Source organism: Pyramidobacter piscolens W5455, assembly GCF_000177335.1.
Classification (GTDB): domain Bacteria; phylum Synergistota; class Synergistia; order Synergistales; family Dethiosulfovibrionaceae; genus Pyramidobacter; species Pyramidobacter piscolens.
This window is the reverse complement of sequence record NZ_ADFP01000135.1, coordinates 54,845-101,906: the sequence shown is the minus strand read 5'-3', so window position 1 is coordinate 101,906 and position 47,062 is coordinate 54,845. Positions and strand designations below refer to the sequence as shown.

36 protein-coding genes (1 of these 36 only partly in view) are annotated in these 47,062 nt (G+C 58.6%); 8 read left to right on the top strand and 28 right to left on the bottom strand.

The features are described from left to right. Positions 1-47: 47 nt before the first annotated feature. The 17 genes from HMPREF7215_RS11995 to glmU form a co-directional block, all read right to left on the bottom strand. Positions 48-854: a pyruvate, water dikinase regulatory protein gene (locus HMPREF7215_RS11995; protein ID WP_009166192.1), complete on the bottom strand. Its 807-nt coding sequence runs from the start codon at positions 852-854 to the stop codon at positions 48-50. A gap of 15 nt (positions 855-869) precedes the next feature. Further along, positions 870-2,927, bottom strand: coding sequence for a glycine--tRNA ligase subunit beta (gene glyS, locus HMPREF7215_RS11990; protein ID WP_009166191.1), 2,058 nt, complete (start codon positions 2,925-2,927; stop codon positions 870-872). Between the two features lie 14 nt (positions 2,928-2,941). After that, positions 2,942-3,814: a glycine--tRNA ligase subunit alpha gene (locus tag HMPREF7215_RS11985; RefSeq protein ID WP_009166190.1), complete on the bottom strand. Its 873-nt coding sequence runs from the start codon at positions 3,812-3,814 to the stop codon at positions 2,942-2,944. A gap of 24 nt (positions 3,815-3,838) precedes the next feature. Continuing rightward, positions 3,839-4,582 (bottom strand): DNA repair protein RecO, encoded by a 744-nt coding sequence (recO, locus tag HMPREF7215_RS11980; protein ID WP_009166189.1) that lies wholly within the window; start codon positions 4,580-4,582, stop codon positions 3,839-3,841. After that, positions 4,537-5,448: a GTPase Era gene (era, locus tag HMPREF7215_RS11975; protein WP_009166188.1), complete on the bottom strand. Its 912-nt coding sequence runs from the start codon at positions 5,446-5,448 to the stop codon at positions 4,537-4,539. The genes recO and era overlap by 46 nt, the downstream gene beginning before the upstream one ends. A gap of 6 nt (positions 5,449-5,454) precedes the next feature. Then, complete coding sequence (locus HMPREF7215_RS11970) at positions 5,455-6,720, bottom strand: hemolysin family protein (protein WP_009166187.1); 1,266 nt, start codon at positions 6,718-6,720, stop codon at positions 5,455-5,457. Positions 6,721-6,723: 3 nt separating this feature from the next. After that, positions 6,724-8,016 carry a hemolysin family protein gene (locus HMPREF7215_RS11965; protein WP_009166186.1) on the bottom strand — a complete coding sequence of 431 codons (1,293 nt, stop codon included), beginning with the start codon at positions 8,014-8,016 and terminating at the stop codon, positions 6,724-6,726. Next, the gene (gene ybeY, locus HMPREF7215_RS12620; RefSeq protein ID WP_050768926.1) at positions 8,013-8,606 is read right to left on the bottom strand and encodes an rRNA maturation RNase YbeY; all 594 of its coding nucleotides are present in this window, start codon (positions 8,604-8,606) and stop codon (positions 8,013-8,015) included. Before ybeY ends, HMPREF7215_RS11965 begins: the two co-directional genes overlap by 4 nt. Beyond that, positions 8,542-10,296: an HDIG domain-containing metalloprotein gene (locus HMPREF7215_RS11955; protein WP_374044424.1), complete on the bottom strand. Its 1,755-nt coding sequence runs from the start codon at positions 10,294-10,296 to the stop codon at positions 8,542-8,544. The genes ybeY and HMPREF7215_RS11955 overlap by 65 nt, the downstream gene beginning before the upstream one ends. Before the next feature lie 371 nt (positions 10,297-10,667). Next, the gene (locus HMPREF7215_RS11950) at positions 10,668-11,624 is read right to left on the bottom strand and encodes a PhoH family protein (RefSeq protein ID WP_009166183.1); all 957 of its coding nucleotides are present in this window, start codon (positions 11,622-11,624) and stop codon (positions 10,668-10,670) included. 150 nt (positions 11,625-11,774) lie between these two features. Beyond that, positions 11,775-13,286, bottom strand: coding sequence for a pyruvate carboxylase subunit B (locus HMPREF7215_RS11945; RefSeq protein WP_009166182.1), 1,512 nt, complete (start codon positions 13,284-13,286; stop codon positions 11,775-11,777). 72 nt (positions 13,287-13,358) lie between these two features. Continuing rightward, positions 13,359-14,171 (bottom strand): nucleoside triphosphate pyrophosphohydrolase, encoded by an 813-nt coding sequence (gene mazG, locus HMPREF7215_RS11940; RefSeq protein WP_009166181.1) that lies wholly within the window; start codon positions 14,169-14,171, stop codon positions 13,359-13,361. Positions 14,172-14,198: 27 nt separating this feature from the next. Next, positions 14,199-17,141, bottom strand: coding sequence for a DEAD/DEAH box helicase (locus HMPREF7215_RS11935; protein WP_232205563.1), 2,943 nt, complete (start codon positions 17,139-17,141; stop codon positions 14,199-14,201). Positions 17,142-17,319: 178 nt separating this feature from the next. Further along, positions 17,320-17,913: an aminoacyl-tRNA hydrolase gene (gene pth, locus HMPREF7215_RS11930; RefSeq protein ID WP_009166179.1), complete on the bottom strand. Its 594-nt coding sequence runs from the start codon at positions 17,911-17,913 to the stop codon at positions 17,320-17,322. Positions 17,914-17,917: 4 nt separating this feature from the next. After that, positions 17,918-18,223, bottom strand: coding sequence for a 50S ribosomal protein L25 (locus HMPREF7215_RS11925; protein ID WP_009166178.1), 306 nt, complete (start codon positions 18,221-18,223; stop codon positions 17,918-17,920). A gap of 49 nt (positions 18,224-18,272) precedes the next feature. Then, positions 18,273-19,244, bottom strand: a complete 972-nt coding sequence (locus HMPREF7215_RS11920; RefSeq protein WP_009166177.1) for a ribose-phosphate diphosphokinase — start codon at positions 19,242-19,244, stop codon at positions 18,273-18,275. A gap of 3 nt (positions 19,245-19,247) precedes the next feature. After that, entirely contained in the window at positions 19,248-20,642 is a 1,395-nt protein-coding gene (gene glmU, locus HMPREF7215_RS11915) for a bifunctional UDP-N-acetylglucosamine diphosphorylase/glucosamine-1-phosphate N-acetyltransferase GlmU (protein ID WP_009166176.1), read from the bottom strand. Positions 20,643-20,789: 147 nt separating this feature from the next. Between glmU and HMPREF7215_RS11910 the strand changes: the two genes are divergently transcribed. Then, on the top strand, positions 20,790-21,134 hold the full coding sequence (locus HMPREF7215_RS11910) for a hypothetical protein (protein ID WP_156797556.1): 345 nt from the start codon (positions 20,790-20,792) through the stop codon (positions 21,132-21,134). Between the two features lie 41 nt (positions 21,135-21,175). On the opposite strand, the gene HMPREF7215_RS11905 is transcribed toward HMPREF7215_RS11910, so the two are convergent. The 4 genes from HMPREF7215_RS11905 to HMPREF7215_RS11890 all read right to left on the bottom strand — a co-directional run bounded on the left by HMPREF7215_RS11905 (position 21,176) and on the right by HMPREF7215_RS11890 (position 28,789). Next, a complete protein-coding gene (locus HMPREF7215_RS11905; protein ID WP_009166173.1) occupies positions 21,176-23,122 on the bottom strand; it encodes a S9 family peptidase in 1,947 nt (648 codons plus the stop codon). Between the two features lie 163 nt (positions 23,123-23,285). After that, the gene (locus HMPREF7215_RS12615; RefSeq protein WP_009166171.1) at positions 23,286-25,970 is read right to left on the bottom strand and encodes an adenosylcobalamin-dependent ribonucleoside-diphosphate reductase; all 2,685 of its coding nucleotides are present in this window, start codon (positions 25,968-25,970) and stop codon (positions 23,286-23,288) included. A gap of 393 nt (positions 25,971-26,363) precedes the next feature. Continuing rightward, positions 26,364-28,154, bottom strand: coding sequence for a thioredoxin domain-containing protein (locus tag HMPREF7215_RS11895; RefSeq protein WP_009166169.1), 1,791 nt, complete (start codon positions 28,152-28,154; stop codon positions 26,364-26,366). Continuing rightward, complete coding sequence (locus tag HMPREF7215_RS11890) at positions 28,151-28,789, bottom strand: HAD family hydrolase (protein ID WP_009166168.1); 639 nt, start codon at positions 28,787-28,789, stop codon at positions 28,151-28,153. Before HMPREF7215_RS11890 ends, HMPREF7215_RS11895 begins: the two co-directional genes overlap by 4 nt. 326 nt (positions 28,790-29,115) lie before the next feature. Between HMPREF7215_RS11890 and HMPREF7215_RS11885 the strand changes: the two genes are divergently transcribed. The 3 genes from HMPREF7215_RS11885 to HMPREF7215_RS11875 all read left to right on the top strand — a co-directional run bounded on the left by HMPREF7215_RS11885 (position 29,116) and on the right by HMPREF7215_RS11875 (position 34,522). Then, positions 29,116-30,114, top strand: coding sequence for a TAXI family TRAP transporter solute-binding subunit (locus HMPREF7215_RS11885; protein WP_009166166.1), 999 nt, complete (start codon positions 29,116-29,118; stop codon positions 30,112-30,114). 175 nt (positions 30,115-30,289) lie between these two features. Then, the gene (locus tag HMPREF7215_RS11880) at positions 30,290-32,224 is read left to right on the top strand and encodes a TRAP transporter permease (RefSeq protein ID WP_009166165.1); all 1,935 of its coding nucleotides are present in this window, start codon (positions 30,290-30,292) and stop codon (positions 32,222-32,224) included. Between the two features lie 138 nt (positions 32,225-32,362). After that, positions 32,363-34,522, top strand: a complete 2,160-nt coding sequence (locus HMPREF7215_RS11875; RefSeq protein WP_009166164.1) for a Tex family protein — start codon at positions 32,363-32,365, stop codon at positions 34,520-34,522. Positions 34,523-34,582: 60 nt separating this feature from the next. On the opposite strand, the gene HMPREF7215_RS11870 is transcribed toward HMPREF7215_RS11875, so the two are convergent. The 3 genes from HMPREF7215_RS11870 to HMPREF7215_RS11860 are packed head-to-tail and all read right to left on the bottom strand — an operon-like array spanning position 34,583 to position 37,132. Next, positions 34,583-34,915, bottom strand: coding sequence for a YbjQ family protein (locus tag HMPREF7215_RS11870; RefSeq protein ID WP_009166163.1), 333 nt, complete (start codon positions 34,913-34,915; stop codon positions 34,583-34,585). A gap of 35 nt (positions 34,916-34,950) precedes the next feature. Next, a complete protein-coding gene (locus tag HMPREF7215_RS11865) occupies positions 34,951-36,525 on the bottom strand; it encodes a hypothetical protein (RefSeq protein WP_009166162.1) in 1,575 nt (524 codons plus the stop codon). Between the two features lie 37 nt (positions 36,526-36,562). Continuing rightward, on the bottom strand, positions 36,563-37,132 hold the full coding sequence (locus HMPREF7215_RS11860) for a nicotinamidase (RefSeq protein ID WP_040551193.1): 570 nt from the start codon (positions 37,130-37,132) through the stop codon (positions 36,563-36,565). A 163-nt stretch (positions 37,133-37,295) separates the two neighbouring features. Here HMPREF7215_RS11860 and HMPREF7215_RS12610 point away from each other — a divergent pair, with 163 nt between their 5' ends. From HMPREF7215_RS12610 to HMPREF7215_RS11840, 4 genes are read left to right on the top strand one after another with little or no spacing between them, the layout of a single operon-like run. Continuing rightward, positions 37,296-39,656, top strand: a complete 2,361-nt coding sequence (locus HMPREF7215_RS12610) for an aminoacetone oxidase family FAD-binding enzyme (protein ID WP_050768925.1) — start codon at positions 37,296-37,298, stop codon at positions 39,654-39,656. A gap of 47 nt (positions 39,657-39,703) precedes the next feature. Continuing rightward, complete coding sequence (locus tag HMPREF7215_RS11850; protein ID WP_009166159.1) at positions 39,704-40,699, top strand: coiled-coil domain-containing protein; 996 nt, start codon at positions 39,704-39,706, stop codon at positions 40,697-40,699. Beyond that, positions 40,696-42,630, top strand: a complete 1,935-nt coding sequence (locus HMPREF7215_RS11845; protein WP_009166158.1) for an ABC-F family ATP-binding cassette domain-containing protein — start codon at positions 40,696-40,698, stop codon at positions 42,628-42,630. The genes HMPREF7215_RS11850 and HMPREF7215_RS11845 overlap by 4 nt, the downstream gene beginning before the upstream one ends. Positions 42,631-42,633: 3 nt before the next feature. Beyond that, the gene (locus tag HMPREF7215_RS11840; protein WP_009166157.1) at positions 42,634-43,059 is read left to right on the top strand and encodes an FKBP-type peptidyl-prolyl cis-trans isomerase; all 426 of its coding nucleotides are present in this window, start codon (positions 42,634-42,636) and stop codon (positions 43,057-43,059) included. Between the two features lie 123 nt (positions 43,060-43,182). On the opposite strand, the gene HMPREF7215_RS11835 is transcribed toward HMPREF7215_RS11840, so the two are convergent. The 4 genes in view from HMPREF7215_RS11835 to HMPREF7215_RS11820 are tightly spaced (at most 38 nt apart) and all read right to left on the bottom strand, a layout consistent with a single transcriptional unit that may run on beyond the window. Continuing rightward, positions 43,183-44,244, bottom strand: a complete 1,062-nt coding sequence (locus HMPREF7215_RS11835; protein WP_009166156.1) for an AbrB family transcriptional regulator — start codon at positions 44,242-44,244, stop codon at positions 43,183-43,185. Positions 44,245-44,282: 38 nt separating this feature from the next. Continuing rightward, positions 44,283-44,918: a site-2 protease family protein gene (locus tag HMPREF7215_RS11830; RefSeq protein ID WP_009166155.1), complete on the bottom strand. Its 636-nt coding sequence runs from the start codon at positions 44,916-44,918 to the stop codon at positions 44,283-44,285. A gap of 17 nt (positions 44,919-44,935) precedes the next feature. Beyond that, positions 44,936-45,547 carry a dephospho-CoA kinase gene (gene coaE / locus HMPREF7215_RS11825; protein WP_009166154.1) on the bottom strand — a complete coding sequence of 204 codons (612 nt, stop codon included), beginning with the start codon at positions 45,545-45,547 and terminating at the stop codon, positions 44,936-44,938. Then, on the bottom strand, positions 45,501-47,062 hold the 3' portion of the coding sequence (locus HMPREF7215_RS11820; RefSeq protein ID WP_009166153.1) for an ATP-dependent helicase. 415 nt of this gene lie beyond the right edge of the window; 1,562 of the gene's 1,977 nt are visible here — the last part of the coding sequence; the start codon falls outside the window, past its right edge; it ends in the stop codon at positions 45,501-45,503. Before HMPREF7215_RS11820 ends, coaE begins: the two co-directional genes overlap by 47 nt.

The following is a 47,062-nucleotide window of genomic DNA, read 5'->3' as shown; positions in this document are numbered from 1 at the left end:
GACGTCTGAACATCTCAGACGTCTGCTTTTTTGCGCTCTTCGAGAATTTACAGCATCTTCAAGTCTTCGAGGATATTGCGCGCCAGCTCTTCATAGGAATGATCCGTGCTGTCGTAAATGCGGCACCGAAGCTTTTCCATCAAAGAACGGGCGTCGTCCAGTTCCGCCCTGATCTTGCCGATATCGGCATATGCCGCTCGCTGCGGATCGAGCCCCATGGCGACGATCCGTTCGCAGCGGATCTCTCTTAAGCGCTCAGCCGAGATCAGGAGCCCGACCCTCTTTTCCACGTCCACATTCCAGATGCGGGAATCGGGAGCGATGCCGGGCAGCAAAGGAACGTTCGAGACGGCGTATCCTTTCAGAGCAAGCCAGATCGAGAGAGGCGTTTTTCCGGCACGAGACACGCCGAACAAAACGATGTCAGCGGCGGTCATCAGCTCGGGGGATTGTCCATCGTCGCAACGGAGCGTAAATTCGATGGCCTTGACGCGACGCAGGTAATCGCCGTCGACGCGGCGGTTCACTCCCGGACGCTGCATGGGCTGCCGTCCCGTGAGGCGACAGATCTCTTCGACCAGGGGCCCCATCATGGACACATAGCCCAAGTTGTACTTTTTCGTGTCGGCAACCAACGCCGCCAACACGTCGGCTTTGACCAAAGTGCTGACGATCAAGTGGCCGCCGCGCTGATAAAAATCGCCGGCGATCTCGTGGACTTGAGCGACTTCGCGAACCGACCGGTGGCGCTCGATCGTCACGTCGAGGCCGTCGAATTGGGCCAGCGCCGCGTGGAGCATGCTTTCGGCAGTCTCTCCTGTCGAATCGGAAACAATGGAAACGCGTAATGTCATAAAATGCCTTTCAGTCTATTTGACTTTGCTGAGATCTCCGACGCGCATAAAGAGATTTTGACAATGGGACAACAGCGCGAGACGATTGGCGCGAACGGCCGCGTCCTCGTCCATGACCATCACGTCGTCGAAGAAGGCCGAAACGGCCGGGGAAAGCTGAGCCAGGACATTCATCAGCCCGTTCCAGTCGTTTTTCCGCAGGGCGGCTTCCACGGGTTTCTCCGCCTCGTTCACGGCCGCATAAAGGTCTTTTTCGGCAGCCTTGACGCAAAGCGAAGGATCCACGGAACTCGAGACTCCCTCCGCCTTCGCCAGGATATTCTTGACTCGTACCGCGGAATTGACCAGCTTCGTGAACCAGTCTTCCTGCTTCACCTCCGCGAACGCGCCCAGCAAATAAAGCGTTTGCAGGGGACGGGATCCTGTCACGGAGAGCGCCAGTTCGATCAGTTCGTGGCCGTATTCTTTTTCCTTGAGCTGGATGAGCGTGCGCTGCCTTATGAAATCCAGCAGCGAGCTCAAAGCTTCGCCGCCAACTTCGAGGTCCTGGGCGATGAAAGCGAGCAGCGCCTCCAGATCGAGGTCAAGGCGGAGTCCCCAGAGGATCTCGTTGATGCAGCGGATGGCGCGGCGAAGGCCGTAAGGGTCCTGCGACCTCGTCGGCTGGAACCCCAGCTTGTAGGCACCGACCATATTGAAGGCCCGTTCGGCAATCCCCACGACGGCGCCGATCACGTCGGAAGGAAGTTCGTTTCCTGCCGCGGTTGGCATGTACTGCTCGGCGATGGCCTTGGCAACCCGCGGATCCTCTCCGTTCTTCAGGGCGTATTCGCGGCCCATGATCCCCTGAAGTTCGGAAAATTCGCCGACCATGCCGGTGACAAGATCCGCTTTCGAGAGGTAGGCCGCGCGTTCGACCAACTTTACGTCGTCCTTGTTGCCGAGGAGGTCGCAAATCTTTCGGGAGATTTTGACCATTTCCATGGTCTTGTCGTAGACGGAACCCAGCTTCTCCTGGTAGATGACGTTTTTCAGGTCCTCGACCCGCGCCGAAAGAGGGCGTTTCAGATCTTCCTTCCAAAAGAAAGCGGCGTCTTCCAACCGGGCGCGCAGAACCCTTTCGTTCCCTTCCCGAACCAGCTCCATATTGGGAACCAGATTGTTGCTGACGCCGACAAAGCAGGGCATCAATTTGCCGCTGTGGTCGTGGACGGCAAAATATTTCTGGTTGTCTTTCATCGAGGTCGTCAGGACTTCTTCGGGGATCTCGAGATACTTGCGGTCGAAAGAGCCGTAAAAAGGCACGGGGTACTCGACGAGATAAAGATTTTCCTGAACCAGGGAGGGATCGAGTTCGACGGCGCCGTCAAGTTCTTTTTCGATGCCGGCAATGGCGGCGCGCATTTTCTCTTCGCGCTTTTTCTGGTCGACAATGACCCAGTTGTCGTACATGACGGTCAGATAGTCGTCGCTTGACTCGACCTCCACGGAAGGCGCTCCCATGAAACGATGTCCGCAGGTGGTCCGGCCGCTTTTCATGCCGTTCAGCTCAAACTCGACGACATCTGCTCCGATCAGACAGAGAAACCAGCGGATCGGGCGGGCGAAGCGAACGGTCGAATCGTACCAGTACATGTTTTTGGGAAAAACGATGCGGGAGATAATGCGCTTCATCATGTCCGGAAGCAAGGCGTCCGCGGCGCCGCCCTTGTGATTGATGACGGCGAACGCATAATCCACGCCGTTGACGTTGCGGCTTTCGAGCTGTTCGACGGCAAGGCCTTTGCTTCTGGCAAAACCTTCAGCCGCACGAGTCGGCGTTCCCGTGCCGTCAAAGGCGGATTTCCATGTCGGCCCTTTGTGCTCTTCGGAAAGATCCGCCTGACGTTCCGCAACGGAACGAACCAGCAGCACGAGGCGACGGGGAGTGCCCATCACCTCGATACGCCCATGCCCGAGACGCTGCGCGGCGAACTCCTCCTCGGCGTATTGGGCAATGTCACGCAAGGCGCTCGGCATAAAACGGGACGGTATCTCCTCCGTTCCAATCTCCAGAATCAGATCTCTTTCCATCGGTCCGTCCCCCTTTAAAATTTTTTCATGAGCGGATAGCCCATATCTTTCCGTTGCTGGGCATAGGCTGAGCAGCACTTCGACGCAATCGCGCGGATACGCGAAACATACCCCGTGCGCTGCGTGACGCTGATCGCGCCGCGGGCATCGAGGAGATTGAAAATCTGCGAGCACTTCAGCACGCAGTCCCAGGCGGGCAGAACCAAAGCCTGCTCGGCAAGACGCGAGCTTTCCTTCTCGTACAGAGAGAATATCTCCGCAAGCATGGCGACGTCGGCGACCTCGAAGTTATATATGGAGTTCTCGACTTCCCCCTGATGATGAACATCTCCATAGGTCACCTTGTCATTCCACTTCAAATCGTAAACGTTGTCGACTTTCTGAACGAACATGGCGATACGTTCAAGGCCGTACGTTATTTCTGCGGGCACCGCTTCCATATCGACGCCGCCGACCTGCTGAAAATAGGTGAACTGAGTCACTTCCATGCCGTCGAGCCAAACTTCCCAACCGAGTCCCCAGGCGCCGACCGCCGCAGATTCCCAATCGTCCTCGACAAAACGGATATCATGCTCGCGAGGGTCGATCCCCAGCGCGGCAAGGCTGTTGATGTAAAGCGCCTGGATATCTTCCGGCGCCGGCTTCATGATCACCTGGAACTGGTAATAATGCTGCAAACGGTTGGGATTGTCGCCATAACGCCCGTCCGCCGGACGGCGAGACGGCTGCACATAAGCAACTTTCCAGGGCTCGGGACCAATGACCCGAAGCGACGTAGCCGGATGCATCGTACCGGCCCCGACTTCGATGTCGTAGGGCTGCTGAACGATGCATCCCTGATCCGCCCAATAGCGTTGCAATCTCAGCATGATATCCTGAAAATTCATTCCGCACGCGACCTCCAATTCAAACTATCGATTATCATCAAGGTTTCTCACAAAGAATTGCTGAACATTTCGAGCCTGTTCCAACAATTTCGATGCGCCGTTCTCCGGTACAAAACTTTTCGAAAGAGCGTAGGCCGCAAACTCATCGATATCGACCGGGCTCTGGCCGGGGGCGCAGTCCGTGCAGACAAAAGTTCCCTCCCGCCAGACGGCGCGCCCGCCCAAAGGCTTTCCGCATGAGCCGCAAGAGCGCAGATCCGGCGCGATCCCCCAGCTGAGGAGCCAGCGCCATAAAAAACGCGCATCGAGCAGTTCCGGAGCGACGCCTTCGCTCAACGCCTTCAACGCCCAATAGAAAAGAGCCAACAAATCGTCATAGGGATAACCGGGAATCAAGTGCCGTTCAAGCATCTTCGCCCAGCGAACGGCCTGGATCACGGCCCGCGGATGGCGTCGCAGCGCCCAGAAGTCCTCGGTGACTTCAATTTCCTTCAGATACGTCTTTCTTTTTGACTGATAAAGCTGATAGTGTCCCCAGACGAAAGGCTCCAGGGCGCCGCCGAAACGCATCGAACCTTTCGACGCCCCGGGGACGTACACCCAATTCGTGCCGCCGCTCTTTAAAAACAACAACGCGGCGATGTCGCCTTCCATGTAGTTTCCGCGCCGCAGCACGACGCCCGTCCGTTTGATGAGACGCTGGGACGTTTCCTCTGGAAGGTTTATTCGTATCCCAGTCTTTTCAATTCCTTGTCCGAGTCTCTCCATCCTTTGTTAACCTTAACCCAAAGTTCAAGATACGTTTTATGTCCCGTCATCTCTTCCAACGCTTTCCGGGCGGCCGTGCCAATGCTCTTGATCTTTTCCCCTTTTCTGCCGAGAATGATGGCCCGTTGGCCTTCCCGTTCCACATAGACCGTGGCGCGGATGAACAGGTCCCTGCGCTCCGGGTATTCATCGGGCGATTTGAACTCTTCGATCTCCACGGCGACACTGTGCGGCACTTCCTCGTCGGTGCACGCGATGACCTTTTCGCGAATCAGTTCTTGCGCGATGAAACGCTCTGTCCTGTCCGTAATCATATCGTCCGGATAGAGCGGCGCCGCGACTGGGAGCAGACTCTCAAGGGTTTTGACAAGAACTTCGTCGTTGGTGCCGTCTTTTGCCGATACCGGAACGATGTCGCGCAGCTTCATTTTCTTCGTAAAACGGTCGATGAGAGGAAGTATTTTGCTTCTGGATCCGGGAAGATCCACCTTATTGACCGCCAACACGACAGGGATGCCGGGATAATCGCGAAGGACTTTCAGGATGCGGTCGTTTTCGCTCTGCTCGGGACGATCGTCGATCGTCACGACATAAAGGACGACATTCGCATCCTCAAGCCCCGAGACCGCCCGTTCGACCAGGCGTTCGCCAAGTTTGTTCAGAGGCGCGTGAATGCCGGGCGTATCGACAAAAAGGATTTGACTTGCCGCTCCATTGTAAAGCCCCAGAATGTTGTCGCGAGTCGTCTGGGGTTTCGCGGAAACGATCGACAGTTTGTACTTGAGGATCCTGTTGAGAAGCGACGATTTGCCCACATTGGGCCGGCCGATGACGGCGACGACTCCTGCACGAAAATCTGTCTGCACTTTGATCTATTCTCCTGCTTCCGACGAGTTCCTGCGGATCATAACGTCATTAATCCGATGGCCATCCATGCTGGCGATCTCGAAAAGCCATCCGTCCGATGCGAGCGTATCCCCTTCGTGGGGGAAATTGCCGAACCGATCCAGTAAAAATCCTCCCAACGTGTCGACGTCATCGCAGACGAAATGACTGTTCAGAACGTCATTGAGCTCTTCAAGGGGAATACTGGCTTTCGCCCTGTAAGTACCATCGGAGAGGGGTGTCACCGTTTGTTCTTCTTTGTCGTATTCGTCTTGAATTTCGCCGACGATCTCCTCCAGAAGATCCTCGAGAGTGATCAGCCCTGCCGTGCCGCCGTACTCGTCGACGACGACTGCCATGTGCATACGGACGTTTTGCATGATTCTGAAGAGCTTGGGCACGTACATCGTTTCGGGCACGAACAGCGGCGTCCTCATGAACTTGGTGACGGGAGCGTTCTTCTGCCCTTTCATCAAAGCGGTAAGCAAATCCTTGACGAGAACGATCCCTTCGATGCGATCCGGCGTGTCCGTAAAAACAGGGACTCGGGAATCCCCCATCTTTTCAATAAACTGGAGCGCGTCGTCCACCGTCCGTTCCGATTCGATCATGTGCATCCGAGTGCGGGGAATCATGATCTCGGAGACGCGGATCTCGTCGAAGGAAATGACGCCGTCAATCATCTGGCGTTCGGATTCTTCGATTGCGCCGGAGGCTTCGCCTATCTTCACGACTTGCCCTATTTCTTCTTTAGTGACGAAGGAATCTTTCAGGGAAAGATCCCAACCTGTCATGTAACCGGCTATTCTCGCAAATTGCTCCATTCCCCAGATCAACGGCGTCACGAGCCAGCTGAAAAAACGCACAAGCGGGAGGGCCACGATAAGCAGGCGTTCGCCCTTTGCCATCGCCACGCACTTGGGAATCACTTCGCCGAAAATGATGATCAAAATGCTCATCACGACGACGGCGAAAGCGACGCCGTGTTCGTGAATCAATGACGTCGCCAGCGCTGTGGCGGTAACGCTCGCCGCCACGTTGACAAGATTGTTGCCGACGAGAATCGCCGAAATCGCCTGATACCGGTCTTCATTGACCCAATCTACGAAGCGTTCCAGAAAGGGATATTCCTCGGCCAGCAATTTCATTCTCGTGCTGCTGGCGGCTGTCAGCGCCATCTCGGACGCGCTGAAAAAAGCCGAAAGGAACAGCAGAATAACTATCGCCGTACATAATTGAGGCAAAGCGTCCAAAGATCATTCCCCCTGCGCTTTGGTGTGACGTTCCTTCTGAACTTCATGTGCGGAGCGCGTAAAGATGACTTCATTCACGCGATGTTCTCCTACGTCGGTGACTTTTATCGTCCAGTCATCATCGCGGTAAATATCGCCTTTCTCGGGAAATCCCATGAACTTATCGAGAACATACCCGCCGACGGAATCGACGTCATTGCAGTCGAAGTCGTATCCCACGACGGCCCCGAGATCCTCGAGCGACTCCGTGCATTTCACCCGGTACGAGTTCTCGTTCAACTGCACGATAGGGGCCGATTCTTCATCGTATTCGTCACGTATGTCACCGACGATCTCTTCAAGCAGGTCTTCAAGAGTGACGATTCCCGCCGTGCCGCCGTATTCATCCACGACCACCGCAAAATGAACGTGCTTGCCGCGCATCATGCCGAACAGGTCGGCGACTTTCATCGTTTCCGGGACGAAGAGCGCCCGCCGCATAAAAGCGCTGAGAGGGGTATCCATCTTGCCGGCTCGCAGATAGGGAATCATATCTTTGAGGTAAACGACGCCGACGATGTCATCCGGCGTCTCGCGAAAAACGGGAATCCTCGAGTGTTCCCAGTTTTGCATAAGGGAAGCGACGCCGGCAATGGTCTCATTCACCTCCAGCGCGTCCATGGACACGCGAGGGACCATGATCTCCGAGACTCTGGTCTCGTCGAAGGCGATAACGCCGTCGATCATTCTTCGTTCCGAAGCTTCGATAGCTCCGGATTCTTCGCCGTTTTTGACGAGCTGCTCTATTTCATCCCGTGTGACGACCGCGCTTTCCAGCGTCATGTCGACGTGAAACAGATCGCTGAAAAAGGCCACTATTTTCTCAAGAATCCAAATAAGAGGCCTAAAGACAACGGAAACCGCGCGCAAGCCGGGCAAGACGACATTGAAATTTCTTTCACCGAGGGCCATGCCGATGCATTTGGGCAGGAAATCGGCAAAAAGGACCATGAGGACCGTCATGATGACCGTAGCCCAGAAAACGCCTTTTTCACCCCAGACGTTCGTCGTCAGGACCGTCGCGAATGAACTGGCAGCGACGGAAAAGAGATTATGCGCTACCAAGATGGCGATGATGACTTTTTGTCTTTCGGCAAGTTCCCAATCGACCAGAGGAGCCATTTTGGGGTTGTCTTCGCCAAATGTCTGGGCCTTGGCAGCGCTCACCGAAGAAATCGCCGCCTCGCCCACGCTCAGATAGCCGCTCAACATCACGAGAAGCGCAATGGTCAAAATGAGGACGACAAAAGACGTCATTTTCTCTCGTGCGCCGCGTTACCGGCAACCGGGCCGGAAAGCCCCTTCAGAAAAAGGTCTCTGAAATGTTCCTGCACGCTCCACATTCTCTCTTGTTTCTCCGGCGTGTCATGATCCCACGCCAGAAGGTGCAAGATGCCGTGAAAAACAACGAGCGCCAGTTCCGATTCTTCCGATACGCGACGTTCCACGGCATTCTTTCTGATGACCGCAGGACACACCACAATATCGCCGAGGAGGAGAGGCGGCAGCTGAGCGTCGGGGACAAATCTGCCTTCTTTTTCAAAAAGGGGAAAACTCAACACATCCGTTGGGGCGTGGGTCTGGCGGTATTCACTGTTCACTTCGGCCATCCGCGTCTCATCTAGGAACTGCAGGGAGATCTGCACTCCCCCATGCGCGCGCCATACCGGCCAATGTACGTCATACAAGTCTGCCGCCAGCCTTTCGAAAGTGGCAATATTCGTTTTTGCCAACGTCAGCAAGGGATCCTGTTCGATGTCACTGGCGATGAGAATGCGGGCTTCAGGATTCTTCCGCCGCCGCTGTTTTAGCTTGAACCGCGACAATGTTCGGGGAGCCATGCGCATCGTGAGTCTCCTTTCCTTGCTCTTTGGGCAACGATTTCAGCGGTTTGATGTCGCGCGTATGATACATTGAGCGCAACGTACTGACCAGCGCCGCTTTGATATCCGAGAGGTCTTTCAGAGTAAAGGGGACTTCGTCCAGCTGACCGGTGCTTATCTTGGACTGCACCACGTTGTCGACAAGACGAGTGAGATCGAGAATACCCTTGATATTGGCGCTCTCCGCCCGAGCCGCGGCTTCCGTCGAATCGGCGATCATCAGAACTCCGGTTTCCTTGCTTCGCGGCCTCGGACCGGGATAGCAGAATTGACTCTCGTCCGCTTTCAGCCCCGCCTGGAGCGCTTTCCGATAAAAATACGTCAGGCAGGTAGTGCCATGATGTTCCGCGATAAACGCTTTTATCTGCGACGGCAGACGATATTCGTCGGCAAGTTCCAACCCGTCTTTGACATGCGATAGGATCACAAGCGCGGACAAAGCGGGCGACATTTCATCATGGGCGTTTATTCCCGAAATTTGGTTCTCGATAAACGATTGCGGCCGTTTCAGCTTTCCAATGTCATGAAAACATGCTCCCGCCCGAAGCAGCATCGGATTCAGACCGATTTTCTCGGCCGCCGCCTCGGCCAGATTCCCCACCATTTGGCTGTGATGGTAAGTGCCGGGAGCCTCGACCTGCATTCTCTTCAGTAGCGGATGGGAAGGCTGCGTCAGCTCTACGAGCTGCAAAGGAGAAACGATATCGAAGAGTATCTCCAGCAGCGGCAGCAAGACGATCACCATAAAGCTCAACAGCAAGCATGCCGTAAACATAACAGCCGCCTGACGAAGGCTCATCAGATTGGTCAGCCCCCACTGGAGCACCGAGGCAACCCCAAGCATCGCGATGCCGAGAACGAACACATGGATCCAGACGGCGGAGCGCGAATAATTTCTTTTGAAAAGAGAGATCCCCAAGATGGCTCCGGCGCATCCCGAAATTGCATTAATGGCAAACGCGGTGACATCGTATCCCGAAGTGATGATCGAGGCGCTCAACGTCACGACGACAGCGCAATTCAGCGCGCCGATGTCAGGAAGCGTAAGGTAGATCATGGCAATCACGGGAAAAACGCCGACGCCGTTGACGCCCCAATAGATCACGCCGATCTGAAAAAGCCAACCCAACAACAAGAGAAAGAACGAATAAGTCCAGTCTCCATGATATGTCGTGCTTATGAAAACGTGCGTCATGGTCTTGCGGATCCACAGAACGCTTATGCAGGCCACGATGACGGCGAAAACAAGGGATGTCATCGGGAAGCGCCCCTCGGGATACCCTTGGAGTTTCAAGAGCCTCGCAAGCTGCGGCGTCACGATTTCCCCTTTGTTGACGATGCGGTCGCCGGCATAAAATATGTGTTTGGTCTGCTCGATATCGGAGGCCGCCAGTGATTTTATGCGCTCCGTCAGGTCAGGATCGACTTTTTGATCGCCTTCGGACAGGCCGACGAGAATCTGATAAATGATGTTTGCGGAAGAGGGGTTCGTCTCCACCAGGCCGATACGCTGCCACATGAACTCATCTTTTTCGTCCGCAGACAAATTCATGTTGCGCTGAAGGTCGTCATGGATCGAACGGACGGTAGCGACAATTTGCTCCCTTGTGTCCAGAGACGCAGCATCCAAGAGCTCACGGAGTTCCTTGGGCAAAATTTTGTCGTCGAGCGGCCGGTTCAAGAGGATTTCGCATTCATCGTCAAAACCGACTTCGCTTTTCATATGTCCTTTGACGACGACCCCGACGATTCCGTCGGCAACTTCCGCGCGCAATTTTTCCGTCGCTTCGGTGTCGTCGTAGTTCATGTCGCGGACGGCGTAATACGTCCGCTGAGCGGTCGCGCCGGAAATAAAGTAAGAGTCGGAATCAACCGTGTACCATCGCACCTGTACGACGACCATAGCCACAAAAGCTGCAATCGCGTAAGGCAGAAGCTTCGCAATGTACTTGAAGGAATTCTGGAAGAGTTTCCTCCATTGAGTCCGATCCAGCTGGTCACTATTCATCGTCTGTTTCCTCGCAGTTATTTCTTTTGTGATGCCTCATACTGATCATAGGCAGCAACAATTTTTTGGACAATCTCGTGCCGCACCACGTCTTCATTTTGCAGGTGAATAAAAGAAATCCCTTCGATGCCCTTGAGGATACCCTGGACGAGTCTCAGTCCCGACTGCTTGCCGTTGGGGAGGTCAACCTGAGTGAGATCGCCGGTAATGACCGCTTTGGAACCAAAACCGATGCGAGTCAGAAACATCTTCATTTGTTCAGGCGTTGTATTTTGAGCCTCGTCGAGGATGACAAAGCTGTCGTTGAGAGTCCGCCCCCGCATGTAAGCAAGAGGGGCGATTTCAATGATCCCTTTGTCAGCATAACGGGCAAATTTTTCGGGGGAGAGAAGTTCAAAAAAAGCGTCGTATAACGGACGGAGGTAAGGTTCCACCTTTTCGCGAAGATCGCCGGGCAAAAAGCCCAGACTTTCGCCGGCTTCGACTGCCGGCCGCACGAGGATGACGCGGCTCACGCTTCCGTTTTTAAGCTGATTTACGGCCTGGCAGACCGCAAGATACGTTTTTCCCGTTCCTGCCGGGCCAATGCCGAAAATCACCGTGTTTCTCTCCATCGCCTTTACATATTCAAGCTGCCGGACGGTACGCGGCCTGACAGGCTTGCCCCGGTAAGTGATGCACAGCAGTTCCGAATAGAGCGAAGCGACGTCGACGTGGCCGTTCTTGCGGAGAGTCTCGAGCACATAACGAAAATCCTGCGGGCGAAACTGATGGCCATCTTGCGCCGCATCGCGTATCTGCAACAAAAGGGCGTGGGCCTGACGTACGTCTTTTTCTTCATCCCCGGCGACGGTGATCAATTCTCCCCGCCTGAGGACGCGGACATTCTGCTTTGACTCGAGAAATTCGAGGTTTTCATCGCCCTGTCCGCAGATTCTCATCAACAGCGCGGGGTCAGGACATTCCAGCTGCATTGTATAGACTCCGTCTATGGTAATACCTCCCCCACTTCCACGTGAAAGTTTCATACGACAAACACAGTATGGAGGGACGGAAAAGCCGCCCCTCCTTTTTTATAGAGCCTTTCCGATTTCCGAATACAAATACCGCGAGCTCCTCGGCTCTTACACGGGATACGCGGAACCATCCACACACTCGTTCAGGCCGATATCGGTCATCGTTTCGCGGGCGTACTTCTTCACCAGGAAGTCCTTGGCAACCGCCGGGAAAAGCACATAGGACAGCACGTCCTCGGGCTGAGTGATCCACGATTCAATTTCTTTTTGGGCTTTTTCCAGCTCCGGCTCGATAAGATCGGCAGGACGGCAGGTAATCGGCTTATCCCCGCCAAGAACTTTTTTCTGAATTTCCGGGTCCATCGGCGCGGGCGTCTGACCATACATTCCCTTGAAGATATTATACACTTCCTTGGGAATGATTTTCCACCGTTCTCCGGAAAGCACGTTAAGCGTCGCCTGCGTGCCGACAATCTGGCTGCTCGGCGTCACCAGAGGCGGATACCCCATGGCCGCGCGGACATAAGGGACTTCCTCCAGGACTTTGGGCAGTTTATCCTGCTGCCCGGCTTCTTTCAGCTGATTCACGAGATTCGAATACATGCCACCGGGAATCTGCGCGAGCAGAATATCCGTATTCGCGCCCTGGACCTTCACGAAAATCTTGTCGTACTTGGCGCGTATCTTCTTGAAATGATTGGAAATCGGCGTCATCCGGCGGATATCGAGCCCCGTGTCCCACTGGCTGCCGGCAAGGGCGGCCACAAAGGTCTCGGTGCACGGCTGGCTGGTCCCCATCGAGAAGGGAGACAGGGCACAGTCGATGACGTCGGCGCCGGCTTCGATCGCGGCGTAATAAGCCAACCCTGCGAGCCCGCACGTATAATGCGAATGCACCTGGATCGGCAGCGCCGTCGCCTGCTTGATGCCATGAACCAGTTCCTTGGCAGCCGTTGGCGTCAACAAGCCGGCCATGTCCTTGATGCAAATCGAATCGGCGCCAAGATCTTTCATCTGCGAAGCCAATTTCACAAAGGCCTCTACCGTATGCACCGGAGAAGTCGTATAGGCAATGCAGAGCTGAAGATGCGCTCCTTCCTTCTTTGTCTGGGCAGCCGTCACTTCGACGTTGCGGAGGTCGTTCAGCGCGTCGAAAATCCTGATGATGTCAATGCCGTTGCTAACGGCCCGTTTCACGAACTCTTTGGCGGTATCGTCAGCGTAATGACGATATCCCACGAGATTCTGCCCTCTCAAAAGCATTTGCAGCTTGGTCTTCTTAAAATATTTCTTCAGGGTGCGCAGTCTTTCCCAGGGATCTTCGTCGAGGAAACGCATGCAAGCGTCAAAGGTCGCTCCCCCCCAAACTTCTACGGAGCGATAGCCGATCTCGTCCATCTGATCCAGTACCGGGAGCATGTCATCGAGGGACATGCGCGTGGCCATCAGCGACTGATGAGCGTCGCGGAGCACTGTTTCAGTGATCTCCACCCTGCGCGTTTCGAAAATTTCACGGGGGCTTTCCTGCGCGGCAGGCTCTTCAGTCGGCGGCATTTTCTCTCGGACGTCCGCTTTTTCGTCCTCAACGGCGGCTGAAGAACGTGCTTTCTTTGAAACCATGTAAATTCCCTCCTACAGATATATTTCAATTTTTGTTTTCGTTCGAGAATAATTGCCAATGCGATTACTATATCACAAGGACGCTTTCTTCGCTTGATTCCATAAATATATTAAATCGTTCAATGAAAGGTCATTCCATTTTTTGCCGTCCTGCTCAATTTGCGTTTCAATATAACGGAACCGACGCTCAAATTTTGCGTTTGTCCGCGACAGAGCCAAGTCCGGATCAATGCCGCAGCGCCGTGAAAGGTTCACGACCGCGAACAGGAGATCGCCGATTTCTCCGGTAAGCTCCTGCTTTTTATCCGCGTCGAGAACTTCGCAGACTTCGACGAGCTCTTCCTTGATCTTCTCCACAACCGGCGTCTGTTCTCCTTGAGGCCAATCGAATCCTACGCCGGCGGCTTTCTCTTGAATCCTGCAAGCCTTCGTCAAAGCGGGCAGACGGCGCGGCACTCCCGTCAAAACGGAAACGTCCCGTGTCTGGGCCGCCTGGCGCTCCTGACGTTTTATTTCCTCCCAGCTGGTCGGAGCGCCCTCGTGCGCCTCGGCTGGCGGCGGGCCAAAAATGTGGGGATGACGGCGGATGAGCTTCTCGGTGATGACCCTCGGGATGTCGTCGATGGAAAAATCGCCTTTTTCTTCTGCGATGGTGCCGATAAAAATCACCTGAAGCAGCAAATCCCCGCATTCTTCAAGAACGTGTTTCATGTTCCTCTCGGTCTCGCGGCGTTCAATAGCGTCTACCAACTCGTAGGCTTCTTCGATAATATGCGGACGGAGAGACTCGTAATCCTGTTTGCGATCCCAGGGACAGCCGTCTGGAGAGCGCAGTTTTTTCATGGTCTCTATGAGTTCGGAGAAACGACCGGGCTCCTTGTCCATTTTCCTTGCCTCCTCAAACAGGAAATGTCACGGCCGGGGAACGGCCTTTTTCATCAATTCCCCGGCGGCGGCATGCAGTCCGTTGACGCCGCCAGCGCCGAGGCGCGCGCCGTTTTTCACGATCCAGCGCGGAGGCGAAAAAATATCCTCTCCCAAAGGTCCCTCAAGAGCGACAAACGCCTCCGAGACCCGAAGCCTCTCTATCCCGAGAGCCCCGCCTTCGCCGCGGACCAGAGCCGCGTCAAGCAGCCCCTGAACTTGCTCGGGCAAAGGACCGTAGCGATCAAGAAGTTCCGCCTGCATTTCCTCGTATTCCTGAGCGCTCAAGGGCGATAACAAGCGTCTGTACAACCCGATGCGCAGATCCGTCTGCGGTACATAATCCACAGGAATCACCAGCGGCATGGCCAAATCGACCAGCGCGGGCTTTATTTCGATCCCTCGCAACTGGTCGACGCGTTCCTTCAATTTTTTCAGATAAAGAGTGTAACCAATGCGTTCCTTGAAGCCATGCTGTTCCGTTCCGAGAATCTCGCCCGCCCCGCGGATCTCGAGATCGCGCTGCGCCAGTTGATAGCCGCCATTCTGCGAGCCGACGGCGCCCAAAGCCTCGAGGCGTTCGCGGGTCTGGCCGCCGCTTTCTTCGGATTCATAAAAAAACAGAGCGTAAGCATTCTCGCTGCGCCGCCCGATGCGGCCGCGTATCTGATGCATCTGCGCCAGGCCAAGGCGCCTGACGTCGTCGACGATCAGCGTGTTGGCCCGCGGCACGTCGAGCCCGCTTTCGATGATCGTCGTGCACACCAGGATTTCAATTTTGCCGTCATAGAATTCGTTCATCGTCTTCTCAAGCTCGCGCTCTCCCATTTGCCCGTGAGCGACGGCCGTGCGGTGTCCGGGGAAACGGTTGGCAAGACGCGCCGCGATCTGTTCTATGTCGTCGATGCGATTATGCAGATAGTATACCTGTCCGCCTCGCATGAGCTCGCGGAGAACCGCGTCATGCGCCAGACTGGGATCCCATCGGGAGGTCACGGTAAAGACTTCGCCGCGCCCTCGCGGCGAAGTGGCGATCACGGAAATGTCCCGGATGCCGCGCATCGCCATGGAGAGGCTTCTGGGAATCGGCGTCGCCGAAAGAGAAAGCACGTCCAGCCCGGGGTGCGCCACTTTCAGCCGCTCTTTATGTTTGACGCCAAAACGGTGTTCTTCGTCGATTATCAGCAGTCCCAAGTCTTTGAATCGAATGTCGTCCTGAAAAAGGCGATGGGTGCCGATCAGGATATCGACACGGCCGTTTGCCGTTTCGTCGAGAATTTCCTTCTGCTTTTTCTTGGGGATCATCCGCGAAAGCAGCTCGACACGAATCGGAAGTTCGCCGACTCTGGCGACGCAGGTGCGATAATGCTGGAGGGCCAAAACCGTTGTCGGCGCAATAATCGCCGCTTGCGCGCCATTTTCGACAGTCTTGACCGCCGCGCGCAGCACAACCTCTGTTTTGCCGTAACCGACGTCTCCGACAATGAGACGATCCATGGGCCAGCGGCGTTCCATGTCGTGCTTGACGTCGCGGATCGCCCGAAGCTGATCGACGGTTTCTTTGTAGGGAAAGCTTTCCTCAAAGCGTTTCAGCAGGTCGCCGTCGCGTCCAAAAGCGCGCCCGTCGGCCAGTTCGCGCTGGGCGTAGAGATTCAGGAGCCCCTGCGCTTCCGCTTCGATTTGCGCTTCCGCCTTTTTCCATGCCGAACGCCAGCGCTTCGACTTGAGGCTGTCGAGCTCGGGAACGCCGTTACCGTTCCACGGGGTGAGGCGGAAAAGTTCAGCGGTGGGGATAATCAGTCTTTCGTTGTCGGCGAACCGCAGAACGATGGTTTCGTAATCCTGCCCGCCAAAATTTTCGACCGATGTCCCCTCAAGCTGGCAGACGCCATATTTTTCGTGGATGACCCACTGGTCCTTCTTCAAGCTCGCCTCGAGGTCCAGAGGCATGCCGCGATTGATCTCTTCCTCGGCAACTTCGTTGATGCCGAAAAGCTCCGCGTCGGAAATCCAGATCTCGTTCCGGTCCTTCACCACGACGCCGCCGCTTAAACTGCTGCCCCGCTGAAAAGAAACCTGCTCAGGAAATGAACTTCCGGTCAGGTTGCGGCTGGCGATATGGATCTTGAATCCTGCGCGCAGATGGCTGTCGACATACGCGCGGGCCGCTCTCAGATCGCCCCGAAAATAAGGAACGGCGCCGAAATCAAGGGTGTCCTGGTGGACGCCCTCCCCGGGAGCCGATACTCTTAAGCGCGGCAAACGCCCCGTGTCCAGCAGAAACCTTTCGAACGCGTCGGGCGCAAGCCGCTGTTTTTCTTCGACAAGCGCGTTATAAAGCTCGCAAAAAGCCGCAAAGCTGTCCTCGAGTCGGCGAGGTTGGACCAGCAGCGTTCCATAATTGCCCCAGCTCCTTTCGCGCTGTTCGTCTTCGCTGTGATTGACGCTGCGCACAATGAAATGCGGCAGATTTTGAAAACTCCTCTGCGAACGGGGCTGAAAAAAACGGATCGATTCCACGTCCTCGTCAAAAAACTCGACGCGCAGAGGCGCCTTTTCAGAGGGATCGAAAAAATCGACGAGAGCGCCGCGAACCGCAAATTCGCCGGGCTGCCACACCAACTCCGCGCGCCGATAGCCGTTTTCGGCAAGCCAGGACGTGAGCGTGTCTCGTCCCAAGCGTTTGCCGGCCGCCAAAGTCAATCCCGTTTTGCCGAAGCGAAACGGCGTGACCAACGCTCCCGGGGTGGCCACCAACATCCCGCTCTTTGCATTGAGCCATCCTGAAAGCGTATGGCCGCGCCGCAGAAAAGAATCCCCGCTCCGCAGCTTCTCGCTGTCCAAAGGGGGCTCTTCGAGCAGGCGGCTTTCTCCGACCTCCAGCACTTTCAAATCAGAATCCAGAGCCAGCGCCTCCTGCCGCGTCGGCACAAGGACAAGAATCTTTTCACATCCGCGCAAAGCGCACGCCAGCCCGGCGCCTTCCAGAGGAATGCCGACCGACGCGCCGCGCGCCCAGAGCCGAGAATCGACGTCACTTAAGCGAGAAGTCAGAGTTCTTCACCTCCCGTTCGCTTATGGCGATCATAAACAAAAAACGGCGAAAGCGTCATGCTTCGCCGTTTACAGAACGTACATCACAACTGTTCACGCGGTTCATAAGTTTTTCTGCGTTGGACGAACACCACTCCAGACAAAAAGCTGAAGCTTTTTCAATTGACCTGTCAACGACGCGGCGATCGTCAGCGGAAAAATGTCCGGTCACCCAGGCGGCCATATCGTAGTGCGGCGGGCAGGGATCGACGCCGACACGCAGACGCGGAAAATCCGCGCTGCCAAGATGGGCGATGACGGATTTCAACCCGTTATGCCCCCCGGCGGAGCCTTTCGAACGGATCCTCATACGCCCCAACGGCAGGTTGATATCGTCCACGACCACGAGGATATCCCTCGGCTCGATCTTGTAGAAACGGGCGATTTCCCCCACGGCTATGCCGCTGTTGTTCATGTACGTATAAGGCTTGAGAAACACGACCCGTTCGCCGCCGATATTCAACGGCCCCCAACAGGCGCCGCCGAATTTTGTCGACGGCTCGCCGGCCTGCAGACGATTCGCAAGACAGTCGATCACTTCCCAGCCGACGTTATGCCGCGTTAAAGCGTAATCCGTACCGGGATTGCCAAGACCTGCAATGAGACGCAAGTGCTTATTCGTTCGCGCAGTAAAAGTCGATGTGCAACAGCCGGTCCGTGGCGTAATTCTTCGTGGCGGACTTGATCACGCAGTTTTTCACTTCCCCGTTGGGAAGTTTCGCGGCGAAGACGGTCTTCTTCACATCGTCCGACATCAGGTAGGGCAGCATCGTTTTTGTCTCCACCTTAACGGAGTACGTCTGCTCGAGGGCCGGTCCATAGACGACGGCGGGAAGAAAGCCTTCCTTGCGCAAACGCCCACAGTACGCCGAACCCGAACCCTCGCGATTCTCAAGAACAATCTGAACTGCTTCCGACATAATACAAAGAGCCTCCTCAAAAAAATTATTTACAATGGCGGGTCCGAAATCACTCAAAAAGATCGCTCACGGACCCATCAGTGTGAATCCTTCGAATAGCCTCGGCAAAAACCGGGGCCATGGACACTTGCACTATTTTATCCAATTTTCTTTCCGCTGGCAATGGGATCGTGTCGGTCACAACGACTTTTGTGACGGCCTCGTCGCTTAAGCGGTCGATGGCGGGGCCGGAGAGCAGGCCATGGGTCGCCGAGCAGTAGACCTCCTTGGCGCCCAGGCTTTCCAACGCTTTGGCCGCGTTGACGATCGTGCCGGCCGTATCGATCATATCGTCGATGATAATGCACGTTTTATCGGCCACGTCGGTGCCGATGATTTCCATGACCTCGCAAATATTGGCCATGTCGTGACGGCGGCGCTTATCGACGATGGAAATCTCCGCTCTGAGGAGGGTCGCAAGTTTCCGGGCGCGGACGACCCCGCCGGCGTCGGGCGACACGACGACGAATTGACTGGTGTCTTGATCGCCGATCACATGCTCTTTGAACCAGCCGGCCAGAAGCGGCACGCCCAAGAGGTGATCCACGGGAATGTCAAAAAAACCCTGGATCTGTCGCGCGTGCAGGTCTGCCGTAACGACGCGGTCCGTGCCGGCATGCTCAATCATATTCGCGACCAGTTTGGCCGAGATCGGCTCTCGCCCCTTGGCCTGGCGATCCTGACGGGCATAACCGAAATAGGGCATGACAAGGTTGATTCTTCCCGCGGAGGCTCTCTTCAGCGCGTCGACCATGATCAGCAGTTCCATCAAGTTGTCGTTGACGGGCTTGCACGTCGGCTGGATCACATACACGTCTGCGCCGCGGACGCTCTCTTCGATGCGGAAGCCCACCTCTCCGTCGGCGAAGTTGTAATGGGTAACGTTCGCCAGCCTGATCCCCAGTTCCTGGCTCACTTTCTCCGCGAACTCGGGATGGGCGGTACCGGAAATAACCATGATCTGCCTCTCGCTCGACATCATCTTTCAAGCCTCCATATTTTTTTCGTGCTCAACCTTTTTTCTTTGTGCCCATCCCTCGCGCACGACCTGACGGTTTCTCGCCACGGCGAGCGCGCCCGCGGGGACGTCCCGAGTGATGACCGACCCTGCGCCGACCACGGCGCCGTCGCCGATGTTCACAGGGGCGACGAACATCGTGTCGCTGCCGATGAAACAGCGGGCCCCGATCCGCGTTTTGTTTTTATTGACGCCGTCGTAGTTGCATGTGACGGATGCCGCTCCGATATTTGTTTCCGCGCCGATCACGGCGTCCCCCATATAGCTCAGGTGAGGAACTTTCGTCCCTTCGCCGATCTCGCTGTTTTTGATCTCGACGAATTTTCCGGCAAAAGAATCCCTCAGAAGATGCGTGCCGTCCCGCAAGAAACAGAAGGGCCCCATTTTCACGTTTTCTTCCGCGACGATATCCTCGGCGACCACATAGCCGAGACACTGCACGTTGTCCTTCAATACGCAACGACGGAGGATCGTTCCCGAACCGAGGCGGCAGCCCGCGCCGATCTCGCTGCATCCCCAGATCTGGACGTTCGGGGAAAGGAACGCTTCACCGTGGAACACAACCCGCGGCGAGACCCATACCGTGCCCGGGTCAACGCATTTTACCCCTTTGAGCATCCACTCCGCGAGCAGGCGGTCCCGCATTTTCAGCGAAAGCGCGGCGAGCTCGAGCGGATTGTTCACGCCGGCAAGATTGTCGGCGCCGAGTTTCACCGGAACGACGTTCAGGCCGCGACGGCAGGCCCAGGAAACGAGATCGACAATGTAATATTCTCTTTGGCTGTTGCTTTGCGTCAAGCCGGAAAGCCCCTCGAGAAGCATGGGAACATCGAACAGGTAGACGCCGGCGTTTATTTCGGATATGCGCAGCTGCTCAGGCGACGCGTCCTTTGCCTCCACGATGCGGACGCCGCCTCCGCTCCTGACGACGCGGCCGTAGGAAGCCGGTTCGGCCAGGTCGCAGGTCATAAACGCCGCGTCCGCCGCGGCCGCCTGGTCAAGAAAAGCGCCGATCTCTTGTTCGGTGATCATCGGCATGTCACCGTTCACGACCAAAACGCGGTCACGCTCTCTGATCCAATCGGCAGCGCTCATGACCGCATGTCCGGTGCCAAGCTGCTCTTTTTGCCAGATCACTTTGGCGTCGGGGGCATTCTGCGCGAGCCAGGCCCCGACATGTTCCCCTCCGTGTCCGACCACAACGGCGATGTCGTCGATGCCGGCGGCTCGCAGCGCTCGTAAAACGTAGTAAAGCATCGGCTCTTCGAGGAGAGGTTGCATCACCTTGGGAACCGCGCTCTGCATTCTCGTTCCCTTGCCGGCAGCCAATATCAACGCGCTGCATTTCTCCGGCCGCGTCATTTTATCATCCTTTCAGAAAATCGTCGGATGGTGCGCCCGACAACTTTCTCGTTTCATATTTTCATGGTAAGATTTGGAAAAGAGCAAAAGAACGAGTCTATACTATCATGGTCTCGAAGCCTGTCAAGGCAAAGAATGTAGAAAATCATGGAGGCATCTGCGCATGAATATTTCAGCGGCCAAATCATATGCGATGATCGTTCTCTTCGTCATGCTGATCGTTTTTTCGATTCTCGGTTTCACGGCCATGAAACCGCAAAGTACGCAGAAAAACATCGACGCGTTTTGGATTTCAGTGATCGCGTTTCTGTTGTTGCTTGCCGCCTACATTTTCTTTTTCGTCTCTCCGCTGCTCTCGATCGCGCCTCTTTTCCCGGTTTACATCTTCACAAAATTGTTCTTGGCGACGCGAAAGCCCTCCAAGAAATGACGATTCTCCCGTTTCGCGCGCGTCACGCGGAACGGGAGAATCGTTTTAATGCTGATTCTTGACAGGAAACGACAACGGGCGACTTCGATCAATCCGGCGCGTCCTATTTTTTCAGGAAACGGTCCATCCAGCCGGTGATCTCGCGCAGACGGGCCAGACGGCTGCGGGGCTTGCCCGATCGGCTCAACTCGTGATTCTCGCCGAGGAAATAACACAGCCGCGTCTCCACGCCGAGGACCTGCAAGGCCGTGTAAAACTGGAACGCCTGCTCGTCCGGACAGCGGCGATCCTCCGCGGAATGGATGAACAGCGTCGGCGTCTTCACGTTCCCCACGTACTTGAGCGGCGAGGCGTTCCACGCGCCCTCCGGATCGGTCAGCGGGCCGCTGCCGCCCTGCTGGTCGGTGCCGAAATACCAGCCGATGTCGCTGACGCCGTCGAAGGAGATCCAGTTGCAGATGCCGCGCTGCGAGGCCGCGCACTTGAAGCGGCCGCTGTGCGAGATCATCCAGTTGGTCATGTAACCGCCGTACGATCCGCCGGTCACTCCCAGGCGCTCCGCGTCGATAAAGTCGAAATGCGCGACCGCCCAGTCGAGCATGGCGTTGAAGTCCTGATAGTCCTTGACGCCGTAGAAGCCGCGGATGTCCGCGAACTCGTTGCCGCGCCCGTCGCCGCCGCGCGGATTGCAGAAGATCACCGCGTAGCCGAGCGCCGCCCAGCACTGGGCCTCGTGGAGATACAGCGCGCCGTACGTCGCCTTGGGGCCGCCGTGGATGTCGAAGATCGTCGGATATTTTTTGCCCGGTTCGGCGCCCACCGGTTTCATGTACCAGCAGTCGATCGTCAGCCCCTCGCCGTTGTCCACCGTATAGTGTTCGGGCTGCGAAAGCTCGAACTGCGCCATGAAAGAATCGTTGTGATGCGTCAGTTGCGCTTCTTCGCCCGCTCCGGCGGCGTACAGTTCCTGCAGCTGCAGGCCGCGGAATCCTACGACGACCACTCGCCCGCCGCGCGCGTCGAAACAATCGGCCGAAAGCAGACCCGGCGTCAGGCTGCGGTCGTGTCCGTTCAGGTCGTTGAAGTGGATCTGACTGCTCGTCCCCTGCGTGGAAATGTAATACAGGCCGTCGCCGTCGATCAGGCCGTACTGCGTTTCCACGCCGTAACGGCAGTCGCCGACCATGCTGTTGTGGAAGCTGGTGTCGAGATCCGGCGTCAGACAGGTCAGTTTTTTGTCCTTCAGCTCGAAGACCAGGGCGTTCTCGTTCATGCCGTAGCGTTTCATGTCGCTGGCGACGACGATGACGCGCCCGCCGCTCCAGCCCGCCGTCTTGAAACTGTACTCGAGCCCTTCGCTGAGGCAGTCCATCGCGCCGCTTTCGAGGTCGAGCCGCCAGACGTGACTGCACAGCGGTTTGACCTTCTCGTACTCTTCGGCCACCAGCAGCGCCGCGCCGCCGCCGGGCGACAGCGTGCAGTCGAGCACGTCCATGCGGTCGGGCGTCAGGCGCCTGAGCTCGCCGGACTGAGGATTCCACAGCGCCAGCGCGGTGCGGCGCTGGCCGGTAAAGTTCTTGCCGTTCTGCCAGAACGGGATCTGCGTGTAAACCTTGTACTGCGCGTTCTCGGGATTCGGTTCTTCCGGCGTGTAAACGGCGCTGAGCAGAATTTTGCCGTCCGGCAGCGGCCACAGGTCGTTCACGGGCAGCGGCACGACGCCCAGGCGGCGGGCTTCGCCGCCGCCGAGTTCCAGCCGGTAGAGCGCCGTCGCGTCCTTCTCCAGCGAGGCGTCGCGCTTCGACGTGAAAACCAGCGCTTTGCCGTCCGGCGTCCAGCGCGCAGTTTTGTCGGCGTTGGCGAAGGTGACCTGACGGCTGCGCCCCGCGCCGCAGTCGTACAGCCACAGGTTGGTGTCGTAGCCGTCCTTTTCGAGGTCGGCCTGGGCGACCTGATAGACCGCCAGCGAGCCGTCCGGCGAAAGCCGCGGGCACGAAAGGAACTTGAAATGAAGCAGATCGTCGAACTGTACCGTTTTCTTTTCCGTCATCGAAAGGCCTCCACTCAAAAAAATCGTTTCAAAAAACAAAGCGCCGCCGAGTCTCTTTCGAGCCTTCGACGGCGCTTTTCTTAAAAATGGAACTCAAAAGAGTTTTTCCATCGAATCATAGCACAGTTTTACAGATTCGACAGAAAAAGCTCATTGTGTTCTTTTATTTGCAGGGGGAATAGCCGCAGCTGAAACAATACGCGCAGCCGGCCACCATTTCCATCGGCGCGCCGCATTCGGGACAGATCAGCTCGCTGCGCGGCTCGCCCGCGCCTTTCGCCGCCGCGCCGCTCCGTTGTTCGATCAGTTTCTGCAGCAGCAGCGCCACGGCGTCGGGGATCGAGCGCACCATTTCATCGTCGTCGCAGTCGAACATCCAGTATTCCTTGCCGGATATGCCGCGCAGCGTGCCGATAAAATCCTCCAAATGGCAGCCCGAGCGCAGGCCGATGGAGATCACTCGCGAGATCGCTTCGGTCATGGCTTTCAGCTCCGAGCCGCTCTTGCCCAGCGAGGCGAACACTTCGAACGGCTCGTTGCCGTCGTAGTTCAGCGTCACCCAGAGACTGCCCCAGGGCGTGCGGTCCTTGATCGTCTTGCCGAAGACGATCGGCGTGGAGCGCTGCTTCACCTTGCTGCTGTAAGGAACGTGTTCGTGCTCCTCGGCGGCGCGTTCCAGCCCCGCCGGCTGTGACGACTCCTCGGCGCTCGGTTTTTCCTCAGCTTCGGCCCGCGTCACCGTGGCCGGCGCTTCGCTCTTGGATTCGCTTTCCTTCTTCGTCTCGATGGGCTGGTTGTCGCGCGAGCCGTCGCGGTAGATCGTGATACCCTTGCAGCCCATGTCGTAGCAAGTCTCGTACACCTTGCGCACGTCGTCCACGGTGGCCGACGAAGACAGGTTGACGGTCTTGCTGATGCCGCTGTCCACGTAGCGCGCGAAGATGCCTGTCACGTCCACGTGCTGCTCCGGTGAAATGTCGTACGCCGTCACGTAGCGCGGATCGGAAATGACGCCCGAACCGCGCAGCTCGTCCGCTTCCTTTTGCGTGATCAGCGGGTGGAAGTACTCGCGCACTTCCCAGCCGTCGCCGTCGGACTTCATCACCTTGCGGCTCCAGCGCCAGGCAAAGTTCGGCTCAATGCCCGCCGAGCTGTCGAAGATCATCGAGATCGAGCCGGTCGGCGCGATGGAAAGGCGTCGGCTGTTGCGCAGCTTTCCTTCCAGCAGCGCCGTCATCAGACGCTTCAGCTCGGGCAGCGCCTCGTCGCCGAGCACGTCCGGCAAAATTTCCAGCGTGTTCAGCAGCGTGTAGGGCACTTGACCGTGCGTCCGCATCCGGGCGATGAACTCGCGATAGGAATTCAAATCCATTTCGTCGATCCATTGGCGCGCGAAGAGCTCGCCGCCGTGGGCGCGGTGCTCTTCTTCGAACAGTCTCGCCACGGCGAAACTCTCGGAAAAAGGTTCTTTGCCCATGTGCGCGACCGCATCGACCGTCGCCATCAGCGCCGCGCCGGCCATGTGCGCGCCCAGCGAATCGCAGAAACTCTTGAACGATTCGGAGCCGTAGACGTCGCCGCTCAGAATCGCCGCGTCGGCCAGCCCCATCAACCCCAGCCCCACGGGACGGATGCGCTTGGTGCGCTCGCCGATGCGCTGCAGCGGGTAGCTGGTGGCGTCGATGACGAGGTCGAGATAGTAGATGGACCGGTACACCTGATCCATGAAACCTTCCATGTCGAAGCTTTGGCGTCCCGTCTCGTCGGGACGGACAAATTTGACCAAATTGACGGAGCCGAGATTGCAGCTCGTGTACGTCGGCAGCGGCTGCTCGCCGCAGGGGTTGGTTGATTCGATGTCGAAATCCCCCGACAGCTTGAGCAGATTGTCGTCGTTGGCGCGGTCGATGAAGAAAACGCCGGGATCGCCGCGACGCCAGGCGTTCTGGCACAGTTTGTTCCAAAGTTCGTCGCCGGAGACCGTGCGCACGACCTTGCCGTTGGCGCGGGAACGAAGCGCGAAGGGGCGCTTCTCGCGCGCGGCGCCGACCAGCTCGTCGGAAACGCAGACGGAAATGTTGAAGTACGACAGCTTGCCCTCCTCCGTCTTGGCGTCCATGAACTGTTCGATGTCGGGATGGTCGTCGGGGAGCATCCCCATCAGCGCGGCGCGGCGGCGGCCGCCCTGCACCACGACGCAGCCCATGGTGTTCCACGTCTCCATGAACGAGACGGGACCGGACGCCTTGCCGCCGGTGCCGCCCTTGATATCGGCGCCGCGTTCGCGCAGACGGCCGAAGTTACCGCCCACGCCGCCGCCGTACTTGCTGATCACGGCGGCGGCGCGCACCGAGTCGAAGATGCCCTCGATGCTGTCGGGAATGTCGATCACGAAACACGCGAAGAGCTGCTGGTTGTCCGTCTTGCCGTCGTAAAGGCGGCGGTAGTCCGCCAGCTCCATCTCGTCGGGCGAGCGGTAGATCAGCTCCGCCAGTTCCGGCACGCGAGTCATGCCCGCGCCGGAAGCGAAAAGGCAGGGCGAGTTGAAGATGAAGCGTCCCTCCACGAGATCGGCAAAAAGATTTTTTTCCAGCCGGCGGATCCATTCGATCTCGTCGGCCCCGCGGTACAGGCTCTCGGCCGTGCAAACGATGCGCGAGACGCGGCGCGCGAATTCCTCGAAACTGCGCTCCTTGCGCAGCCCGCCCGTCTCCGGGTCGTAACGGTCGGCGAAATAGCGCTGCTCCAGAAGCCAGCGCGCGTTCTCCGACTGGCGCGGCACCAGAGGATTTTCAAGCAACCCCATATCCAGCGAATCCCGAAAGCGCTCCTTCATCGATTTATACATGGACAGGTCTCCCGTTCTGTGGAATTTTTAAAAGTGAATTCTCTGTGCGGATCTTTTACGAAACGGCCAAAATCATTCTACCTCGTCCCGGCAAAAAACGCCACTAGAAATAGTATTGACTTAAATCCCAAAAACACTAAATACGCAAAAAAACAAAAGAATCCCGGCCTCTGTCCGAAAGAGACGGAAACCGGGAACTCCTCTATTTCATTTGCGCACATAGCGTGCCTTTTCTGTTTTTATCATCCGGCGTATGGAGGAGCAACGCCGAGTATTCTACCACAAAAAAGATTTTCGCGCCTCCGCCGGCGGGCGAAAAACCGTTCGGCATGTTCCCAAGGTGCCGTGCGGGAGACGTCGAGGGAACGCTGTTCCGGCGCCATTACGGAGCTCTTATAGGCCGTTTTTTCTCCGGAGCAGATTCTCCAGCTTCAAAGCCCCCAGCGTGAGCGAGGCGCATGCCGCCGGATATTCGTTGAGCGCTCCGCCAAAAGCATCGACGATACTCTGCGCGCGCGTCAGCCATCGTTCGTCTGCGGTGGCGCGATACAGCTCGAGCAGATTGTTCGCCATCATGCCGTTTCCCGAGGGCAAAAAATCGTCGCCGGCATCCCACGCCGGTAGGATCTCGAGAGTTCCCTCCCGGACAAGGCGCATTGCCCCGCAAGCCCCGAAAAGTTCATCGGCCCTCGCGCTCCACGTTTCGGCGGCCCCAAGCCATGACGCGGAGCCCGATGCCTGATACAGCTTCAGACTTGCCCATATAAAAGACGCATAGTCTTCCAGTCCGCCTTCGCCGTCGCGAACGCCGTCGTAAAGCGTATGGCAGAGCTCGTCCCGTGAAACCGCCGCGGCTGACAGACTCTTCATGATCTCCTCGGCCTGCTCCTGATACTCTTTCCGTCCCAAGACGCCGGAGGCTTGCGCAAGCACGGCCGCGAAACAAGCGTTGGCTTTCACCGAAATGCGCGCTTCCTTTTCCGGAACCTTCCGGCGCGAACGGCATTCCCTCAGGATTCTCCGCGCGCTTTCGGTCTTTTCCCAAAGCTCGAGAGCATGTTCATCGCTTTCAGGCATTGCAGAGAGACGCAAAACATTTCCGCCGGTCTTTTTCTGTGTCAGCGGATCGCTGTAATTTCCTTCGGAAGTGACCCCATAGACGCGGCAGAAGGCGTCCGAGCCTTCGTGAAGAAGCCCGTCGATTTCGTCTTTGCTCCACAAATAGTAGCGATCGATGGCGCTCATGTCGCGGACGTCGTCCCCGGAACACAGCAGCCCGTTTTCTTCGCTCAAGGTGCGCCTCAGCAGAACGATGCTTCCCTCGACGACTTCACGGTAGACGGGATTGGGGGCTTTCCTCAGCGCCTCGACAAATACGTCCAGAACGGCCGCGTTCTGGGCAAGATGCTTCCCCAGATAAGGAATTTGCCATTTCTGGTCGCAACAGTAATCATGAAAGCCGGCATCGAGATGGTCGTACAGCCCCTCCCTGAACAGCGCCGCCAGGGAGCGGTCAAAATGGACGCGGAGCTTTTCGCTTTTCCGCCCGAGATAGGAACACAAAAGCAGTTTCGGGGCCTGGGGAAATTTCGGGGCCGTCCCCCAGCCGCCGTTTTGGAGGTCCATTTCCGCGAGCAGTTGCCCGGCGGCCCGCGCCTCAAGCCCCTCTTCGAGCGGCGCCGTATACGGCGAAAGCGCTTCTTCGAGCTGAGCCCCGTAACTGGCGGACGCTTCGTCGATCTGCGGCCGCTTCATCAGCCACAGCCACTTGATGCGCCGCAGGACCTCGAGCAATCCGGGACTTTCGGGGATCTCGCTTTGCTTGGGCAGGTACGAGCAGGCGAAGATCGGTTTTTTCTCCGGCGTCATGAAGATGAACAGCGGCCAGCCGGCGTGGCCAAGCATGATCTGCGCCATGGCGCGGGCGGCCAGCGCGAGATGAGGCACGTCGTCGCTGTCGGCCAGCACGGGAATGAAGTCGTTGTTGAGCATTCCGATGATCTCTGGTTCCTCGAAATTGGCCTTCATCATGTGGCTCCAGCGGCTGCCGTTGTTGATCACACACAGGCAGAGCGGACGGTCAAGAGACGCGGCGCGCCGAAGAGTTTCCGCGTTCCACTGCCGCCAGCCGACGGAGCCTTCTCCCATTCGTCTTGCAAAAGGATTGACGCTTCTCCGATTCATTTTATTTCCTCCCACAGCTCCGGCAATTCGCTGAGATTCTCGATGACATGCGAAGCGCCGCTTTCCTTCAGCGCCGTCGCATCATGATTGCCGGTCGTCACGCCGACGCCGGCGACTCCGGCGTTGACCGCCGTTTTCATGTCGATATCCGTATCGCCGACGTAAACGCCTTCGTCGGCTTTCAGCCCCATTTGCCGCAGCGCCTCCAGAACGATCGCCGGATCCGGTTTGGGACTGAATCCATCGATCCCGACGATGATCGGACAGAGCGTATCCAGCCCCGCCGCCCGCACGATTCCCAGCGGGGTGAGACGGTTTGTGGCGATCCCCAGCCGCGCTCCGCGCAAGCGCAATTTCCTGAGAGCCGGCACGGTTTCCGGAAAAGGCACGACGCCGGCATAATTCCGTTCCTCAAAAAACGAACGGTAGCGCGGCAGCCATTCCTCTTCTATGGGGCCGTCTCCCCAGAAAGACCGCATCGCGTCGGCCAGCGCCCAGCCGATCGTCCGGCGCACTTCGGCAAGCTGCAGGCGCCGCAGTTTTTTCTCTGCGGCCAGAGCGTTTAAGTTTGCGCAGATTCCCCCGGCGCTGTCGACCAGCGTCAGATCGAAATCAAATACGATGCCTCGCCGCAAAGGGACTCGCCTCTCTTTCTCGTAAGCGTTAGAACGCTGGATTCATGCCGTCGTTTCGAATATCCCTCATTGTACCATCTGCGGAGTTTTTTCGCTTGCCGGGATAATTGCCGCCCTTTGGCTTCCAGTGAAAGACGGCGAGCGAAAAACAAAAAATACATATTGAAAAGTTGCTTCTTGACACAAATCCCAGAGCGCTAGTATACTTTGGAAAGTACGGAGGTCCGGGCATTGCGCACGAGGGGACGTTCGCGGATCCATCGCTTTCCACGCTTAATTATAATAAGATCCCGTATGAATAAAATACAATGAGGAGGTCTGTGTGAATGAAGAAAATATTGGCGTTGTGTGTCGTTCTTTCCGCACTTTGGGGGAGCGCTGCCGGGGCTGACACGCCGGCGCAGCTCAAATTTATGGCGGGACCTCCGGGCGGCAACTGGTTCGCTCTGGGAGGAGAGCTGGCCGATCTCTGGAGCAAGGAAGTCATGCCCACCACCAGCGTCACGGGCGGCGCGGTCGCCAACATCATCAACGCGCACATGAGAAAGGGCGATCTCGGCTTCTCCAACACTTCCATGATTGCCGTGGCTCAGAAGGGCACCGACCTCGGCACGTTCAAAACGAAAAGCGACAACGCCAAGCTCCTTGCCAACCTGTACACTCAATACACCTACTTCATCGCCCGCAAGGACTTTGCCGAGAAGAACGGCATCAAGACCGTCGACGATCTGGTCAACAAGAAGCTCGCCTTCCGTTTTGCCACGCTGAAGACGGGCACGGGATCCGAATTCGTCGTCAAGAACGTTTTCGAGTCTGGATTCGGCATCGACTACCGCAAAGCGTTCAAAGAATGGGGCGGCACGGTCGAGTACGCCTCCTATTCGGGCGGCGCGGATCTGATCGCGGACAATCACCTTGACGTGTTCGCCTTCTCCGTCGGCAAAGTCGCCGCGATCGTCATGCAGATCGAAAGCACCACCGACGTCGTCCTGCTCGGTATGAGCCAGGAAGCGCTGGACAAAGTGGGTGAAGCGATCGGCACCGTCACCTTCCTGATCGACCCCGGCATTTACAAGTCCGTTCCCGCCAGCGCCGAGCCCGTCAAAGTCGTCGGCGACTACACAAGTATCGTGGTGCGCGGCGATCTCGACGATCAGGTCGTTTACGATCTCTGCAAATCCATGTACAACAACGTGGAAATGCTGGCCAAGGGCGTGAAGGATATCGCCGAGCTCGATCCCAAGACGGCCGTTCCCGCCAAGGGGCTCGAGTCTCATCCCGGCGCCGTGAAGTTCTGGAACGAGGCCAGCGGCAAAATCCAATAAGGATACGTGGCTCCGCTTGGGCGCGCGCCGCAAATCGTCTCAAAAAAAATATCGAAGCGCGAACGGGGAAATCCCCAAGAAGGCAGGCTCCAGGCCTGCCTTCTTCTGTACTTCCTGAGATTCCTTGCTCGTAGCATGACGAGATCGCGCAGCTGACAAAAAAGGATGATGGTCGATGACAAAAAGGAAACTCGATGGAATCGTTGCGAAAGGTCTGTGGCTTTACGTACTGACCATGGGGATCTTTCACCTTTATACCGCGGTTTTCGGAGCCTTCGAAGCGTACCTTCAAAGAGCGATTCACCTCACATGGGTCCTGCCGATGGTCTTCGTCGTCTATCCCATGTTCGAAAACAAAAAATCGGCGCAGCCCCAGACGGCCGTGCCGTGGTACGACTGGTGTTTCGCTGTTGTTTCCGCTGTGCCCGGCATCTATATCATGCTCAACTACAACATGATCGTCGAGCGCATGATCGGCGTCGACGAGATTACGGCAATCCAGCTGATTCTCGGCACGATCGTCGTCCTCGCTTTGATTGAGGCGACTCGCCGCGCCGTGGGGCTTCCCATCATTCTCGTCTCGCTCGCTTTTATGGGCTACTGCATGTATTACATGATGACCGACATCGCCACGCAGAGCGGGACGCTGGGCAACTTCTCTCTCGCCAATTTCTGCGACTGGTTCTCGGGCGCTTTCAAACTTTTGATCGAGGAAATGTACCTGACCGACGAGGGCATTTACTCGTCTTCGCTGGGCGTTTCGGCGACGCTGGTCATGATCTTCCTGATCTTCGGCGGCTTTCTCGAGAACAGCGGCGTCGGCGAGTATTTCATGGAATTCGCTCAGGCCTTCACGGGAACTCAGGCCGGCGGTCCCGCCAAAATCGCGGTCGTCAGTTCCTGTCTTTTCGGCTCGATCTCCGGTTCCGCCGTCGCCAATGTGTACGGCACGGGAACGTTCACGATTCCCCTCATGAAGCGCATCGGCTACAAGCCCTATTTTGCGGGCGCGGTCGAAGCCGTGGCAAGTTCCGGCGGTCAGATCATGCCGCCGGTTATGGGAGCCGGAGCTTTCGTGATGGCTTCGTTCCTCAACGTTCCCTTCAGCCGGATCGTCGTCGCCGCGATTCTTCCGGCGCTGCTCTACTACGCCGCCGTCCTCGTCATGGTCCACTTGACCGCCAAGCGCGACGGGCTCAGGGGGCTGCCGCCCGAAGAGCTGCCCGAGAAAAAGAGCGTGCTGAAACGCGCCTACATGATGTCGCCCATAATTCTTCTCGTCTATCTGCTCCTCGACGGCTACACGCCCATGTATGCCGCCATCGCCGGCATCGTCTTGGCCTGGGGCGTTTCGCTGCCCAATCCCAAGCGCCGCATGGGGCCAAAGGGCATCCTGCGCGCCATTCACGACGGCGCCAAAGGAATCCCCGTGGTCTGCACCGCCTGCGCTTCGGCCGGCTTCGTTCTCGGAGCCATAGCTCTTTCCGGCATCGGCCCGAAAATCGTCAGTGCGGTCCTTTCGGTGTCCCACGGCATTCCCGTGCTCACGCTGCTGCTGATCGCCGTGGTCTGTCTGATCCTCGGCATGGGGCTGCCGACGACGAGCGCCTACATTCTCGCGGCGTCATTGAGCGTTCCGGCGCTCGGTCAGCTTCACTTCAACAGCATCGCCGCCCACATGTTCGTGTTCTATTATGCGATCATCTCCAACATCACGCCTCCCGTCGCCCTTGCCGCGTACGCCGCGGCGTCCATCGCCGAGGATTCGCCCAACAAGACGGGATGGGCCGCCTGCCGGCTGGGATTTTTGGCCTTCGTCATTCCCTTTGCGTTCTGTTACGACGGCGGTCTGCTGCTCCAACTCGACTGGACGCACAACGTCATTTCCATCATCAGCGGCGTGACGTTGGTGTTCGGCATCGGCTTCAGTTTCACCGGCTACTGCGGCGGCAAGATTCCGATGTGGAGCCGCGTTCTTTTTGCCGCCTTCGGGATCGCTTCCATGTGGAAGAGTTCCGCGATCTCTCTGGGCGGGACGGCGGCGATCATCGCGCTTTATATTTTCTGCCGGAAGATTCTCAACGCCAAAAACGCATCCGTCTCGATGTAACAAAGTGTCGGTTGCAAGCCCCGTTTTATGCGGGGCTTATTTTTCGTTCTCGGGGCATGGACATTGAAGCCGGCTTTAGGTAAGATATGCGGGAGTCTCGGCAGTCTTGCACAGCACATTGAAAGGAGTTCTCCATTTATGGCCGATTATACAGGGCGTATCGCCCAGGAATTGAAACTTCCCGTCGGCGGCGTCTGCGCCGTCGCCGAACTTCTTGCGGAAGGATGCACAGTCCCTTTCATCGCCCGCTATCGCAAAGAAAAAACCGGTTCCCTCGATGAAGTCGCGATCACCGCGATCCGCGACGGGCTGGCCCGAATCGAAGAACTCGAAAAGCGGCGCGAGGCGATTCTGGGATCGCTGAGCGAGCGCGGCATCCTTACGGAAGAGCTGAAAAAGACGATCGACGCCGCTGCGACGATGACCGCTCTGGAAGACGCCTATCTCCCCTTCCGTCCCAAGCGCCGGACGCGCGCCCTGATCGCCCGTGAAGCGGGACTCCAGCCGCTGGCTGACGCCCTGCTGGAACAAAAGGGGCGCGCCCCGCAGGAACTGGCCGCAGACTATGTGAACGAGGAAAAAGGCGTCGCCGACGCCGAAGCCGCGCTGGCCGGCGCGCGCGACATCATCGCCGAGAACGTCAGCGAAAATCCGGCAGTCCGCCAGGACATGCGCGTGATTTTTGTCCGCTTCGGCGTCTGCGTTTCCTCGGTCGTCGAAAAAAAGAAAGAGGAACCGGAAGCGGCGACGTACGCCGATTATTTCGACTGGAAAGAGCCGCTCCTGCGCGTCCCTTCCCATCGTCTGCTGGCGGTGATGCGCGGGGAAAAGGAGGGCTATCTCTCCTTCTCGGTCCGCCCCGAAGAAAAACTGGCGCTGGAAAAGCTTTACGCGCGTTACGTCACGGGAAGCGGCGAAGATTCCAAGCAAGTCGAAGCGGCCGTCACCGACGGCTATCGCCGCCTGCTGGCGCCTTCCATGGAAACGGAAGCCCGCAGCACTCTGAAAAAGCGCGCCGACGCCGACGCCATCGCCATTTTCGCCCGCAATCTCCGCGAGTTGCTGATGGCTTCGCCTTTCGGCGCCCGCCCCATCATGGCCATCGATCCGGGGATCAGGACCGGGTGCAAAGTCGTCTGCCTCGATTCGAAAGGCGATCTGCTGCACCACACGGTCATTTTCATCCAGCGCTCCGACGCCCAGTACGCCCAGGCCGGCGAAACCATCCGCGCGCTGGCCGCGCACTTCAAGCCCGATGCGGTCGCCGTCGGCAACGGCACGGCCAGCCGGGAAACGGAAGAGTTCCTGCGCGGCCTTGATCTGGACATCCCCATTATCGTCGTCAGCGAAAGCGGCGCTTCCGTCTATTCGGCTTCGGAACTGGCCCGCAAGGAATTCCCCGATCAGGACGTGACGGTCCGCGGCGCCGTTTCGATCGGGCGGCGTCTCATGGACCCGCTGGCGGAGCTCGTGAAGATCGATCCCAAGTCGATCGGCGTCGGGCAGTATCAACACGACGTCGATCAAAAGCAACTCAAAAACGCCCTGGACGACACCGTCGTCTCGTGCGTCAACGCCGTCGGCGTCGATCTGAACACCGCCAGCGCCAAACTGCTGTCCTACGTTTCCGGCCTGACGCCGTTGCTGGCAGAGAACGTCGTGAAATTCCGCGAAAACGAGGGAGCTTTCAAGCGGCGTCAGGACGTGCTGAAAGTTCCCCGTCTGGGCCCCAAAGCCTACCAGCAGGCCGCCGGCTTTTTGCGCATCCGCGACGCCGAGAATCCACTCGACGCCAGCGCCGTCCATCCCGAGAATTACGGCATCGTCGACGCCATCGCCGCGGATCAGAACTGCTCCGTCGCCGAGCTGATCGCCGCCAAAGACCTGCGCGGCAAGATCGACTTGAATCGCTACGTCACCGACGAGGTCGGCCTGCCGACGCTCGAGGACATTCTCTCCGAACTGGAAAAGCCCGGGCGCGACCCCCGCAGCGCGTTGGAAATCTTTTCCTTCGACCCCAACGTGCGCGAACTGACTGACCTCGAACCGGGCATGAAACTGCCGGGCATCGTCTCCAACGTCACGGCTTTCGGCGCGTTCGTCAACATCGGCGTGCATCAGGACGGGCTCGTCCACGTCAGCCAGATGGGGCGCTACGTGAAGGACATTTCCACCGTGCTTCATCCCGGCATGGCGGTGGAGGTCTACGTCATCGACGTGGACGTCAAGCGGCGCAGGATTTCCCTGCGCATGGAACTCGGCAAAAGAGCCGCCCGCGAAAAGAGCGCGGTCAAATAAATCCAACGACACAGAGGCCGTCTCCCCGAACTGGCGAGACGGCCTCTGTGCTATGTGCTGCTATGTGTCGTTGAATTTATAAGCTGTGCCGACCGCAACGACTTCGGCGGCGCCGCCGGCGACCTGCGGCGCCATGAACTGGATCGCGTAGACCCCGTCGGCCCCCTTCTCGCAAGCTTTTTCGCCGAGCCGCTCGATGGCTTTTTCGGTACTCATCCGCAGCAGCTCGGTGTATTGTTTCAGCTCGCCGCCCACCGACATATTCCTGAGAGTAGCCAACGCGTCGCCCAGGATCGAGGTGCTGATCACGCAGCTGCCGGTCACAAGCCCGAGTTCTGCGATGCGCGCCGGCGGGACAGTCCCTGTGGAAAGGGCGATCTCTTTTTTATCCATCGTCCGTCATCTCTCCCCCATAAACTGCCGCGGCATCAGCACAGATATTTTCGGCAGAGCCGGACAACGACCAGCAGCGCCAGAGCGATCCCCGCGGAGAGCGCGTAGTTTCCCGCCCTGTGAAACAGATAGGCCCAGCCGCTCTGCCATGGAATGCGCGCCGCCTTGGGCAGAGATTTCATTCGCTCGATCTCCCGGCCGATCTCGTCGGGCGTCTTACCGTCCGCGAAAAAGCGCTCCGCCTGCGCTTGCGGCGCTTCGTTCATGACCCACTGCACGCTGTCGGCGGGAAGCTGCGCCGCAACTTCCCGCACCGCTCTTGGACGAAGCGCGAGCCATCTGAGCGTTTGCAGTGAAGCCGCATTGGGGAGGTATTTGTCCCAGACGAGCCGGGGCAGGTTTCGGAAAAGAGAAAAATATTCCCTTCCCGCGACGCCGAACCACTGACGGGCCAGCAGCGGGTCACCCTGCGCCAAAATCTCCCTGAAAGCGGCGATGTCCTCCGCTTCGCTCTCGACGAGAATTCGGCCGAAATTCTCCACGATCGAACTGTAACTCAGGGAATCGTCAAGCGGCCTGACGCTGATCAGGCGGTCGATAAAATTCTTCTGCTCGACTTCGGACATGCGCTCGGTCATGCGGCGGAACGTCGCGGAAGCAAGAATGGCCTTCGTGTCTTCGTCGCGGCGGGCCATGCGTCTCTGGATCTCGTCGAGCTCGGAGCGGACTCCCTTTCTCAGCGTCTGCCAGTAAATTTGCGGAGCTTCCATCCGATAATAATCGTCGTAGCGAACGAGCAGAGCCTCGCGGAGTTGTGCCGGCGATCCCCAGACTTCCACGGAAAAGGAACCGATGTCATAAAGAGCCCAGCCCAACGTGACCAGCGCGCCGACCCCGGCGGCGGCCATGAGAACTTTTCTGCCCAGCCCCTTGCCGAAAACGGACAGAGCTTTTCTCCCCAGCGTGCGGCGCAAGAGCTTGCGCCCCAGCATCAGGCCCAGAAAAGCGGTGGAACCGGCCAAAGAGAGTTCGGGGCGCCCCCGGATCTCCTTCGTCAGAGACTCGCCGAGGACGGCGCTGCCCTGGGCGGCGGCGTGGCGCACCTGCGCCTCGAAAAAGATCCGCACCGACGGGGCGTTGACGAGAGCCCCCACCCGCGAGGCCAGCAGCGCCCGGTCGTACGCCGAAAGGCGGTCCAGATATGCATCGGTGAAAGAGTCCTCCATGATCGCAAGGAAACGGTCGTAATCGCCGCGGAACGCCTCGGGGATTTTGTCCTGGATCCGCTGGACAACGCCGTCCAGATCCATGGCGACCCGAAGGGCCCCCGTCAGCCGGCCGCCCGACAAGTTGTCAGCAAATACCCGGTCCGCCGCCGCCGTCAGCTTGGCGCTCATCCCCTCGCGCTGCCAGAGCGCGTCGTAATCTTTAAGAAACGACGATTCGATTTCATCGAGGAAGCGCCGGCGAGTTTCGGCGTCCCGAAAGAGCACCGTTTCGTCGTATGCGATCGCATCTTTTTCGTATTTCTGAACGGCCGCCGGAAGCCGCTCGCGCATGCCCAAAAAAACGGCGGCCGACACCGCGAGAGCGAGAAGTTTTTTGAACATTTCACACTTCCTCAGGCGCTTGCTCACCCCGGGAACATCAGAATTCGACCTTGGCAAGAGGCAGGACCGCCGCTCCGGCGGCTTCCATCTCGGCGAAAGCCTTTTCGCCGTCGTCCGGATTCACGTTGACGGCGCGGCAGCCGTCGCTGACCACCAGCACGTCGAATCCCGCCTGCCGCGCGTCGAGGACGCTCGCTTTGACGCAATAGTCCGTCGCCAGCCCGCAGATGATCAAACGTTCGATGCCCGCGTCATGAAGCACGCCGGCGGCCTGTGTGCCGTCAAAAGCCGAATAGGCTTCGGCGTTCGCGTCCGTCCCCTTGTTGAAAACCATCACGTCCACCGGCAGCTGCAGCTCGGGAGGAAACTCCGCCCCCTCCTGACCGGCCACGCAGTGCATCGGCCAGGAACCGCCGAAGTCTTTGAAGCTGCAATGATTGGCCGGATGCCAGTCGCGGCTGGCCAACACCGGGCAGCCGCGTTCGGCGGCCATCTGAATCAGCCGATTGCAGACCGGGACGACGGCATTGCCGTCCGGAACCGCCAAAGCGCCGTTTTCACAGAAGTCATTTTGAACGTCGATAATAAAAAGCGCCGTTTTTTTCATGCAGAGCACCTCCATAAAATGCCTCTCGAAAAGTCTTCGTCCGAAAAAGCGGCTTCGCAGAATTGGATTGAATCGTTCATATTATACCGCACACAAAAGAGGATTGTCGTGATAGTATAAGACATTCATGCGTTTGGCGCAAAAAGCCGAAGGAGATTTGTCGATGAGTACATTTGACGTTGTTGTCATTGGCGGCGGCCCGGCCGGAATGATGGCGGCGGCCCGCGCGGCCCAATACGGCGCCCGCACGGTTCTGCTCGAAAAGAACCGCGAGCTGGGGCGCAAATTGATGATCACCGGCCGGGGGCGCTGCAACTTTGCCCACGATCAGGAGGATCCGGAACTTTTGTCGAAAGGTTATCGCCGCGGCGGGGAATTTTTGTTGCCGGCGCTCCGCACGTTCGGCGCCAAAGAAACCGCCGCGTTTTTTCTGCGCCGCGGCGTGGTGTCGGCGCACGAACGCGGACATCGCCTTTACCCCCGCGAGGGACAGGACGCCTCGTCGGTCGTCAACGCGCTGTGGACGGCGCTGAAAGACGGCGGCGTCCAGGTGCTGCGCGGCATCGAGGTTCGCTCTCTCGACATCCTCGGCGGCAAAGTCCGCCGCGTCACCACGGGACGCGAGGAAATCGAAGGACGCGCCTTCATCCTCGCGACGGGAGGGCTTTCTTTTCCCCACACGGGTTCCACCGGCGACGGTTACCGCTGGGCCCGCAAGGCCGGCCACGAGATCGTCGAGACGACGCCGGCGCTGTGCCCGATCAAGATCGCGGAGCGCTTCGACGATCAGCTGTCCGGTCTGAAGCTCAAAAACGTGCGCGTCACGGTCCGCCAAAACGGCGAAACCGTGGACGAGCGCTTCGGCGAAATGGATTTCACGCCGTTCGGCATTTCCGGCGCCATCGTCATGGACCTGGCCGCCAGCGTGGGAAACTGTCTGCGCAAGACCGGGCGCACGACTGTTCATATCGACCTCAAGCCGGCGCTCGAGCCGGAACGCCTCGACGCCCGCATCGAGCGCGACTTCCGGGAATTCGGCGGCGACGCGCTGCGCTTTGCGCTGAGAAAAATGCTACCCGCCCAGATCATCCCCGAAGCGCTCAAGATGGCCAAGCTCGACATGGGGAAACCCTGCGGCGAGACCACGGCCGAAGAGCGCCTCGCGCTCCGGAACATGATCAAGGATTTCGTCGTCACGCCCACGGAACTTCTGGGGTTCCGGCACGCCATCGTCACCAGCGGCGGCGTGAGCACCGACGGGATCGAGCCGGAGACCATGGCCTCGAAAATCGTCCCCAACCTCTACTTCGCCGGCGAAATGATCGACGTCGACGGACCGACCGGCGGCTACAATCTTCAAGAATGCTGGAGCACAGGCTTCACCGCCGGGAGCGCGGCCGCCGAAGCTCTGGGGTTCAAAAAGCCCACGGACGAGGACATCGTCAGGCAGATGGAAGCGGCGCGCAGCCACAGATATGAGATCTCCAAAGCGGAGCGTCAGAAATTCAAGGAGGAAAAAAACGAGGATATGACTATCAAAACCGGCCCCACCGACGACAAAGAATTCTGCGGCTGGAGAGATCCGCGCAGGCAGACGCCCCGGCAGCCAGAAGAAGGAACTGGCGGCGGCGACCGCCCCGGTTTCGGAAAAGACCGCCGCCCGTCTCCCGAAGACCGCCATCGCGAGAGGCGTCCTTTCCAACGCACAGACCGTTCGGACCGCCCCCAAAAGACGTCCCGGGAAGAGAGCGATTTTGGGGAGCGCCGGGATTCCGACGAACGGCCGCGTTTCCCGGAAGACCGCCGCTTTTTCCGCCGGGACGAAGACCGGCCGTTCGAAAGAGGACGGCGGCCGTTCGGAGACGATCGCGACGATCGGCGCGCATCCCGCCGCACCGACGCCCCGTCCCGGGAATACCGCCAACAGCCCTACGGCAGGGGCGGCCGCGAGGATTTTTCGGAACCGTCCCGCTTCCGCGAGGCGGCGTCCGAAGGAAGGTTCCGCCGTTCGGAACGGCGCCCCTTCGACCGCCCCGGTTCCAGGGCGCGCGACGAACGCCGCGACTTCGAACGGCCGCGCGATCCGCGTCCGTCCAGGGAAAATTTCCGCAGCGAAGGTTCCGAATATCAGAGGCGCTCCGATTCGCCTCCACGGGACTGGCGTCCGCACGATCAGGAGCGGCGCCCCCGTTTCTCCGACGCGCCCAGACGTCCCTATGCATCTGACGACAGGGAACTCCGTGGGTTCTACGAGCGCGGCTTCGACAATGAACGAAATTCGTACGCCGGCCGTTCGGAGCGCCCCTACGACACTCGCCGCAGCCATGACGACCGAGACTTTCATGCCGGACGCCCTCTTCAGGAACGGCCTTTCCCCGGCAAACGGCGGTTCGACGCAGACCGTTCCCGGGAAAGGGAGTTCTCTCATGAAAACAGGCCGCCCCGCAGCGAACCGCCCGTTTCCAAACCGCGTCCGCGGAAATTCGCCAGTTTCTCCCGTTTCAGAAAAGACGATAAGCGATAGAGCAAAAGACGCAACACAATCCATCTCTCAACAGGAAGGCCGGTAGTATGCAGGAACAAATTGACAAAAGCGTCGTTGATCCCATCCCTGACGAAGAAGCGTTTCGCCGGGCCCTCGCTCAGCTTGAGGCGTTCGGCAAGCAGATATTTCAGGTCGCCGTACGCCAGAAAGACCTCCTGATCAACGAAAAGGAGCAGAACGGGCGCGAAACGCTTTTGCTCCGCAAGCGGCTTGACGAAAGGGAGAACGAACTGGAAGTGCTCCGAAAAAATTTCATGGACGCTCACATGGAGCTTTCCGAAGCGCGCCGCGGCGAAGCCTCGCTGAAGCTCGAAATAACGCAGCTCAAGGAACAGCTCGCCGTTTACCGAGGCGACGCCCACCGCGTTGAAGAAGCCAAAAGCCAGCTGCGCGCCGCGAAAGAAGAAGCCGCTCACCTTCGGACCCATATCGAAGAACTGAATACCGAAGCGGCCAGAGCCGCCCGCAAGCACAAGACGGCACTCGATGCGCTGACGCTGAAGTACGAGCAGGAAAAAGTGAACCTGCACGAAAGCATCCAAATCGCGGAAGACCGCGCCCGCAGCGCCGCCGAGGCCATCGCCCGAACCCAGTCCCTGGGCAGCATCGCCGAGCGCGAAAAAAACGCGGCGCTGGAAGAGCTGGCACGCATCAAACGCGAACAAAAACGGCAGCTGGAAAAGCTGCAGAACGATCTGGCCCGTCACGAGGCGGCCGCTTCCGAACAGGAACGCCGCGCCGCCGACCAGCAGCGCGAGTACGAGCGCAAACTGTCGCTGATCCAGCTGCAAACGGGACGGCAGTATCAGTCGCAGATGGAAGCCCTGAAAAGCGTCCTCGAGGACAAAGCGCACGAACTCAACCGCGCCCACTATCAGATCGAACAGCTCAACGACGATCACCGGCGCGCGATCGAAGCGTTGAAACAAGATATGGAAAAGCAGCTTGAGCTCCGCGCCGACGAGCTCCGCCGTCAGTTGATCCTGAAATCCGCGGAAAAAGGCGAACATCCGTCGCCATGATACGGATCAGAGACCTCAATCTGACCTTTGCCGGCGGCCGGAAAATTTTCGATGGCCTGAACTGGCAGATCGACGCCGGAAGCCGCACGGGACTCGTCGGCCCAAATGGCGTCGGCAAAACCACGCTGCTGCGCGCCATAGTCGGGCAAGTGAGCGCCGACAGCGGCGAGATCAACGTCTCCCCTCTTTCCGCGACGGTCGGTTATTTGCCCCAGGATCTGGCGGAGCTGCCCGACGTCACGCTGATGCAGTACCTCAAAGATCGTACCGGCATTACGGCGGCAGAGAAGAGGCTCAAGCGATGTTCCGAAGAACTCGCCGCCGCGCCCGAAAACGAACACGCCCGCCTGATGAAGCTGCACGATGAAGCGGCCGCCGCCTATGAAAAACTCGGCGGCTATTCTTTTGAGGCGATGTCACGCAAGGCTTTGCGCGGACTGGGGTTCCATGACGGCGACGACGCCAAACCCTGCGGAGAGTTCTCCGGCGGATGGAAGATGCGCGTCACGCTGGCCGGGCTGCTGCTGTCGCGCCCCGACATCCTGCTCCTCGACGAACCGACCAACCATCTCGACACAGAGAGCATGGAGTGGCTGGAAAACTGGCTCTCCGACTATCGCGGTACGCTCGTGGCCATTTCCCACGACCGCGTCTTTATGGACAAGGTCATGAAAGGCATCGCCGAGCTCCATTCCGGCAGGATCCGCGTTTATAAGGGCAATTTCTCGGATTATCTGCGCGCCTCGGAAGAGCAGAAAGCCCAGCTTGAACGCTCCGCCGCCCGCCAAAAGGAAGAGATCGCCAGGACGAAAGAATTCATCGAACGTTTCCGTTACAAAGCCACAAAGGCCGCGCAGGTGCAAAGCCGCGTCAAGGCGCTTGAAAAGATCCAAATCATCCAAGCGGAAACGGCGGCCCGTCGCATAACGCTGAAATTTCCGCCCTGCCCGCCCAGCGGACACGTCGTCCTGACGCTGAACGATCTCGGCATGGCCTACGGAGCGCACCGCGTCTTTGATCACCTCAATGCGACCGTCGAACGGGGACAGAAGATCGCCCTCGTCGGCGTGAACGGAGCCGGAAAATCCACGCTTTCGCGCCTCATTTCAGGCAAAGAGCGCCCCACCTCCGGAAGCTGCGAAACCGGCTATCACGTGCTGCCCGCATTCTTCTCGCAGGAAAGCGCCGAAAACCTGAACTACGACCGCACCGTCTGGCAGGAAATCTATCCGCTCAACATGGCGATGTCCGAGGTGGAAAAACGCACCTTGCTGGGCTCGTTCCTGTTCAGCGGCGACGACATTCACAAACCCGTCAAAGTGCTTTCCGGCGGCGAGAAATCGCGCCTTTCCCTCGTCAAGATCCTCATGAACCCCTCGAACTTCCTGATCCTCGACGAACCGACCAACCACCTCGACATGACCACGCGGGAGCTCTTTCAGCAGGCTCTGCTCGCCTACGACGGCACGCTGCTGATCGTCTCGCACGACCGTTTTTTCCTGAACCAGCTCGCGCAGCGCGTTTGGGAACTGCGCGACGGGGCCCTGCACGACTACGCCGGCAATTACAGCCGCTTCATCGAACAGCGCCAAGCGTCGCTCGCGCAGAACGTCCCGGCCGCCGCCACCGATTCGAAACGCGGCGGCGAACGCGACAAAAAACGCGAAGAAGCGCGGCGGCGCAACGAAATCTATCGCCGCAAAAAAGTTTACGCGGACGAACTCGCCGCGCTTGAAGAGCGGATCGACGACTTGGAAAGACGCAAAGGACGAGACGAAAAAGAACTTTGCCGGCCGGAAGTGATCGCCGATTCAAACAGAATCCAGACGCTCATGAAAGACCTTGCGGACGCCGGCGCGGAACTCGAGGCCGCGACCGGCCGCTGGGAAGAACTGATGGAAATCATCGAAAAAATCGAAAAGGGAGAATGAACGATGTCTCAAACAGTGAAAAAAGGCGACAAGATCCGCGTGCATTACACGGGAACGCTGAACGACGGTTCCGTTTTCGACTCTTCCGTGCTCAACAAACGGCCGCCGCTGGAGTTCACCGTCGGCGCCGGACAGATGATCGCCGGCTTCGACAAGGGCGTCGAAGGCATGGCCGTCGGCGAAACGAAAAACCTCAAGCTCGCTCCCGAAGAAGCCTACGGCCGACGCCGCGACGACATGCTCGTCACCGTCGAAGCGGACCGTATGCCCAAAGGCTACACGCCGCGCGTTGGCGATCAGCTCCAGATGGGGCGCCGCCCCGTTACCGTCGCCGCGGTCAAAGACGACGGGGCCGTCACGCTCGACGCCAACCATTCCCTGGCCGGCAAGGAACTGAACTTCGAAGTCACCGTCGTGGAGATTCTCTGAGTATTAATTTTCAATGAAGAGCCGTCGTTGAAAATCGGGATGAGTTGAAAGATCCAGCATGAACGCAGACAAAAAAATGACCTCCGCCGTCGCATCGGCAGAGGTCATTTTTTTGTATTCGGCTCAGGCAAAGAGCCGCGCGATCAAAGGCACGCAGACGACGATGGAGATCATGCGCACGGCGTGGAAGACGCCGACGATCAACGGGTCGGCATGCAGATCCTCCGCAAAAAACGCCACTTGGCTGAGGCCGCCGGGGCAGGTGGCAAGCACGGAGGTCATGACGTCCCAACGGGTAAGGCGGTGCATGATCCAGGCGAGCAGGAACGAAAAGGCTTGAATCAGCGCCACCGAGAACGCCAGCGGGAAGAAAAGTTCCCTCACCAGATGAATCGTGCGCGGCGACAGCCCCACGCTGATGGTCATGCTCAGACAGATCTGGGCGGCACTGCGCAGCCGCGGCGGGAGAGTCATCACCTTCCCCGAGCGAAGATTCATGACGCCGGCTCCGCACATAGCCCCGATCATGTACGCCGACGGGAAACGCGCCGCCTCAAAAAGCAACGCCAGCGCGCCAGTGACGGCCGCGAAGCGGGCGATCTCGCCGGGCGTAAAGGAAACTCTCGTCTCCGCGTCCGGCGCCGGCGCTTTCGGCAAGACGGCGCCGGACGCGCGGCGCGCCAGCCAGCCCGTGGAAAACGGCAGCGTCGCGTACAGCACGATGATTCGCACGGACTGGAAGAAAGCCACGATGCCCACGTCGGCGCCGGCGGACATGGCGAAGATCGACATTTCCGCGATGCCGCCGGCCGACGACGAGGCCAGGCAGGTCATCAGCGAGAGCCTGCCGCCGGCGACGGCGAACAGCAGCAGACCGGTCGCAATCGAAGCCATGACCATCCAAAACGACGCCAGCGAGACGGGCAAAAGCATCTTTCTGACCGCGCTCGCCATGTGGCGGTCGATCCGCTGCCCGAGAATGACGCCGCTCAAAACTTTGGAAACGAAGGACACCGGCGCTTGGTAAAAGGGCAGCCTGAGCCCCGACAGGTTGAGAAGTCCCAGCAGAAACAACGATCCGAGCATGGCCGCGGCAGGCCAGCCCATCTTTTTTGCGCCGCGGAATCCCGCGTAGCCGACGGCGAAAAGCGCGGCGGTTCCTGCCGAACGAGCGAAAATCTCCATCGCCAGCCTCCGATCCTTCCGCAACAGCCGCCTTGCGTCTAACCCAGGATCAGACGCAGCCCCCAGCGGACGGCCGGGGACATCAGGCGCCCGACGACGCCGAGGTAGATCAAGGCCAGCAGCACCGGCAGGCTGTAACGATCGAGCCATTCGAACGCGGGACGAGCCGTCCGCGGCAGGACAAGGGCCAGCAGTTTGGAGCCGTCGAGCGGCGGCACCGGGATCAGATTGAAGACAGCGAAGTTCAGGTTGATCGTCACGAAAGCGATCAGCACCTGTTGCAGACCGTAATTGCCGAAAAGCGCCGCGGGGAAGAAACGGATCAGCCCGCGGATCGCCAGTCCGACGGCGACGGCGGTGAGAATGTTGCCCGCGACGCCCGCGACGGAGACGAGGAACAGGTCGCGGCGCGGGCGTCTGAAATTATAGGGATCGATCGGCACGGGACGCGCCCAGCCAAAGTGGAACAAAAACATGCACAGGGCGCCCCAAAGGTCGAAATGCGCCATGGGGTTCAGGGTCAGACGCCCGGCGTCCCTCGCCGTAGGATCGCCGCAGCGCAGCGCGACCCAGCCATGGCAAAACTCGTGGAACGAAATGGCCCACAGGATCGCGGGCACGGCCGGCAGCAGGGAAATGAATTCCCGCCCGGCTTCGACAAAAAATCGATTCATGATGCGGATTCACCTTTTCAACAGTCAGTTTGCGCTTCACGGCGGGATCGCAGCGCTTGGATTTCCCGCCAGATTTTTTCCAATTGCGCTTCAAGATTCTCCATGGAACCGTCGTTGCAGATTACCCAGTCGGACAGCGCCATACGGCGCTCGCGATCCATAAAGAACCGTTCCCGCCGCGCCAGTTCGGCCTCGTCGAGCCCGCGGAAGCGGTTGCGTTCCGCGCGGAGCCGCGGAGCGGCGGCCATGAACAGCACTTTGTCCACCCAGTCGGGGCGCCCCGCCTCGAACAACATGGGGATCTCGGCCACGACGACGCCGTCTTCCGGCAGAGCCGCCCCCATCCTGGCCAAAACGACGGGATGGGTAACGCGGCAGAGCCAGCGATACTCTTCGTCGTCGGCGAAGACTCGCGCCGCGACGGCTTTTTTGTCGATCTTCCCGTCGGCGCCGAACACCGATTCTCCCCAGCGGGCGCGAGCCTTTTCCGGCAGCTCGCCGCCGTCCCAGAGTCCGCGGACGATCCCGTCGGCGTCCAGCAGCGCGGCGCCGCGGGCGCGGAACCACTGCGCCGCCGTGGACTTACCAGCGCCCGGCTCGCCGGTAAGGGCGATAGCGACCGTAGCCATAGCGTTCGGGTTCCTCCTTCTGCTCGAAAACTTCCGTACATTCGTCGGGCAGCTCGGCCAGGAAGCGCGAAAAACCTTCCCGCAGCACGACGCCGAACAGACGGCGCTGACGCGCGCCGCTCATATAGAGTTTTTCTTCGGCGCGCGTCATGCCGACGTAGCAGAGACGACGTTCTTCCTCCAACTCTTCCTGGCTGTCGGAACTGCGGCTGTGAGGGAAAATCCCCTCCTCCATGCCGGTCATGAAAACGACGGGAAATTCGAGCCCCTTGGCGGCGTGAAGCGACGACAGATTGACGGCGTCGCGCGTTTCGTTCTGCGTGTCCATGTCGGTGTAGAGCGAGACCTGGTCCAGCACTTCGGCGAGATTTTCCCCTTCCGGCGCGACGGAGAGCAGCTCGCGCACGTTCTCCACCCGTTCTTCCCAATCGGCGGGTTCGGCTTTCATCAACAGATTCTCATAACCAACGCCGTTCAAGATCCAATCGAGCACCAGCGGCAGGCTGTGCTGGCGCTCCAGCAGCGTCAGCATGTGGTCGGCCAGCTGCACGGCGCCTTCGGCGGCTTTGCCGGTCAGGCCGCCTTTTTTCGCTTTCACGGTTCCCCACACGTCTTCCGCCGCGCCTTTGGCGTTTTCCCGCATCCAGACGCCGAGCTTCTCGAGGCTCTTCGGGCCAAGAGCGCGTGCCGGCAGGTTGCCGACGCGGTTCAGGGCCACGAGATCCCACGGGTTGACGGCCAGGCGCATAAACGCGACGACGTCGCGGACTTCCTTGCGGTCGTAGAAGCTGGTGCCGCGCACGATGCGATACGGGATGCCAGCCTCGATCAGGGCCTGTTCGAGCACGCGGCTGAGGGCGTTCATGCGGTAAAGGACGGCGATGTCGCCGTAATGATACGCCGCGGTGAGGCCGACGATCTCCCGCGCCAGCGCTTCGGCCTCCGCTTTTTCGTCGCGCAGATACCAGACGCCGACTTTCTGCCCTTCTTCCCGGTTTGTGCGCAGGTTTTTCTCGCGACGGTTTTTGTTGTGCCGGATCAGTTGATTCGAGGCGTCGAGGATCATGGCGGTGGAACGGTAGTTCTGCTCCAGCAACGTTACCCGGGCGTTGGGGAAATCGCGCTCGAAGTTCATGATCGTGGCGTAATTCGCGCCGCGCCAGCCGTAGATGGACTGGTCGGGGTCGCCCACGACCATCAGGTTGTTCGAACCGCCGACGAGCAGCCTCATCATCTGATACTGCGAGCCGTTGACGTCCTGATATTCGTCGACGAGCACCCACTGCAGGCGCTCCCGCTCCCGCTCGAGCAGTTCGGGATCGCTTTTCAGCAGGGCCAGAGGCACCGCGATCAGGTCGTCGAAATCGAACGCGCCCTGCTCCCTGAGCGCCTGCGAGTATTTTTCGTACACGTCGCCCATGAAGTTGTCGTAGGCGGAAAACTGCACCGAAGCGGGGTCGGCGGAAGATTTGATCTCCGAGATCCTGTTCAGCGCCCACGAGGGCGCGAATTTCT

What these genes read in the sequence shown, in the direction of transcription:
- HMPREF7215_RS11995 (WP_009166192.1), bottom strand. Translation starts at nt 854, where the DNA reads ATGACATTACGCGTTTCCATTGTTTCCGATTCGACAGGAGAGACTGCC.
- glyS (WP_009166191.1), bottom strand. Translation starts at nt 2,927, where the DNA reads ATGGAAAGAGATCTGATTCTGGAGATTGGAACGGAGGAGATACCGTCC.
- HMPREF7215_RS11985 (WP_009166190.1), bottom strand. Translation starts at nt 3,814, where the DNA reads ATGAATTTTCAGGATATCATGCTGAGATTGCAACGCTATTGGGCGGAT.
- recO (WP_009166189.1), bottom strand. Translation starts at nt 4,582, where the DNA reads ATGGAGAGACTCGGACAAGGAATTGAAAAGACTGGGATACGAATAAAC.
- HMPREF7215_RS11965 (WP_009166186.1), bottom strand. Translation starts at nt 8,016, where the DNA reads ATGACGTCTTTTGTCGTCCTCATTTTGACCATTGCGCTTCTCGTGATG.
- ybeY (WP_050768926.1), bottom strand. Translation starts at nt 8,606, where the DNA reads ATGCGCATGGCTCCCCGAACATTGTCGCGGTTCAAGCTAAAACAGCGG.
- HMPREF7215_RS11950 (WP_009166183.1), bottom strand. Translation starts at nt 11,624, where the DNA reads ATGCAGCTGGAATGTCCTGACCCCGCGCTGTTGATGAGAATCTGCGGA.
- HMPREF7215_RS11945 (WP_009166182.1), bottom strand. Translation starts at nt 13,286, where the DNA reads ATGGTTTCAAAGAAAGCACGTTCTTCAGCCGCCGTTGAGGACGAAAAA.
- mazG (WP_009166181.1), bottom strand. Translation starts at nt 14,171, where the DNA reads ATGGACAAGGAGCCCGGTCGTTTCTCCGAACTCATAGAGACCATGAAA.
- HMPREF7215_RS11925 (WP_009166178.1), bottom strand. Translation starts at nt 18,223, where the DNA reads ATGTCGGAAGCAGTTCAGATTGTTCTTGAGAATCGCGAGGGTTCGGGT.
- HMPREF7215_RS11920 (WP_009166177.1), bottom strand. Translation starts at nt 19,244, where the DNA reads ATGATGTCGAGCGAGAGGCAGATCATGGTTATTTCCGGTACCGCCCAT.
- glmU (WP_009166176.1), bottom strand. Translation starts at nt 20,642, where the DNA reads ATGACGCGGCCGGAGAAATGCAGCGCGTTGATATTGGCTGCCGGCAAG.
- HMPREF7215_RS11910 (WP_156797556.1), top strand. Translation starts at nt 20,790, where the DNA reads ATGGAGGCATCTGCGCATGAATATTTCAGCGGCCAAATCATATGCGAT.
- HMPREF7215_RS11905 (WP_009166173.1), bottom strand. Translation starts at nt 23,122, where the DNA reads ATGACGGAAAAGAAAACGGTACAGTTCGACGATCTGCTTCATTTCAAG.
- HMPREF7215_RS12615 (WP_009166171.1), bottom strand. Translation starts at nt 25,970, where the DNA reads ATGTATAAATCGATGAAGGAGCGCTTTCGGGATTCGCTGGATATGGGG.
- HMPREF7215_RS11895 (WP_009166169.1), bottom strand. Translation starts at nt 28,154, where the DNA reads ATGAATCGGAGAAGCGTCAATCCTTTTGCAAGACGAATGGGAGAAGGC.
- HMPREF7215_RS11885 (WP_009166166.1), top strand. Translation starts at nt 29,116, where the DNA reads ATGAAGAAAATATTGGCGTTGTGTGTCGTTCTTTCCGCACTTTGGGGG.
- HMPREF7215_RS11880 (WP_009166165.1), top strand. Translation starts at nt 30,290, where the DNA reads ATGACAAAAAGGAAACTCGATGGAATCGTTGCGAAAGGTCTGTGGCTT.
- HMPREF7215_RS11875 (WP_009166164.1), top strand. Translation starts at nt 32,363, where the DNA reads ATGGCCGATTATACAGGGCGTATCGCCCAGGAATTGAAACTTCCCGTC.
- HMPREF7215_RS11870 (WP_009166163.1), bottom strand. Translation starts at nt 34,915, where the DNA reads ATGGATAAAAAAGAGATCGCCCTTTCCACAGGGACTGTCCCGCCGGCG.
- HMPREF7215_RS11865 (WP_009166162.1), bottom strand. Translation starts at nt 36,525, where the DNA reads ATGTTCAAAAAACTTCTCGCTCTCGCGGTGTCGGCCGCCGTTTTTTTG.
- HMPREF7215_RS11860 (WP_040551193.1), bottom strand. Translation starts at nt 37,132, where the DNA reads ATGAAAAAAACGGCGCTTTTTATTATCGACGTTCAAAATGACTTCTGT.
- HMPREF7215_RS12610 (WP_050768925.1), top strand. Translation starts at nt 37,296, where the DNA reads ATGAGTACATTTGACGTTGTTGTCATTGGCGGCGGCCCGGCCGGAATG.
- HMPREF7215_RS11850 (WP_009166159.1), top strand. Translation starts at nt 39,704, where the DNA reads ATGCAGGAACAAATTGACAAAAGCGTCGTTGATCCCATCCCTGACGAA.
- HMPREF7215_RS11845 (WP_009166158.1), top strand. Translation starts at nt 40,696, where the DNA reads ATGATACGGATCAGAGACCTCAATCTGACCTTTGCCGGCGGCCGGAAA.
- HMPREF7215_RS11840 (WP_009166157.1), top strand. Translation starts at nt 42,634, where the DNA reads ATGTCTCAAACAGTGAAAAAAGGCGACAAGATCCGCGTGCATTACACG.
- HMPREF7215_RS11835 (WP_009166156.1), bottom strand. Translation starts at nt 44,244, where the DNA reads ATGGAGATTTTCGCTCGTTCGGCAGGAACCGCCGCGCTTTTCGCCGTC.
- HMPREF7215_RS11830 (WP_009166155.1), bottom strand. Translation starts at nt 44,918, where the DNA reads ATGAATCGATTTTTTGTCGAAGCCGGGCGGGAATTCATTTCCCTGCTG.
- coaE (WP_009166154.1), bottom strand. Translation starts at nt 45,547, where the DNA reads ATGGCTACGGTCGCTATCGCCCTTACCGGCGAGCCGGGCGCTGGTAAG.